Source organism: Bacillus sp. FSL K6-1338, assembly GCF_038006965.1.
In the GTDB taxonomy this organism is placed as follows: domain Bacteria; phylum Bacillota; class Bacilli; order Bacillales; family Bacillaceae_G; genus Bacillus_A; species Bacillus_A thuringiensis_S.
This window is the reverse complement of the sequence record NZ_JBBOWI010000001.1, coordinates 580857-638527: the sequence shown is the minus strand read 5'-3', so window position 1 is coordinate 638527 and position 57671 is coordinate 580857. Positions and strand designations below refer to the sequence as shown.

Genomic DNA, 57671 nt, shown 5'->3' with positions numbered 1-57671 from the left:
AGTATTAGCCTTCACCAATCGGGCTTTTACGGGCAGTTAACTCCCACCTAACTTCCTTGCGTTCGCTGGACTTTGAGGTGGGAGTTTTACTGCCCGTTAATGCGGGATAAATAATCAAAGACATCTATTTTTTATACATGTACAATCGCTTTTATTTAGCGTAAAATATTTTTTATGTGTTTGAATACACTTCTAAATGTATATACTTCGATAGTTTTAAAGGAGAAAAAATGATGAAATCCGACCCGAACAACAATACGCGAGCCAGAAAAGGACGCTCAAAGAAAAAACGCCTACTTTGGTTCCTTCTTATTCCATTACTAATTGTAGCACTTGGAGCAGGAGGCTACTCCTTCCATATATACAGTAAAGCAAAGTCCGTCTTAAATAATGCTTATGCTGAACTAGGTCGAGGAGATAAGTCCAGTAAACGTGAAAAAGCTGTTAAACCTATGACCGACAACATTTCTGTACTAATTATGGGTGTTGATGAAAGTGATATTAGGGAAAAAGGTTATGGAAAAGCAACTCGAACAGATGCGTTATTACTTGCAACAATTAATAAAAACGATAAATCCGTTAAACTTGTAAGCATTCCACGTGACTCACGCGTCTACATTAAATCACGTGATAAATACGATAAAATCACACATGCGCACGTATTCGGTGGTGTAGACAGCACAATTGATACGGTAGAGAACTTTTTAGATGTTCCAGTTGACTACTATGTAAAATTCAACTTTAAATCATTTATTAAAATTGTTGATTCCCTTGGTGGTATTACTGTAGACGTTCCAGTTGAGTTCACAGAGCAAAATAGTAAAGATGAAGCAGATGCAATTCATCTAAAAAAAGGACGTCAACATTTAAATGGAGAAGAGGCACTGGCACTGGCTAGAACTCGTCATATCGATAGTGATTATATGCGTGGTCAACGCCAACAGCTTGTATTAGAGGCCATTGCTGAAAAGGCACTATCTCTTAATTCCATTAATAAAATCGGAGGCCTACTAGACGCTGTCGATAAAGACTTAAAAACCAATTTAACTTTTGATGATATGATGACAATTACAAAAAATTCAATGGATTCAAATTTAAAGATGGAAAAAATGCAAGTAGAAGGTACAGATAAATATATAGGCGGTATTTATTATTACGTTCCAAATGAAAAAAGCGTCAATAATATTTCGACAAAACTACAAGAACATCTCGGTGTTACGAATAAAAATGAGCATAAAAAATTATAATAAAAAGGCTGCTAGATTTCTCTAGACAGCCTTTTTATTATATTTTTCAACATATTTTTCATACACATTGTGACAAGAAGTGACAATTATTACAGCGGTGTAACATTTTTTATGAAAACATTACACACACAGTGAAAATAATAGTATACTAGTACGTACATAATGTTATTTTCATCATTTTTATACAAAAAATGTAATACATATATTTATACATAAATTTCTGGGGGGAAATAAATGAAGCTAAGTAAAATACTGATCGGTTCTGCAATTGCTGGGGGCATATTACTTTGTGTAGGCGGTGTTGGGGGATATCAATATGTCTCCAAATTAAATAATCAATTAGATACTACTGCATTACCGAATACTACATTTGAAGGTATTTCTCTCGATGGAAAAAATAAGAAAGATATTCAAGCAATTATTAATCAAAAGGTAACTGAATTAGATCAAAAATCCCTTACCTACATATTCCAAAACGATAAACAAACTTACACATGGAAAGATTTAGGGATAAATTATAAAGAGAAAGATATTATTGACAAAATCTTTAAAGAACAAGAAGGAAACGTAATGAATCGTTACAAAATGCGTAAGCAAGCTGAAAACGGTGAATTAAAACGTGACTATAAATTAACACCACAATTAAATGCAACAGCTTATGAAACCTTTATAAAAGATAAATATAATGAAACATTAAAAAATCCTATTAATGCAGAATTCAGTATTGAAGGCTCAACAGTAAATGTTAGTCAAAGCCAAAACGGAGAAAAAATTGATAAAGGGAAACTAAACGGTTTAACAAACGAAGCTATTACTACCGGTAAATCAGATGTCACATTGCCAGTCACATTCATAAAACCAGAACGCTCTACAGAAGACATACAGAAAATGGGGATTAAAGAAGTCATCGCTGAATATTCTACTCCAATGGCCGGCCGTAACGGAAATCAATCATTTAACGTAAATAAGTCAGCCAATACTTTAAGTGGGGTTATTGTCGCACCTGATGAAACGTTTAGTTTTAACGGCCGCGTTGGCGTAACTGATGCTGCACATGGTTACAAATCTGCAGCAGTATATTCACAAGGTAAAGTAATACAAAGTGCAGGCGGAGGAGTTTGCCAAGTCAGTAGTACATTATACAGCGCAGCTTTAAGGGCAGATTTAGGCATTGTTTCTCGAAGCAATCATTCTATGCCGGTAAATTATTTACCACTTGGGCAAGATGCAGCAGTAGCAGATTATGGTCCAGATTTAAAATTTAAAAATAATACGGGCAATCATATTTATATTCAAGCATTTTCAAATGGAGGTAGTATTACTACACGCATTTTCGGTACAAATACTGGTAAAAATGTTGAAGTTTCTTCTCAAGTAATTAGTAGGACTAGTGATAAAATCACAGCGGTTACGTATAAAAAAGTAACACAAAACGGGGAAGTAATATCAAATGGACAAATTTCAAAAAGCGTATATAAAAGCGCTCCAAAAGAATAGCTAATATCCACCGAATAGCATAAAGAAAAAGGCGTGATTATATCACGCCTTTTTCTTTTGCAGTAATAGTAAAAAAGTTTCAAGATGGTCTTTCGTTTCTTCTAAAGACCACATACGATTGCCTTGCTTCGCAGCTAATACACACGCCTCTTCCCACGCGTTCTTTTTCTTCATATTTATTAATTCATCACGTAATTTCAAAACAATTTCTTCGTCTTCTTGTTCAATAAACTCTTCCATCACGCTTACTATTTCATCCTCATGAATACTTAACGTACAGTACGATTTAAGAAAGTATTGTAATGTCGTATACATAATGTACTCCCCCTTCTTATTTATCAGATGGATAAGAAGTAATAATCTTAAACCCTAATTCTCCTGACTTATCTCTTGCTAAAACAGTAACAGTTTTTACCAACTTGTCTTTTACACTCATATTTTTCTTTATTACCGTTTTTCCAACCGGGAATGAATGTGTTGTATTTAATACGAGACGAGCCTCTTTAGAATTTTTTAACCAGTCTTGAATTTCCTTATCATGCTGCTTCAAACTATCTTTTACAGCTTTCGTTGCTGTTTCCTTGTCATAGTATGTACTTGCTGCTGATACTTTATCTGTCTTCAAGCGATTCTTCAAATCTTCTTCTGATTTGCCTACATGTCTTTCAATCGTATGACCATTTTTAGGTGGCCCTTCCATTTCATCTAAAATATTATCACTAATTTTTTCTACTGATGTCGATTGATTCCCTGTTTGTTTCTCTGTTTTTTGTTCTTTTCCTGCACATCCACTTAAGATCAGCATTAGTGCCAATAAACCACTCAAGAAAAGACTACTTATTCGTTTCATCATATCACCTCTTTCATGATTATTATCGCAACTTCACTAAAAGTCAATTTCACAACGAAAAAATCTATCAGTTTTCATTTTTTTCATCTATTTTTCCATATTTACCCGCGCAATTTCATCAACCCTCTATTTTTCGACTTTTTATAATATATACCCCCTATATTTTATGATTATTTCCCAGATGAAAACACTGATAACATAACTATAAAACTCTTTTATACAAAGGTTTTTATAGTGTTTTTTATTTTTTTAAAATACCCCCATTTTTATATACCTTATACCCATATAAGGTATAAAGCCCCTTCTTATCAACATTTTTCTACATTATGTAAATTTACCCTTGCCTATACAAACGAAATATGGTGTAATGCAAAAAAAGATAAAGGATTTTAAACAATGGCTGAAACGATTCAAAATTTCTTAACAGAATACTATTCAATCGCAATTCCACTTAGTATCTTAATTAACATCATCATTAGTCTTTTAGGTGTTATTCCTAGCATCTTTTTAACCGCCATTAATATACAGCTCTTCGGTGTAACAAATGGCACAATCATTTCGATCGCAGGTGAGGCCTTAGGGGCTATTATCTCGTTTTATATTTATCGCATAGGCCTTCAAAAGTTCACTCACGATAAAGTAAATAAGTACCCAAAGGTAGAGCGTCTTCTTTATGTAGAAGGTATAGAGGCCTTTCTACTCGTTCTATCGTTTCGATTGATACCTTTCATCCCATCAAGTATCGTGACTTTATTTGCAGCTCTAGGGAAAATGTCATTACTCTCCTTCAGTATTGCCAGTACAATAGGTAAAATACCGGCCTTATTGATTGAAGTATATTCGGCATATCATGTTATGAACGGAACAAATGAAGCGAAGTGGATTGTAACAATCGCAGGCGCTATTGGATTGTTTTATTTGTGGAAAAAATGGAGAAAAAAATAAAGAAGGAGCCTATGCTCCTTCTTTATTTTTGAAGTATTTTATTAATATCTGTCCCTTAAATCCTTAATTTACACCAACAGCACTAAATGATTGCTTCACTGCATTTACTTCTGCAGAGCTAGCACCATATAAATCCGCAGCAGCTTGTACTGCACCAGCACGAGCTTGACTAAATGTAGTAGATTGCGTGAAATACTGTGTATTTGCACGGTAGTAAATCGCACCTAATTTATCTTTACCAATACCAGTTACAGTTACACCAGAATGCGTACCACCATTTGCTAATAAATAAGCTTGTTTGTTAATAATACCACTGTTTGTATGAACGCCACCGTTATCACTTGAACCTGTGTAACGCTTAGAATAGTGGTCTGGGTCACCATATTTCGCTGGATCACTCATAGAGCGAAGCGCGTCTCCTGCTTTACCAGGCGTGTAAATATCTTCACCAATCTCCCAATCTGGGTTACGGTTATCATAGAATTCTACTAAAGTACCAAAGATATCAGAAATCGCTTCATTTAACGCCCCTGATTCATTTTGATAAATTAAGTCCGAGCTATTTTCCGTAACAGCATGCGTTAATTCGTGACCAATTACGTCAATTCCACCAGATAATGAAGTGAATGTTACACCATCACCATCCCCGTATACCATTTGTGAACCGTTCCAGAATGCATTATTATACTTACTTCCGTAATGAACTGTTGATTTTAATGGTGCTCCTGCATCATTAATAGAGTTTCTGTTAAATGTAGCTTTATAATAATCATATGTTCTACCTGCATAGTAATGAGCATCTACTGCCGCTGCATCATACGCTGCATTGAAAACATTATCTGCATCTGCCCATAATGTTCCTGGTAATGTTGAGCGGTTTTTCGCATCGTATGTGAAAATCGTTGCTCCGCGCGTATTATCTTGTAAGTAGTAAGATGAACCAGATAATGTTGTATTAAGTGATTTCGTATCTCCTAATACACCTTTACCAGTTCCTACTTTATTTGTTCCTGTTACAGGTTTTACTACTGCTTTCGCATCCTGTTTAGGAGCCTCTTGCTTAACTGGTGACTTATCTTCATTTGCTACATGATCCAATTTATTATATTTATTTAATACTTTACCGCTGTCTGCTTCAATGAAATAGTAGTAGTTTCCTGGACTAGGATCTAAGAAGTTTAGATTTACAACGTATGCATATGTTGTTTCTTCACCATTTTGATATACATATAAGTCCGCTTTTGGTTCTACCTCATATTTCGGTGTTACCCCTAAGTCTTGCTGCGCGATTTCAATCGCTTTTGCGCCTTCAATCTTATTTTTATTTTTCAACTTTTCCTTCTTGTCTAAATCAGGTGCAACTGTTCCAGACAATACTTTTAAAGAACCGTCTTTACTTACGTGAGCTACTTGAGTAGAACCCCATACAGGTACTCCTTCGTAAACTTGTTGCATACGTACTACTGTTGAATCAGTTACAGCATCTTTCTTCACTTGTTTCACTTTGAAAGAATCTTGCGCACTCTTTTCCCCTAGCTTGTAATCACCTTTTGCTGCGTTTAAGTAATCAAACACAACAGATTCTGCTTTCTTACCAGTCGCTCCAGTTAAATCACCAGAAATAAACTCAGGTGACTGTACTGTCTCATTGTACTTCTTCGTAGAGAGTACATTTTTAGAATCCGCAAATGCAGAGCCTGTCCCTCCAAACGTTGTAACTGCCATTCCTGTCGCTAACACTAACGCTAAACTTTTCTTTTTCATGAACCTTCCCCCTAATAAAATTTTTTTGAAAAAGAGTAGTTTCATATTAGCATTATGTTTTCACTATTAATATACTAAAAATTCAATTAATTTATTTCTCAAGTTTTGTAGAATTTTGAGGAACAAATATTGAAAAACCCCCTTCCGATTGGAAAGGGGTTTCTGTTAAGAATTTATTAATTCTACTACTTTTTCTCCTTGACCATAAATATCCGATGTCCAAGCATATTGCGGTTCCAATACCACTAATACAGCTACCAAAGCCAAAGCACCAATAATTATTTTTTTCATATTATTTTCCTCCCTTTTCTTCTAATAAATTAATTGCTAATTTATAGTAGTTATTACTTTCCTTAAATTCTAGTAATTCCTCGTGATATCCTGCTAGTTCTAAATACACCATTTTTAATTCCTTTTTATTTTCTTCGCCTCTAAAAAATGGGATTGCCTCAACTTCTAAAAATCTTTTATAAACATCTTTCGTTTCAAAGTATTTATTCTTAAGCATTGAAAGTATATATAGCATACTTTTATACTTTTCATCCCTCTTGGCAACATCTATTCCTTTATTAATCCAATCTTTCGCTTCTTCAAATTCTTTTAATTCAATACACTGCAAAGCGATCTCATACACTGCATCAATATAATTTAAATCCTCTTCCTTTTTGTACTTTAGGCATTGTAAATAATAATCTTTTGCTTTTGAATAATCTTTTAAGTTATAGTACAAGAAGCCTAAATTATTTAAAGCAATAGCTGTTATACTTTCTTTATCAGCAAAAGAATTTGCTTCCCTCAAAATATTATTATAAATAGATAGTGCTTCATTATATTGCTTTTTTTGTATATAACTCAACGCAATAAGTAACTGGCAATTTATCACATAACGGAATTTATATTCATTCTTAAATCCTTCCATTGCTACATTAGCAAAATGTAAAGTCATATGTTCAACTTCTAATTCATTATAAACAAGAGCCAAATTGAAATATATTCCATTCTCATGATAACCTTGTTCCTTTGCCATTACTTCTGTTCGAGTCAAATACTCCAATGCCTTCTTATATCTATGTTGTAAAAAATAATATAACCCTTTGCTATACGTATATAATAATTTTTGGAATGGTGAATACTTTTTGTACATCTTCTTTAAGCTCTCTAACTCTTTTTCGACAGCAGGAAAATCCCTTTTCATAATTAAATAACGTGTATACAGCAGTTTATAATAATTTATAATTTCAAAATCCAACACATGCTTCATTTCACCTTGTAACTCTTCATATATACGTTCTACTTGTGGCTTGTCCAAATGAACTAGTGCATTCAGCCATTCATCCAACTTCCCCTTCACATCTTCTTCTACATCCCTCAAATCCGTCACGGCAATTTCTAACCTTGTGCAGAGCAATTGTAGAATTTCTTCTGATGCTTCGATCTTTCCATTTTCGATTTTACTTAAGTATGAGACAGAACAAATGCCCTGACATAATTCTTCTTGTGTCATTTTTTGCTGAAGCCGTTTGTAAAAGACTTGTTTGCCTATTTTTTCTAATGTTTGTTGCATTGTCCTCCTCCATTCTCATTACCCCATTACTCTAATAATACATAAAATCTGGAGAAATATAAATTGATAAATATAAATTTTCTAAAAAATATGCATAATTTCATTTTTTTCTCTCTTGACTTCACTTCAATATCTCTTCTTTGCTACGAATGGTGAAAAATTGGTATACTATAACCAAATTATGGAGGTGTTCTCGCGATGACTCATTATAAAGACGATAGTTATGCCTTACATACAGACCTATATCAAATCAACATGGCTTATACATATTGGAAAGATGGTATTCATAATCGCCGTTCCGTGTTTGATTTATACTTTCGAAAGCTTCCATTCGAGAACGGTTATGCTGTTTTTGCTGGCCTTGAGAAAATTGTAGAGTACATAGAAAATTTCAGCTTTACTGAAAGCGATATCGCTTATTTAGCAGAATTACAATTTGAAGAAGAATTCCTTCATTATTTACAAAATATGAAATTCACTGGGACGATTCGTAGTATGCAAGAAGGTGAAGTTGTATTTAATAACGAGCCTTTATTACGCGTTGATGCACCACTTGGTGAAGCACAAATTATTGAAACCGCCCTCTTAAATATTGTGAATTACCAAACATTAATTGCAACAAAAGCTGCTCGTATGAAACATGCTGCAAGTAATGATGAGCTTTTAGAGTTCGGCACAAGACGTGCCCATGAGTTCGATGCCGCCCTTTGGGGGACACGCGCTGCCTTTATTGGTGGTTTCTCCTCTACAAGCAACGTTCGTGCTGGGAAACGCTTCGGGATCCCTGTAGCTGGCACACACGCTCACTCTTTCGTTCAAGCATATCGCGATGAATACGTCGCGTTTAAGAAATACGCTGAAACTCATAAGAAGTGCGTCTTTCTCGTTGATACATATGACACATTGAAATCTGGTGTTCCAAATGCAATTCGTGTTGCAAAAGAATTTGGGGATCGTATTGATTTCTATGGTATACGTCTTGATAGTGGTGATATGGCTTATTTATCGAAAAAGGCACGAAAACTACTAGATGAATCAGGGTTTACAAATACAAAAATTATCGCTTCTAGCGATTTAGATGAATACACAATTATGCACCTTAAATCTCAAGGGGCAAAAATTGACGTATGGGGTGTTGGGACAAAATTAATTACGTCCTTTGAGCAACCTGCATTAGGGGCTGTTTACAAACTAGTTGCGATTGAAGATACTGCCGGAAAATTAAATGATACGATTAAAATTTCATCTAATCCTGAAAAAATTACCACTCCAGGACTGAAACGAATTTATCGTATTATCAATCGGGTTAACGATCATGCAGAAGGCGATTATATTGCGTTAGATTCTGAAGAACCTGGAAAAGAAGAGCGCTTAAAAATGTTCCATCCAGTTCACACATATATAAGTAAATTCGTAACAAACTTTGAAGCCCGTGAACTCCATAAAGACATTTTCGTTAACGGTGAAAGAACATATGAACTACCAAGTATATTAGATATTCAACAATATAATGAACAGAGTCTCGCTCTATTTTGGGAAGAATACATGCGAACTTTAAATCCCGAAGAGTATCCTGTCGATTTAAGCCAAGAATGTTGGGATCATAAAATGAATTACATTCAAACTGTTCGAGAACAAGTTGAAAAAAACATACAAAAGTAAACAGAGAAGTTTCTCCTTCTCTGTTTTTTCAATACTATATGGATATTTGTAAAAAATATATTAAAATAATACGACGAATGTTTTTTATTTGTAAATTTTAATATCATATTATTCAAAAGTAAAATAACATTTGATATTATTTTATTAAATCAATTTCAACAAAATAACCAATAAAAAAGAGGACGCAGGTTGCGTCCTCTTTTTTATAAATCTTTCACTCGTAATACACGCATTGCATTTAACACTGCAAGTAGTGTCACACCAACATCTGAGAAAACAGCTTCCCACATTGTTGCAATACCAAAGGCACCAAGTAATAGAACGATCCCTTTTACACCTAAAGCAAAGATGATATTTTGCCACACTATACTTCTTGTGCGTTTTGCAATTTTTACAGCTGTCGCAATTTTTGAAGGCTCATCAGTCATAATAACGATGTCTGCCGCTTCAATTGCTGCATCTGATCCTAAACCACCCATCGCAATACCAACGTCTGCACGGGCTAATACTGGTGTATCGTTAATACCGTCACCAACGAAGGCAATTTTTTCTTTTCCATGCTTCGCTGCATCAATTTTTTCAATCTCTTCTACTTTTTGTTGCGGTAGTAATTCCGCATGAACTTCATCTAAGCCTAATTCTTTACCGACAGCTTCACCAACTGTTTTTGCATCACCAGTTAACATTACTGTCTTTTTAATACCTAGTTCTTTTAACTTTTGAATCGCTTGTTTCGAATCCTCTTTTACCTCATCAGAAATAACAATATAACCTGCATATTTTCCATTTATAGCAACGTGAACTAATGTACCTACTGTTTCTGGTTGTTTAAATTCAATATTTTCTTTTCTCATTAATTTTGCATTACCTGCAAAAATTTCTTTTCCTTGTACTTTTACGACTGTACCGTGACCAGAAATTTCGTTATAATCATCGATTATTTTTTCATCAATTGATTTTCCATATGCCTTTCGAATAGATTGGGCAATTGGATGGTTAGAATACACTTCAGCAAATGCCGCATACTCTAATAACTCTTCGCTTGTAGTACCTTCGCTCGGTTCCATTTTTGTAACTTTGAAAACACCTTTTGTTAATGTTCCTGTTTTGTCAAAAACAATATATTTTACATCATTTAAAGCTTCTAAATAGTTACTACCTTTTACTAACACACCACTTTTAGATGCACCACCGATACCTCCAAAGAATCCAAGAGGAATGGATACAACTAACGCACATGGACAAGAGATTACTAAGAACACTAAAGCTCTATAAATCCACTCAGAGAATGTAGCCCCTTCTAAAATAAGCGGTGGAATAAACGCCATGATCGCCGCTGTAATAACTACAACTGGAGTGTAGTAACGCGCAAACTTCGTAATAAAGTTTTCTGTTGGTGCTTTTTTACTGCTTGCATTTTGAACTAAATCTAAAATTTTTGATACAGTTGATTCACCAAACTCTTTTGTAACTTCAATTGTTAATACACCGTTTTGGTTCACAAAGCCACTTAATACATCATTTCCAACTTCAACTTCACGTGGTACAGATTCACCAGTTAATGCTGAAGTATCTACCATTGATGTTCCTTCAATTACTTTTCCGTCTAATGGTACTTTCTCACCTGGCTTAACGATAATATAATCGCCAATTTGTACATCTTCTGGTGATACTTGTTTCGTTTCATTTCCAACCTTTACATTCGCATAATCAGGACGAATATCCATTAATGAAGTAATTGATTTTCGAGAGCGGTTTACCGCAATGCTTTGGAATAGTTCTCCTACTTGATAAAATAGCATTACTGCTACAGCTTCTGAATATTGCTGAATTACAAAAGCTCCTACAGTTGCAATTGCCATTAAGAAGTTTTCATCAAATACTTGGCCACGAGTTATGTTTTTTACCGCTCTCCAAACGATATCTCCACCTATTAATAAATAAGCAAGGACGAATAACGGAATTGTTACCATTTGTGGTAAGCCCGCTAATGCAGCAATTGCCGTCAAAATTCCGCCAACCACTAATCTCCCTACCATCTTTTTCACATTTGCTTCACCATGATCGTGACTATGTCCGTGGTCATGACCGTTCTTCTCTTCACGAACAACTTTCACATCTGGCTCTAACTTTTGAACGACATTTGTTATATTTGCTACAGTCGCTTCTAGTTCTCTTTTATTCGCAACTTCTACTCGTAGTTTCTTCGATACGAAATCAACAGTTGCTTCTGAGACAGCTGGCATTTCCTTAACTTTATTTTCAATTTTCATTGCACAGTTCGCGCAATCTAAACCTTCTAATATAAATACTTCTTTAGCAATTTTATTTTTTTGTTCTTCTTGCACTTTAATATGCGGTTCTAATTTTGTAACGAGTTGTTTTGCTTCCGTAACAACTTCGTTTTCTTTATTTTGTGCTGTTTCTAAGATCATTGTCTTTGTTGCGAAGTTTACAGAGCAAGAATTTACTCCTTCTATATTCCCAACACCTTTTTCAATTTTCATTGCACAGTTCGCACAATCTAAACCTTCTAACATCAATTTCTTTTTCACTAATGCTTCAGCCATCGTTCTCCCTCCTCGCGTTCTTTTTATTCTTCTTCGTTTACGTGCTCAAACGCTTGCTCGAAGATATGAATTACGTGCTGATCAGCTAACGAATAATAAACAACCTTTCCTTCTTTACGATTCTTTACAAGTTTCGCTTGCTTTAACACACGAAGCTGATGCGAAATAGATGATTGTGTCATTCCTAATAAATAAGCTAAATCACAAACGCACATCTCAGCTTCAAATAGCGCATGTAATATTCTCGTACGTGTACGGTCACCTAATACTTTAAATAGTTCTGCTACTTTACTTAAACTTTCATCAGTTGGAATTGTTTGTTTTACTTGCTCAACAACTTCTTCATGAATTATCGTTTGAGAACATGTCTCTTGTGGTGTTTCTACTTTATTTCCAGCCATTATAGCTCACCTCTTTAATTGAACATATGAACAATCATTCATATATTTTATACTCTTATTATATGAGCACCTGCTCATATGTGTCAATGAAATCTGAATTTTTTTATGAACATTTTAATAAGGCATATACATATTTTCCGCATCCTCTATATTCTCATACAAAAAAGGATGCACAAGTCGCACACCCCTTTTTTTCATATTCCGACATAAAAATTCAACAAAGTAATATATGTTCCCTTTATTTCAACAAAAGAAAAAGCCTTGCGCGCTCCCTAGACGCACAAGGCTTACTGTGTTATATCCCTTTAATTAGCTTGATCTAAATTATCCTGCGAACTGCTATCGTCTTTTAAATGACTATGTTTTTTCGAATAAACAAAGTATACAACTACTCCAATTGCTAACCAAATACCAAAGTATATCCATGTTGTTAACGGTAAATTTACCATTAAGAATAGACAACATGCAATTGAAATAATCGGTAAGATCGGTACAAGTGGTACCATAAATCCACGTTGTAATTTCGGATGCGTTTTACGAAGAATGATAACAGTTACACCAACCATGGCGAATGTTAATAACGCTCCAATATTCGCTAAATTCGACAATTCTTTTAAATCGATAAATCCAGCAATTAAAGCACTACCAATTCCTGTTAACCAAACTGAAAATGTTGGCGCTTCAGTCTTCTTGTTAATTTTCGCAAAAGATTTTGGTAATAAACCATCACGGCTCATTGCGAAGAATACACGTGTTGTCGCATAAATGTAAGCGAAAATTACAGCCATAATACCAATTACAGCTCCAATTGCAATTACACCAGCCACTTTATCTTGTCCTACAACTTCTAACACATACGCCATAGCTTCAGGTACATCTAATTCCTTATAAGAAACCATACCTGTCATAACGAGACAAACTACAACATAAATAATTGTACAAATAACTAACGAAGCAATAATACCAATTGGTAGATCACGTTGCGGATTTTTTACTTCTTCAGCAGAAGTTGCTAATGCATCAAATCCTAAGAAAGCAAAGAATACTGCTGCTCCCCCTGCGAACACTCCACTTAAACCGTAAGGTGCAAATGGTATCCAGTTTTCTGGTTTCACGTAGAATACACCAACTGCAATGAATAAAACAACAATACCAATTTTAATTAATACCATTATGTTATTCACACGCTTACTTTCTTTCGTACCTCGTGATAATAACCAAGTTATCACTAACGTAACAATAACTGCTGGTAAGTTTACCATACCACCTTGCGCTGGAATCGTTAGCAACGCTTTCGGAATTTCAAGTCCCAGCCCACTCACTAAATTATTGAAATAACCCGTCCATCCGCCAGCTACTGCGGCAGTCGTTACGACATATACGGATAACAATGTCCATCCCATTAAATGAGCAACAAACTCACCAATTGTTGCATACGAATATGTGTACACACTACCTGAAACAGGAAGTGTAGATGCAACTTCTGCATAACATAATGCTGCAAATCCACAAACAATTGCTGCAATCATAAATGAAAAAATAACTGCTGGACCAGCATCTCTTGCTGCTACTAATCCAGTTAATACTAGAACTCCTGTACCAATTATCGCACCAATCCCTAGCATTGTTAGGTCAAATGCCCCTAGCGTTTTCGTCAAAGTTTTACTTTTACTTTCCCCTAACAATTGCGTAACGGATTTCTTTTTAAATAGGTTGGCCACGATGTATGCCCCCTTTTGCCAAGAAGAGCTAAGAGATCTTCACTCTTAGCTCTTATCATGTTGTTTTATATATTGTTCGATTTTGTTTTGTATAATGCTTCTATTAGCAAGATACTGTCTTTGCTTCTAATAATTCTTTAGCACCTTTGTACTCTACACCGTGAGCTTCTGCAACTGCTTCGAATGTTACATAGCCATCTAATGTGTTAATACCTTTTAGTAATGCAGAGTTACCTAGGCAAGCTTCTTTGTAGCCTTTGTTAGCAATTTGTACTGCATATGGTACTGTTACGTTTGTTAATGCAAGAGTTGATGTACGTGGAACCGCACCTGGCATGTTTGCAACTGCATAATGAACAACGCCGTGTTTTTCGTAAGTTGGGTTATCATGAGTTGTAATACGGTCAGTTGTTTCGAAAATACCACCTTGGTCAATCGCGATATCTACAACAACAGAACCTGGTTCCATTGATTTAATCATTTCTTCTGTTACAAGTTTTGGAGCTTTTGCACCTGGGATTAATACTGCACCGATTACAAGATCAGACTCTTTAACAGCTTCTGCAATATTGTAAGGATTAGACATTAAAGTTTTTACTTGGTTTCCGAAAATGTCATCTAATTGACGAAGACGTTCTGCGCTTAAGTCGATGATTGTTACATCCGCACCTAGTCCAACTGCAATTTTAGCAGCATTTGTACCAGCTTGTCCACCACCGATGATTGTTACTTTACCACGTTTAACCCCTGGAACACCTGCAAGTAAGATACCTTTACCGCCTTTGTTTTTCTCAAGGAATTGTGCACCAATTTGTGCAGCCATACGACCAGCTACTTCACTCATAGGTGCAAGTAATGGTAATGAACGGTTTTCTAATTGTACTGTTTCATATGCGATAGAAACAACTTTTTTCTCGATTAAAGCTTTTGTTAATTCTGGCTCTGGAGCTAAGTGTAAGTATGTGAACAAGATTAAGCCTTCACTGAAGTGTTTGTATTCGCTTTCAATTGGTTCCTTAACTTTCATAACCATTTCCATGTTCCAAGCTTCTTCAGCTGTATCAACAATTTTTGCTCCCGCTTCAACATACTGAGCGTCTGTGAAACCAGATCCTAAACCTGCACCCTTTTGAATGAATACTTCGTGATTGTTACGAATTAAATGTACAACACCTGCTGGTGTCATTGCCACACGGTTTTCGTTGTTTTTAATTTCTGCTGGTACCCCATGCCCATCAAGCTAAAATTTTGAAGTGCCCCCAAGACGAAAATTTTATTGTTTTACCGTTATTTATGAGAATTCAACTCATTTTCTTCGTTTTGGGGAGCTACCAATTTCTTAAGTTAATGGATGTGGGGCGGTATCCCTACTATTTTAATATTTACCTATCCGATTAGAACGAGGTAATTATCGAGCGAACTTATTTTTTTGAAGGGAAATGGAAATTTTATGTTAAAATAAATATACAGATTGTGGAATGTTGTACTTGAACTGATGAAGAAGTTTAGTAGAACAAGATTTTTAATAAATTCAATAGACGGAAAATTTTAAACATATCAAATTCTAGGAGGGACAAATGGAAACAAAATTAGGTGTAAAAAGTGAAAACAAAATTAGTGATATAAAACCAATTACATTGTATCTTTTCGTATTTTACCTCGCTTGGACTTTTAAAGAATTATGGTTAGCAAAATATATTCATTTATTTGGCGATACTACTGCAGCTTTTTTGACTGCGTTAATTAAGATTTCCATTTGGATTGTTCCAACTTGGTTATACATAAAATATTATTTAAAGACTAATCCAATTGGCTACTTAAAAATAAATATCAATGTGAAAAAAGGATTATTTTTTGGGGTAGTTCTTTCATTGCTACTTGGTTTATATTTTGCCTTTGAAACCTATATGCTTAATAATCAAACATTTGACTTCACATTATCTTTCAACAACTATCTTAATGCTATTCTTTTAGTAGGAATTACAGAAGAGATTGTATTTAGAGGATTAATTCTGCAAGAGATTAGTAAAAGATTACCTTTTTGGAACGCCAATCTTATCACAGCTTTCTTATTTTTAGCAATACACTATCCAATCTGGATTTATAACGGGGATTTTTTAAATTTATGGAGTCAAATATATGTTTTTCTTCTTGGATTAATTTTTGGGTTTGTGTTTAAAAAGACAGGTTCGTTATGGTCGGTTGTTATATTGCATTCATTTCATAATTTTTTTGTTAGTATCACTTAAAACAAAAAATACATAATTTACTTTCCACAACTTAAGTGTGCATCTTGTTTAAAAATAAAATTAAACACACCGAAAACGCTTGGAGATTTCTCCAAGCGTTTTGATAGCATAGTTAAACCATTTATGTGGTTCAGCTCATCAAGAAAAAACGAATTTGTATCCATAAAACGAAAAAAACGCTATTCTTTTTGTAGAAATATACAGAAAGGATGGCGTTTTTTGTATGAATCTATCGATTCAAGATGAGTTTCATTTGTTTGCTGAAGAACTAGAGCGATATCTATCTCCACATATTCTTCAACAACTCGCACAAGAGGTAGGTTTTGTAAAACGTAAAAGTAAGTATGGTGCACGAGATTTGGCTGCCTTATGTATCTGGATTAGTCAACAGGTAGCAAGCGATTCTCTTACTCGATTATGTAGTCAGCTTTATGCAAATACAGCTACACTTATAAGTCCAGAAGGACTTAATCAACGTTTTAACCGATGTGCTGTTTTATTTCTACAACGTGTATTTTCCCTTTTAATCAAAAGCAAATTAAACGATTCGTCTCAAATCTCAAATCAATACACCTCTTATTTTCAACGTATACGTATTTTAGATGCTACTATTTTTCAAGTACCCAATCATTTAGCTTCTATTTATCCTGGTTCAGGAGGATGTGCACAGACAGCTGGTATTAAGATTCAACTAGAGTATGATTTACATAGTGGGAAATTCCTCAATTTTCAAATGGAACCAGGTAAAAATAATGATAAAACCTTTGGTACAGAATGTTTGGATACCTTACGACCAGGAGATTTATGTATCCGAGATTTAGGATACTTTTCTCTAAAAGATTTAGATCAGATGGATCAACGAGGGGTATTCTATGTTTCACGGTTGAAATTAAATAATAGAGTATATGTGAAAAATGAATCTCCAGAATTCTTTCGGGATGGGACAGTAAAAAAGCAATCTTTATATGCTTTACTTGACCTTGAACATGTCATGCATCAGATAAAACCAGGAGATACTTATGAAATTCAGAATGCCTATGTTGGACAACAAAAATTACCCTCACGGGTTGTAATATATAGACTCACATCAACTCAAGTTCATAAACGTAGGAAACAGCAAACTTATGTTGAAAAGAAAAAAGGGGTTACATACTCTGAAAAAAGTAAACGTTTAACAGAAATCAATGTTTATATTACCAACATCCCATGGGAAATTGTTCCGATGGAACATGTTCACGAGATTTACTCTCTACGTTGGCAAATAGAGATTGTATTTAAAACATGGAAATCTCTTTTTGGTATCAATCATTGTCACAATATTAAGCGAGAGCGTCTAGAATGTCATCTTTATGGACAGTTAATCGCTATTTTTCTTTGTTCTTCCACTATGTTCAAAATGCGACAGCTGTTACTACAGAAAAAACAAAAAGAATTAAGTGAATATAAAGCAATTTATATGATTCAAGATCATCTGTACTTAGTATATGAAGCTATACAACAAGACACTCAAGAAGTATCAAAAATTTTTCTTCGTCTGTTTGACCTCTTACAGAAAAACGGACGGAAATCCCATCGATATGAGAAAAAGACAGTTTTTGATATTTTAGGCGTTGTTTATCAGTGCACTATATCCAATATAAATAAAAAAATTGCATAACTTTTAAAAATAAACCTTATTAAGGTTTATTTGGAATGCGTATTTTTAAAAACAAATAAACAAAATATCAAGCATGTAGGCAACAAGAACGGAAGTTCATGGAATACCCAACCTTAGCTTGATGGGCATGTGCTGGTACCCCAATACGCATAATGAAATGCCCCCTTATAATTAACAGAAAAAAGAGATTCTTTTTTCTTTTTGTAATAATTAATAACTTATGTCCTTATTCTAGCATAACTTAAAAGTTATGAAAACGCTAACATACCATTTTCCTAAAGTTTTTATATTTAGAATAGTGTAAATATATAAAACATTGATTCTATTAGGGGTTTTGTGTCATTCCATTATCTTTCACTCTATTTTTATTATACTATTTCAAAATAAACAGCAATCATTTATTATTTGACAATAATGTAACAATGTAAGAAACCTAAGCGATAACGTATACATATACAGTTATTACTTTACTCAATACTTTAGAGATATATTCTTTTCACAAAAAAACAGCTGCTAGCATTTAGCTAGCAGCTGGGTAACTTATAAATAACTTAGAAAATAAATCATCTGTCGTTTCAGTAATTTTATCAAACAGATCACTTTCTTCCGCTTCTTGCTCTTTTAACATCTTAATTGTTTCACGTGCATCTTCAGGATAATCGGTTATGATACCATCTACGTTTAACTTATAATATGCCTTTAAATTTTCCATATCATTTACTGTCCATACGTAAATTGGTTTGTTTAACTTCCTTGCTTCTTTTACTAATTTCTTATTTAACATATATTCTTCTGCTACGTAAAAGTCAGCCTTCACATTCTTTAAGTTAGCTCTACTTGCATACAATATATACCCTACTTTTATATCTGGATTTGCACGTTTAAACTCTTTAATAAGTGGATAGTGTAACGTTTGAATTACACATTGCTTCTCAAATTCATTATCTTTAATCGTTTTTAAGACTTTGTTTACAAAATCTTTTTCGCCCCCATGAAGCTTCACTTCTATATTAAGTTTGATTTTGCCATTTGCTAGCTTAATGATTTCATCAAGTGTACTTATTTGTCCTGAAAGTCCATCTTGACTAAGGGTAAGCTGCCTTAACTCAGCCATCGTTAAATCTGACACATGCACATTGGCATTGGCAAGACGCTTCAGCTTCAAATCATGTATAACCGCTAGTTCACCGTCTTTCGTTTGTAATACATCTATTTCAGCGTAGTCTGCTTTTGCATCAATAGCACCTTGCACAGCTTCTTTCGTATTTTCTACGCCTTTTGATATATACCCGCGGTGCGCCATAATAATTGGTTCTTTATACGAATTTGAAATAAACGTTACAATGAAGGCAACAACCATTCCAGCAGTAATAATCCCCACAATATATACGCCAATAAATTTCCAACGATGTTTTTGGAAGAAACATTTATCTGCTTTCGTTTTCGAATAATCTAATCCTTCTTCTAATAAAACATCTTCAACCGGTACCTTTTGTAAGTATAATCGCGTAATCGCCATAATATAAAATGGCGTCACGATAAAACTAAATAAATACAATGTACTCGTTAAAAATACAGAAATCGTTGATTCTGCTAATAATGCAAATGTTCCTTTCGGATTTGTAAATTCATAAACACCCCATAGGCACAATAAATATATTCCCAAAAATACGACATATACAATTCCAATTGAAATAAAAAATCCTACTAAAAAGAGCAGTACTTTAAAAAAGCTTTCCTTTACTAAAGTTGCACTTTTACGTGCTGCCACGCGAAATGATTTTTGCTCTAAAACAACAATAGGTAGAACGAAAATCCATCGAAGATTTATATACGCGACTACAGCAAAGAACGTGTAATAACCAACTTGTCCCATCGTTGTCTTAAACAGTTCTCCTGTAATGAAGTTAGGAATTTGAATTTGCGGGATTAATGCCGTTTCATATCCCATATTTAAAAGAGGCAACAATACGACAGCATATAAAATAAATCCTGGTAAGCAATATGTGAAAAGAGTAGGTAAATACGTTACCGTTTTATATAAAATCGGACGTAATTTCACCTTCTGTCTTTTATGAGCGAAATACGAAATAATAATAAGCACCGCAAATTCTGTAAAGATAAGAAACAGTGCTAACAATGACAAAATTACGATTGCTAAGATGCCATAAGGCGTCTTTAAAAACGCTAATAATTCATCATTTGTCGCATTTGCATAACCACCAAAATACAATAATTTATTAAAAATGATTCCAAATAGTGGAACAAACACAATCGCTGCTAATAATTTATAAGCAAGTTGAAAAGTTAATACATTCCAAAAAGCAAATTTAACTGTTTGAAAGGAATGTCTCATTACTCCTGGTATAGATAGTTTTTTACGGTGTTGCATATACTCCTCCAAATTCTAAAACGGTATTTGAGATGGATTCCATATTTCCAGTTCTAATCCATCTTTTTAATAATAATATATTCCGCTTAACATGAACACTCTTATACATATAATGAAAAAAGTGATGGCTACTTCCCATCACTTTTTCATTTATTCTATTTTTTCTCTAGCCCTTGTCCAAATGCTTTCAAGAAGCTAAAACCGAATGTAATAGCTCTATTGATATCTGGATCTTTTAATACTTTAAAGAAATCAATCACTTTTGTTTTTTTACCACAATTTAATTCATCTGTTGCAAATTGCAATCCTGTAACTAAACTTGACGTAATTTGCTTCGTTATTTCTGGGTCAACTGAAGATAACGCTTCTCCTGCCCCCATCATATTATTTAACGCATTTTTAACGGGTTCACGATTTAATTGCTCCACAGCGATTTTTGAAACATCTTCCTTCGCAGCAAGTAAACTAATTGCCGCATCTAATATACCAGCCTTCTGCAACTGTGCTAAAAGCTGCATCGTTTCTTCTACTGCTTCACGATTATTAGATAGCTCATTTAGAAGTTCATCTGCTACTTGCTGTTTCTGTTCTTCCTCTGTTACAACTTTCTTTTTAATTACAGTAATTTCTTTCGCCACTATCTCCGCCCCCTAGTCCACAAGTGATACGTATTGTTTTCTTTGCCATTTTTGCTCGATTTCAACACCGTTTTGCGGATTACGCTTTTTATCTCTCGGGTTTGAAGATGGTAACGGACGATTCCCTTTTTCACGTAGTACACGCATCTTTACCATCGTTTGTTTGTACGCTGGTGTACATGTATAAAGATCTGTCGCCGTTCCAGTTAAAATATTGATTGCCTCTTCATTTACCGTTGCATGCATCGGTAAATATAGCTCTTTCCCCGTTACACGATCTGTAACAAGTGCCTGTACTTTAATTTTCCCAAATGGTGATGCTAATTCTACAAGACCACCATCTTTCACATTGCGCTCTAGGGCAAGTTCAGGCGAGATTTCAACGAACACTTCAGATACTTTAGATAAAATACCAGCCGATTTATTCGTCATATTCCCTTCATGGAAATGTTCTAACATACGACCATTATTTAAAAGTAAATCATACTCATCTGGTGCTACAACTGGTGGTACCCATTCATCTAATGATAGACGAGCTAGTTTATCCGGGAAGTTAAATCCGTCCACATATAATAGCGGTGTATCACTGCCATCATGGCTACCCCAACATAAACTATTCCATCCTTCTAAACGATCGTATGTTGCCTGAGAATATAAAGGTGCAAGCGATGCGATTTCATCCATGATTTCACTTGGACTTTCATAATTCCAGTCCCCGCCAAGTGCACGAGCTACTTTTTGTAAAATCCACCAGTCTGGCTTTGAATCACCAAGCGGCTTCAATACTTCATATAATCTTTGAATACGGCGCTCTGTATTCGTAAATGTTCCCTCTTTTTCTAAGCTTGGTGCTGCCGGTAAAATAACATCAGCAAAACGAGCTGTTTTCGATAAGAACATATCTTGAACAACAAGGAAATCTAAATTCGCTAAAATATGTTGTACATGGTTGGCATTCGAATCTACTAAAGCCATTTCTTCACCCATAACATACATACCACGCAGTTTCCCTTCATCTGCCGCCAGTAACATTGCAATATTATTTAAGCCTGGTGCTTTCGGAATTGTAGTACCGTATGCTTTTTCAAATTTCGCACGGAGCGCATCATCTGAAACTGCTTGGTAACCTGGAAGCCAGTTTGGTAATGTTGCCATATCACAAGCGCCTTGTACGTTATTATGTCCGCGTAATGGATATGCTCCTGCACCAGGACGACGATAGTTACCCGTAACAAGCAATAGATTTGAAATTGCTGCTGAAGTTGTACTTCCTCCAGTATTTTGAGTTACACCCATTCCCCAAAGTACACAAGTACCATCTGCTTCATATACCATACGAGCCATTTCTTTCAGATTTTCTTTCGAAATCCCCGTAATTTCTTCTGTATAATCAAGCGTATACTTTTCTACCATTTTGCTATATTCATCAAAATTCTTCACATTTTCAGCTATGAACTTTTTATCGTGCCAATCTTGATCAATAATATATTTCGTAATACCAGCGAGCCATACGTAATCAGTTCCTTGGCGCGGATGAATGAATAAATCCGCACGCTCTGCCATTTCATGTTTACGAAGGTCTGCCACAATTAATTTTTGGTCATGTAATTTATGAGCACGTTTTACACGCGTTGCAAGTACAGGATGTCCTTCTGTTGGATTTGCTCCAACGATAATGACAAGGCCTGCTTCCGCAATATCTTTCACTGTTCCAGCGTCCCCGCCCATACCGACAGTTTTAAATAAACCGTCTGTTGCTGGAGATTGACAATAACGGGAACAGTTGTCTACATTATTCGTTCCATATATTTGACGGGCTAGTTTTTGCATAAGATAATTTTCTTCATTCGTTACTTTCGAAGAAGAAATAAACCCAAATGCATCACTTCCATATTCTGATTTAATATGCTGCATATTGGATGCAACAACTTCCAGAGCCTCTTCCCATGAAGCTTCAACAAACATATCTCCTTGGCGAATTAATGGCTTTGTAATACGATCTTCACTGTTTACAAAATCCCATCCAAACTTGCCTTTTACACATGTGGAAATACCGTTAACCGGCGCATCTGAAACAGGCTGCACTTTCAAAATGTGGCGGTCTTTCGTCCATACTTCAAATGAACAACCTACACCACAAAATGTACAAACTGTTTTTGTTTTATTCACTTTCGTCTTACGCATCGCAGCCTCTACTTCTGAAACTGCTAAAATACTACTATATCCCGGCTCTACATCCTTTACAAAATCAATCATCGGATCTAACACATCCGGTTTCAATCCTGTCATGAATCCAGCTTCACCCAGCATTGTTTTTTCCATTAACGCATTACATGGGCATACTGTTACACACTGCCCACAACTTACACAAGATGAGTCATTTATACTTACACCATTGTCCCATATAACACGTGGACGGTCTAAGCTCCAATCAATCGATATAGTTTCATTCACTTGTAAGTTTTGACATACTTCTACACACTGCCCACAAGCAATACATTGATTTGGATCATATCGATAAAATGGATGTGACATATCCACTTCACACGCACTTACTTTTGGCTCATACGGATATTTCTGTTCCTCAATTCCCATCATATGTACTGTATTATGGACTTTACAGTTACCATTATTGTTATCACAAACGGTACAATACAATAGATGATTCTCTAATATTCGATCCATTGCCTCAGTCTGTGCCTCTTTTGCACGCTGGGACTGTCTTTCGATATGCATACCGTTCTCTAATTTCGTTGAACAAGCACGCAATAACTTTCCATTTACTTCTACAATACACGTATCACAAGTTTGAATTGGATCTACTTCTGGTACATGACAAATTTGAGGATGTTCCAAATTACTCTCGTTAAATAATTGTAGTATCGTCTTTTCACCTGATGCAGAAAATTCTTTACCATCGACGGTTACACGGACTGTCTGTTCTGCCATAGTTTCCCCTCTCCTTACAACCAACTGTACAACACAATTATGAATCCGTTTTCAAAATCGCATTACTGTACATATTTTTGAAACGCTCTACCCAAATACTTTCTTATGAAGTCGATTCTAGATGTTATAAGGTATAACTACGAAAGCTTGAAAATATCACTATTCTACAGTTCTATTATATCGTACATATACAATAATAACCAAAATAATCTGTGATCTTCTTGTTAATAGGTGTTTTTATTTTTTCCATTGTTTTATGATAAATGTGGGAGAGAAATACATATAAAAGGGGAATTAAATATGGGGCCTACGCAAGAGACTTATACAATTGTACGTTATCAATCTGGTACATTTTCAAAACAACTTGATGAGATTGTCACAGAATCTCCTATTACTATTAAATTGAATGGTGAAGAATATGTAACAGTCGTATGCACACCAAATTATATTGAAGATATGGTAATTGGTTTTTTAATTTCTGAGGGGATTATTTCTTCCTATAAAGATGTTGAAGAACTATGGGTTCAAAAAGATAACGGAATTGTCCATGTAAAATCATCAAAAGTGAATCCGCTCTATCAAACTTTATATAATAAACGATACATCACTTCTTGCTGCGGAAAAGGTAGACAAGGTTTTATTTTCGTAAACGACGCAGCAAAAGCAAAAGACTTACATGATATACATGTAAAAATTACTCCTGAAGAATGCTTTCATTTAATGAATACCTTGCAACAATCTTCTACTACATTTCGCCAAACTGGCGGTGTTCACAATACCGCGCTATGTGATCGAAACAATATCCTCCTATCAAGAATGGATATTGGAAGACATAATGCATTAGATAAAATATATGGTCATTGTTTGCGTAACGATATATCCATTAAAGGAAAAATCATCGCATTTAGCGGACGTATTTCATCCGAAATTTTACTCAAAGTTTCAAAAATCGGATGTGAAATTGTTCTATCTAAATCCGCTCCAACAAAACTGGCATTGCAACTTGCCCATGATTTAGGCATTACAGTCGTAGGGTTTATTAGAAATGAATCTTGTAATATTTACACACATCCAAAACGAATTGATGGCTATCAATCCAATGTTTAAAAAATAAATCCTCAATCGAGGATTTATTTTAGTTATAAAAATGTAACATATTAAACACTTGAATAGTTAACAAAGTTAATATATAATTTCATTACATAATTAAAACAAAACATTGTAGCATATATCTTTTCATTCTTTTACAAATTAAAAGAGAATACTAACAAAACATATACTCAATCTTATAAAAGTAATGGATTTATTTGAAATCCACCAGGGAGGTTACAACTATGGAAATTCGCTTATTAACAACAGAGGACGCAGAAATATATTTAAAAGTTTGTATGGAAGGTTTAACGAAGAATCCGGAAGCTTTTAGCTCTTCTTATGAAGATGTTTTGAAACATGAGGATCCTGTAGCTGCTATGGCTAAACGATTAAGCAATCCGGATAAGTATACTCTAGGTGTCTTCAAAGATAATGATTTAATTGGTATCGCTACTTTAGAAACAAAACCATTTATTAAACAAGAACATAAAGCAAAAATTGGCTCCGTTTTTGTTTCTCCAAAAGCACGTGGTCTCGGAGCAGGACGAGCTCTAATTAAAGCAATTATCGAAAATGCCGATAAATTACATGTAGAACAACTTATGCTCGATGTTGTAGTTGGTAACGCTGGTGCCAAAAAATTATATGAATCATTAGGTTTCCAAACTTACGGCGTACAAGAACGTTCATTAAAACATAACGGTCAATATTGGGACGAGGAACATATGGTTCTGTTCTTAAATGATTAATACTTCAATATAAAGTGAAACTTTACTAAGTGGGAGATTTTTCCATAACCCACTGAGTATTAGCTGAACCAATCGGGCTTTTACGGGGTAGTTTTCCAAAAACATCTTTCTTAATAAGAAAGATGTTTTTTTGCATTACAACAATGTAATCTTCATGTCACCTTTATCGATCGTACCAATCCTTACCATTCATTATACTAAAAATATAAAGTGAAACTTTAATTAGTAAAGCACCAATCACAAAATGAACGTATAGCATTCAATTGATATGTAGAGGAGAATGTGACATGAAACAAAACAAACGAGCTGTGCTTTTAATATGTACTACAGCAATTGTAACTTCTGGTTTAGCAATTTTACCTTGGTTTATCATATAGGAATACTCCCCTAATAATGAAAAAAGCTGATTGCTTCTTAAGAAGCAATCAGCTTTTTTATTTTATAAAATCCCTAAAATTTTATTTACGCAACTTATAATAATAACCATAGATACGGCAACACACATGACAACCGTATTACGATCTTGCTTTTCTTTTTTTGAAATTTCTTCTTTTGGATTCATGTGTATGATCTCCTTTTAAAAAAAGTGTGAGATAGGAAATTTTTCTTATCCGATGCGAGGTGAATACGAAAACCCTCTCTATCTCACATACACAATAGAATGGAATTGTCATTTTATAAATAAAATGACATGACGTTATGTCGCAACATAGGGTATTTTGTGTCGCTACGTTTTCTATTATAAAAAATAGTTGTGCAAAACTAGTGCATTTTTTATGTCAATTACTCTGAGCGAAAAAATCAGCCCTCCATTCAATCACATAAAAAGAGTTTTTATCCTTTTCGGCAAGAAGACTCCATCTGATTTGTGTTACGGGTGAAACCCAACAATTCAGGTGGAGATGAATTGCCGTCAGTCAATAAGGCTGAACTTTTTTGTTTCTTTTTGTCTTACGATACAATCTACTCTTAGATAAGGAGGGTATAGATCGTAAAACAACGAAATTGAATAATGATAATCATTCGGTTACTTGAGCCAAAAGGAATTACGATGAAGACTATATTCACATTTTGTTCCGTTTCATTTCAAATATTATCTTAGGGAAGAAATAATTTTAATGAACTCTCTGAGAAAGGTGGTGAAAACAATGGTTAAAAAGAAAGCAGTGAAAGTATTACGCAAACAAAAGAAAAGAGAAAACATGCAACGATTCACGCAGAAACAAAATATCGGACGAGCTAGTCTGACTGCAAAAGAATTCCGCTTACTGCAACGCATGTCACATAGTTCAAAAGCATTGCGAAATGTTGGATTGTACACGATGAAACAAAGTTATTTGAACCATAATAAAATGGCTACTGTAAAAGAAGTAGATACCGCCATGCAAGCCGATATGAACTACTGGGGCGTGCAATCAAACTCTGTGCAGGCTATTCGTAGAGCCTTATATGCAGAAGTGAAGAGCTTTTTTAAGGCATTGGAAACGTGGAAGAAAAATCCTGAAGCATTCACAGGGCGTCCTAATTTTCCGAATTATTCTCATTCAACTGACAAACGAATCATTGAAATCTATCAAGTGCCAAAAGTGGATGATAACGGGTATTGGCTGATTCCGATGAGTGTTGCATTCAGAAAAAAATTCGGTTCCATTAAAATACGTATGCCGAAAAACTTAAGACATAAAAAAATCTCCTACATTGAGCTTGTACCGAAGCAAAAAGGTCGGTTCTTTGAGGTGCATTACACATATGAGATGCACGTTTCTCAAATGAAGAAAACATCCACGACTACGAATAACGCTTTGAGTTGCGATTTAGGTGTAGACAGATTAGTAAGTTGCGTAACCAATACAGGTGATACATTTTTAATTGATGGTAAAAAACTAAAAGCCATTAACCAATACTTCAATAAAATGATACGTAGTCTGCAACAGAAAAATGTTGAAAACGGAATTTCAAAACGAGTTGTAACGAACAAAATGGCTGCACTTTGGCATAAACGGGAAAGGCAAATAAATGGTTACATTTCACAAACTGTAGGCTTGTTGTTTAAAAAAGTGAAAGAATGTAGTGTAGATACGGTTGTAGTAGGTTATAACGCTGGTTGGAAACAAAAATCAGATCTGGGAAAAAAGAATAATCAACAATTTGTTCAAATCCCGTTTCATAAACTGATTGCGGCAATTGAGAATAAATGTATAAAAGAAGGCATCCGGTTTTTCAAACAAGAAGAAAGCTATACTTCAAAAGCTAGTTTTCTTGATAAAGATCCGGTTCCAGTTTGGACTAAGGATGATAGGACACACTATCACTTTAGTGGCAAACGAATGACTCGTGGTCTGTACCAAAGTAAAGCAGGAACATGTATCCACGCTGATATTAATGGTGCGCTGAATACATTGCATAAATCAAAAGTGGTAGTATTGAAAGAGAATCTTAAAGTGAAAACGCCGATTCTATTAGAAGTGCAAAAACGTAAGGCTGTTGCTTCGCGCATAGCTTAGTGGGTGCGTCAACCATCCATATGTACTCGACTTGTCGGGGCTTGTAGCACACGCCAGATTCATCTGAGTGGTGGCTTCTTCTACAAGGGAGAATTGCTCTTTTTCGAAAGGGTGGTGCAAGTGGGAAAACAATCATTCGTTGCCAGTACCAACCAAAAACATACTTGGGGTGTTACCATAAGGTGGCATGAATGCTAGAGCGTCAAACTGTCTAGCGATGGACGAAAAGACCTAGCGTTCAAACTCAAGCCCCCACTGAAACGATTCATTTCAGTGGGGGTAGTTGACTATTTTCATGTAAACTATACAAGTAGAATGAACAGTTTGGGGTGCACAAGATTATGGTAAAAATTTTATTAGTAGACGATGAAGAACGTATGTTACGATTATTAGATCTGTTCTTAAGCCCTCGCGGCTATTTTTGTATGAAAGCTACCTCTGGCCTTGAAGCACTAAAATTAATCGAACAAAAAGAATTCGATATTATTTTATTAGATGTTATGATGCCAAGTATGGATGGATGGGATACTTGCTATCAAATTCGTCAAATTTCCAACGTTCCTATCATTATGTTAACAGCTCGCAACCAAAACTACGATATGGTGAAAGGCCTCACGATGGGCGCAGATGATTATATTACAAAACCATTTGATGAGCATGTATTAGTCGCACGAATCGAGGCTATATTACGCCGTACAAAGAAAGATGGCTTTGTTAGTTTCAATGGTATTGAGTGGGATAAAACGAAACATACTGTCACAGTTTATGATGAAAAAATCTCATTAACTCCTATCGAATTTTCGTTACTCGGATTATTTTTGCAAAATACAAACCGTGCTTATAGCCGAGATGATTTAATCGAAAAAATTTGGGGCTATGAAACAGATATCGAATATAGAACAATTGATTCACACATTCGTAATATCCGTGATAAACTACGCAAACAAGGATTTCCAATTGAAGATTACCTAGAAACGGTCTATAAAGTCGGATATAAATGGAAAAGTGAATAATTACTTCGGTCAGTGGGAAATCGTATACCACTGACTCTTTATTATGAATAAGGTATGGTGAAAAAATGAGTAAACTTTCCCTTAAAATTGGGACATACTTTTTAATATTAGCTTTATGTATTGAAACAATTGCTTTCGTATCTTTTTATAAAAGCCTTTCAAAAATGCGTATTGTAGAGGAAACAGATGCTCTTTTAGAGAAAGGTAATCGCTATAGTAAAAAAATTAAAAGCCGCGAGAGACGGGATGAATATTATAAAGAAATGAAACACGCTGAACATAATAAAAATCCTAAACGTCCTGTGTATCCTGAGTTCGATATTACGAATGAGGCTGCACACTTAGTTGAATCGGAATCAATTTCTAACTCCGATATAGCTATCATTATTACTGACCATAACGGCAAAATTATTTCCACCTCAGAACCCGTAACAAAAGATATGCAAAAACAACTTACTTGTAAAACAGAAACTGTCCCAGACGGCGGATTGGTCGTTGAAAGAAACTGGAAAAAATCAAAGTTCATCACAACAGTAAGCCCACTTAACACAACAAAGTTTCAAGGAAAGCTATATATGCTATTAAAAACATCTTTCCTAGAAAATATGTTACTTAAACTCATGAACCAATTTCTTATCATTAGCGTTTTAACAATTATTTTAACAACAATTTCTGTCTTTGTTTTTTCACGCGTTATTACAGAACCACTTGTAAAAATGAAGAGAGCGACAGAAAAAATGTCAAAATTAAATAAACCAATTCAATTAGGTATTAAACGGAATGATGAACTCGGAAGTTTAGCAAAAACAATTGAAGATTTATCGAGTGAACTTACGTATATGAAAAAAGAGCGCAATGAATTTCTCGCTAGTGTCGCTCATGAACTATTAACTCCATTGACCTATATGAAGGGTTATGCAAAGGTAGCAAAGAGAGACTCTTTAACAAAAGAGGAGCGAGAAGAATACTTACAAATCATTGAGGATGAAACGGATAGTGTAACCGATCTCGTCCAAGATTTATTTATGCTTGTACAATTAGAACAACACCAATTTGTTATAAAAAAACAAAAAGTGCTTCTTCAGCCATTTTTAGAACGAATGGTTGAAAAAACAAAAACAACATTAACGAATAAGCAAATGCAACTTCATGTATATTGCAAAGATGATTTAGAAGTTTGTATAGACGAAAGACGTATGGAACAAGTTATGTTAAATTTATTACACAACGCTTATCAACATTCGCCAGAAAACACATCTATTACGATACGTGTACTCATGGAAACAGATTCTTTTACAATAAGTGTACAAGATGAAGGTGAAGGTATTCCTGAAGAAGATATCCCGCATATTTTTGACCGCTTTTATCGTGTCGATAAATCTAGAACACGAGCTACAGGCGGAAAAGGTATCGGGCTAGCTGTTGCAAAGGAAATTGTAGAATTGCATAACGGTTCTATTCTAGTAACAAGCCAATTAGGAGCGGGAACAAACTTTATAATCGAGCTACCTTTTGAATAATATGCGTGTGAAAACACCAGTAGTAGTAAACACTACTGGTGTTATTTTGTTCATAAAAACAGCTCATATAAGCTAAGCTTTTGAAATTATTCTTATTTCAATATAAAATAAAGGTACATTTGCAAAGATTTGGAGGGTGATATAATTGGATATCCATGTATTAACAAAAGACGAAGCAGAAATTTACTTAGAACTTCGCGTAGAAGGATTAAAACAAAACCCTGAAGCATTCAGCTCTTCTTATGAAGATATTATTAATAAAGAGTGTGCGATTGAATATAAAGCACAAAAATTAGCACAAGATGAAAACTATACGCTAGGTGCATTTAAAGATGGAAAATTAATCGGGGTTGCAACACTGGAAACGAAACCATATGTAAAACAAGAACATAAAGCTAAAATCGGTTCTGTATATGTATCTCCAAAAGCACGTGGACTTGGAGCAGGAAAAGCACTTATTAAAGAATGTCTTGAGCTTGCTAAATCTTTAGAAGTAGAACAAGTTATGCTTGATGTTGTTGTTGGCAACGATGGAGCGAAAAAACTTTATGAATCATTAGGTTTTAAAACATTCGGTGTACAAGAACGTTCATTAAAATATAACGGACAATATTGGGACGAAGAGCATATGGTCTTATTCTTAGATGAAAATAAATAATAAAAAACATCCTCATGTTTGGAGGATGTTTTTTACTTTCTGGTAAACCATGCCGTGTGTAATAATTGAATCGCTTTCGCAATTTCTTCCTCTGATAATATCGCAAACCCAAGTAAAACTACACTCTCAGGCGCCGTACCGTCTTTATAGTACGTAGACACAGGATATATTTTGATACTATGTTTCGCAGCTTCTTGAATTAATTCTTCTTCCCGCATTCCGTTATGCACTTTTAATAAAATGTGTAATCCCGAATCTTCTCCTATCACTTCAACACGATTAGAGAAATACTTCTCTATTTCAAAAACAAGTCGATCTCTCTTCTTTCGGTAGACGACACGCATTTTATGAATATGTTTTTCCCAATAGCCTTCATTTAAAAATCTTCTAATCACTTCTTGGTCCATTCTTGAAACACTTTGTGTATAAAATAAATATTGCTGTTGATACTTTTTAATTAATTTCTTCGGCAACACCATATAGCTCATCCGTAGCGATGGCAATAATGCTTTAGATAGCGTCCCCATATAAATAACTTTCCCCTCTGTATCTAACCCTTGTAGCGCCGGTATAGGCTTTCCAGAATAGCGAAATTCACTATCATAATCATCTTCAATCATATACCTGCCCTCTTCTTTCTTTGCCCATTGTAAGAGCTGCATCCTTCTCGTAATAGGCATAATCATTCCATATGGAAACTGATGGGAAGGTGTAACAAATACAACATTCGCATTGCTATTTTCTAAATCTGCAATACAAATTCCATCTCTATCTAAAGATAACATTTGGACTCTTGCTTCTCCCTGTTCAAAAACAACCATCTTCCTATGATACCCTGGGTTTTCAACTGCATAATTGCTTCCCTTTAACAATTGAAACAATAGTTTCACTAATATTTGTGTTCCCGCTCCTAATACAATTTGACTAGCTGAACAACGCACACCTCTAGATTCATACAAATAATTCGTAATCTCTTCTCTTAAGCTCGCTTCCCCTTGAGGGTGTCCTAGAAAGAGAAGTTCGTTATTATGCGGCTGCCATACTTCATTTACAATTTTCCGATACATATTGAATGGAAAAGCATTTGTATCAATTCCTGTTTGTGTAAAGTCAAATTTATAACTCTTCTCCTGAAACGGTACTTCTTCTATTCTCTCTCCGCAATCCTCTACATGAACCATTTGCTCAATCTTGCATACAAAATAACCTTTTCTCGATATCGACTCAATATAACCTTCTGCAAGTAATTGTTCGTACGCTGCCTCTACTGTATTTTTACTTACTTGTAAATGTATCGCTAACTTTCGCTTAGCTGGTAATTTCGTAAAAGGTACAATCGATCCATCTTTAATTTCTTTTTTTATATACTCATACAATTGCACATATAATGCCTTTTTACTATTCACATTTAAATTAGGCGTTAATTCTAACATAATATCTGACCCCTTAATAAAACTAAAATCTGATACTTTTTACAGTACCAGAAGTTATATATAATTCCTTTTATCATGTCACACATAAAAAATCAAATACCGGAGAGGAGAAACATGATAATGAACAATGGTAGACGTATCGGACTTATTATGATTATTACAGGGGCTACATTATGGGGATTATCTGGTCCAATGATTCAGTGGCTATTTCAGCATACTAATGTATCCTCAATTGATTTTTTAACAATTCGCTTGTTGCTTGCAGGAATATTTATTTTGTCTTTCTTACTTACAAAGAAACAAAACATATTTCAAATTTGGAAACACCCTAGATATTCTATACAACTTATTATTTTCTCTATTCTCGGCATGCTCGGTGCACAATACGCCTTTATCGAAACGGTTCATATTAGTAACGCGGTCACAGCAACGCTATTTCAATTTCTAGGTCCTGTTCTTATTACCATGTATGTTGCATTTGAACAAAGAAAATTCCCTGCTTCTATGCAACTATTCGCAATTATAACTGCGCTAACAGGGACATACTTCATTATTACAAATGGCTCAATTGAAAATGTTGTTTTATCTAAAGAAGCTATTATTTTTGGACTATTAACAGCAATCGGATTTGCATTTTATACCCTCCATCCAGCTTCGCTTATTAAAGCATGCGGAACAACCATAGTAATTGGCTGGGGGATGTTAATCGGCGGCATCGCCCTGCTTATTTGTAATAGTTCGTTTGGATGGACTCAGCTTTCACAAACCTTTACACCAAAAACTTTTTCTATGCTTATTCTTATCATTATAAGCGGTACTCTTTCTTTCCTTCTTTATATCGGTAGTCTGAAATATTTAGCCGCAACAGAAACAAGCATTTTATCTAGCATTGAACCCCTTGTAGCTGCCATCGTTTCAATCACTTGGCTAAATGAATCTTTTGGAACATATCAATTATTAGGCGGCGTATGTATCGTTCTGTCCGTTATTTTTTTGACGATGCCTCAAAAAGAAACCGAACCAACCTATACAACGGAACAAATATAAGGTGAAACTTTAATCAGTGTGGGTTTGTTCATCCCCCCCACAGATTATTAACCTACACCAATCGGGCTTTTACGGGATAAAAAATGTCAAAAGAGGTCGTACAAAACTTACGACCTCTTTTTATAATTTAAAGGAATTGTCCCGCCTTCTAGCAAATACAATTACACTAACAATAAAAACTAGGAGTGTGGCACCATGAAAAAAATCGGAATTATGCTACTTCTCTCCTTCCTCATCACTGGATGCACACAAGCACAACTTGATTCAAAAGTACCTAAAACAGAAGCTGTCACAACATCATCCACTCAAGTGAACGCACCTTCCTTCTTTCACCTTAGTGTTTTAAAAGATGTAAATTGGGAAGAGGCACCCTCATTCATAGACGGAAAAATACCTTTAAAAGGCATCGAAAAAAAAATCGCAATGGCTGATAGTCCTATTATCGCAAATGAACAAAATGAAATAATGTGGTACTTTCTAGATTCTGAAATACCAACTGGAAAATTGTCTATTATTGCGCTAAAACAAGGATCTGTAACTCCAACACCAGTACTCTTTCAAAAAGAAACTTCCAAACAAACTTGGACTACTTCAAATACAATCGATTCTACTACAAGCGAACTCCCTCTCGCTATGTCACTACCTTCATCTGGATTATGGTTATTAAATATATATGTGAATGAAAAATATTATGATCAGTTTGTAATCACCGCTGAGTAAAGTGACAAAAATAAACCACTTTCTTACAACAATGTAATTTCTACGTCATGTACTTCGATAGTTGAATTATCTCTCTTCTCTTATACTTAAAGTAAGAAATGAAACGAGGAGAGATGAGAGATGAAAAAAATGATAGAAGTGATCGTAGCAGTAACTGAGGTTTTAGTAAATGGTAAACAAGTTGCAATGGAATTAAATAAATAGTGAAGAAACATAAATAATTCTACACTTCTTCATTATTTTGATTTCTTATCTCAAAAAAGCAGTGCCTTTTTAGGCACTGCTTTTAGCTATTAATAACTTGTTATTTTCGTAATTTGCGCCACGCCTGAATCAATAGCTGCTTTCGCTACTGCTTCTGCAACACTTGGAACAACTCTTTTATCTAATGGATTCGGGATTACATAATTCGCATTACGTTCTTCGTCCGTAATGATGTTAGCGATCCCATATGCTGCCGCTAATTTCATCTCTTCTGTAATATCAGTCGCGCGCACATCTAACGCACCGCGGAATATTCCGGGAAACGCCAATACATTATTTACTTGATTCGCATAATCCGAGCGCCCAGTTCCTACTACAGCTGCCCCAGCCTCTAATGCATCCTCAGGGAAGATTTCTGGAATTGGATTCGCCATTGCAAACACAATTGCTTTCTCATTCATCGTCTGTACAAGTTCTTTCGTTAATACGTTAGGAGCAGATACGCCAATAAAAATATCAGCTTGGTGAATCGCTTCTTTTAACGTTCCACGCACATGTTCACGATTTGTCTTTTTTGAAACTTCAATTTGCGCTTCGTTCATCCATGTTTCACCTTCACAAACAATACCTTCTAAGCTAACTAATGTAATGTACTTTGCACCAGCCTTTAATAATAATTTTCCAATTGCAATTCCTGCCGAACCCGCACCGTTAATAACGATTTTTACATTATCCATTTGTTTGCTAACAACTTTTAATGCATTAATAACAGCTGCTAAAACGACAATAGCTGTTCCATGTTGATCATCATGGAATATAGGAATATTCGTTTCTTCTTTTAATCGTTTTTCAATTTCAAAACAACGTGGTGCTGCAATATCTTCTAAATTAATCCCTGCAAATGTAGGCTCTAAATTTTTTACAAGGGTAACGATTTCATCTACATCCGTTGTGCCTAAACATAATGGGAAAGCATCTACATTCGCAAACTTCTTAAACAAAATACTTTTTCCTTCCATAACAGGCATAGCCGCTTTTGGTCCAATGTTTCCTAAACCAAGTACCGCTGTTCCATCTGAGACAACCGCCACCATATTACCACGTGCTGTATAGTCATACACCGTTTCTTCATCTGCCGCAATTGCTTTACAAGACTCAGCTACACCTGGTGTATACGTCAGGCTTAAATCATCCGCTGAATTTACCTCCACTTTACTTGTAATTTCAATTTTCCCTACTAACTCTTTATGCAATAACAATGATCTTTCATTAATTTGATTTGCTAACATACTTATAATCTCCCCTTAATTTGACAAGCTAGCTATATGAATATAGCTAGCTTGTTTAATCATGAAAACATCTTTAATAATATTGTCGCTGTTACAACCATTGCTGCCCCGCCTAAACGAGTAGAAATTTGCGCGAACGGCATTAATTCCATACGATTTGAAGCCGATAAAATAGCGACATCTCCAGTTCCACCTAAACCGCTATGACATCCAGTTACAATCGCTGATTCAACTGGATACATTTTCATCACTTTCCCTACAAGAAAACCTGATGCTACCATTGTAAGAACAACCGATGCACACACAACAACATATCCTACTGAAAGAACTGCTGCTACGTCTTTTAACGGAATATATAGCAATCCTAATCCAACCATTAAAGGCCAAGTTAAATTTTTTGAAATAAATTTATATAAATGGAATGCTCCTTGCTCCATTTTCGCTGGCATTAATTTAAAGTATTTCACAAGTGCTGCTGAGAAAATCATAATGATTGCCCCAGGAATACCGATGAACTTAGAAGCAAATCCTCCGAAGATGAAGAACGTGCACGCAATTAATAAACCTGCTCCCATTAATGAGAAGTCAATTGGCTTCTCTGTATTTTGTTCTTTTAATAATTCTGCTTGATTGTCTGTTTTCACTAATACACCGTTACCACTAAGCTCTGGTTTCTTCTCACCTAAACGCTTCATATACCCTGCACTCACGATTGCGAACATATTTCCAATAATAGCTGCTGGAATAAGCTGCGATACAAATGTTGCTGATGATTCATTTAAAATGTCACTATAAGCTAGCGACAATGGTAAAATTCCTTCCCCGATACCACCACTCACAATTGGTACGATGATAAAGAAGAATGTCTGCTTCATTTCAAATCCAAATAGTGAACCGACCAATAATCCTACTGCTACAGAAGCTAACGTCCCTACTACTAAAGGAATAAACATACGAACGAAACCTTGTACTAACACTTTACGGTTCATTCCTAAAATACTTCCGACTACTAAACAAGAAATATATAGATATAAAAAGTTCGATTTTTTCATTAACATTGTCGCAGCTTCCATTGAAGCTGGATTCATCCAGTTAAAAAATACAAGTAATGATGGAATAAATAACGAAAGTATTGCTGGACCGCCGATATTTTTTAAAATTGGAATTCTCATCCCAATATCGCCTAAGAAAATCCCCATGATCATAATAACTGCAAATCCACCAATCATATCTGCTGGCAATTTATTATATACAGATGCCCCATAAATAATAGCAGCCAATACTACATATAACGGTAAAGGTATAACACCGATTTTTACATTCATAATTTTAGAAGCGAAAGATTCTCTTTGTACTTCATTTCCTTCAGAAAATGATACCGCTTCCACATTCTTTTGAATTCCCATATGGCACCCCCTCGTTTTCTTAATAACAATATTAAAACGCTTTCAATAGTAAAAATAGTTTTTGTAAGTTTTGTAATTGATTTTGTAATTAAAAAAAGTATAAGCGACTTATACTAAGTCGCTTATACGTAAAACTCTATTTTCTTTTGATCAACACATCTTAATTTACTTACAGGTCTTCCCACATGTTGGTACATCATTTCGTTTTCTAACACCCCAATGTCAGTCAAAAACATTACATATTTTCGAATAGAAACTCTTGAAATTCCAACTAATTGTGCCATTTCATCTGTTGTAAACACTCTTCCATTCAGCGACTCGATCTTCTGCCAAATTAATTGCAACGTTTGCTTCGTTAACCCTTTCGGAAGCTCTTTAGTGACAGTAGGCTCTCTTTTTTCTTTTTGTAAAATTAACGAATCTAATTCCGATTGACTAATTTTTTGTTGTTCTTTCATGAAAGTAAATTTTTCTCGATATATAGTTAATGCCTCTTTAAATCGTTCAAATGTAAATGGTTTAATTAAATAATCTACAACTCCATATTGTAATGCTTTTTTAATACTCCCCATATCATGTACAGCTGAAATCATCATTATATCGATTTCTTTTTCTTGGTTCCGGATATACATTAAAAGCTCAAACCCAGTCTCTTCAGGCATAAAAATATCAAGTAATACTAAATCCACTCGTGATGTCTCTAATACTTCTATCGCCGACTTTACTGAGTTAACTGCTTGAACAAGTTCAAACCCTCCTACTTGTTCTAAATAGTGCGTATTTAACATTGCTACCATCGGGTCATCTTCTACAATTAAAACTTTAATCATATTTGCCTCTCATCCCTACCTTTAGGTATTTCAATTGTTATCGTTGTTCCCTTTCCTACTAATGAATGCATATGAATTTCCCCATTTATTCGCTGTATACTTTCTTTTACAAGATACAAACCATAACCCCGGTTATCTCCCTTTGTGGAATAACCTTTCGTAAATAATTCCTCTATTTCTTTTTCTTGTATACCTTTTCCCGTATCTTGTACTGTAATAGTTAATATATCCCCATGTTGTATCTCAATTTCAACTTGCTTCTTTTCACAATTCGTCACTGCTTCTAATGCATTATCAATTAAATTTCCGACAATCGTAATAAGTTCATGAGTAATACTTTCATCATCTATTTCCGGCATATAAGAATCTTCACTTATAATTAATTTTATATTTTTCTCTCTAGCATAGCTGAGCTTACCTAGTAAAAAACCAGCAAATACTGGACTTTTTATTCTTTTCATAACTCCACCAATTTCATATTGATGCTCTGATACCATACCGCTTATATACTTCTGTAATTCTTCATACTGTTTCATATGTGTAAGCCCTAATACGACATGCATCTTATTCATAAACTCATGAGATTGTGCCCGTAATGCTTCTGCATATAGTCTAATACCAGTTAGTTCCTCTGCTAGTTTTCTAATCTCTGTTTTATCACGAAATGTTGCAATTGCACCCACTATTTCTCCTTTTACATATAAAGGAACTCGATTCGTCACAATCGTAATTCCATAAATATTTTGTTCTTCGTTTAATTGTACTTCTCCCGTTTGCAATACTTCTTTTATACGTGAATTTGGCATATACAACTCAACATCTTTACCGATAAAATTTTCTTCAAGTCCACTTTTTTTAAATAGACGTTTTGCTTCATTATTAATTAACGTTACTCTAGCCTCTTTATCTACAGCAATGATCCCCTCCTTTACAGATTGTAGCATCGTATTTCTTTCTTCAAGAATTTTTGCTATCCTGTGCGGCTCAAGACCGAATAAACTTTTCTTGATATGTCTAGCTAGCAATATTGCTCCTATAATTCCGACTAATACTCCAACTCCGACACCAATATAAATGATATGTCTACTTTCCTTAACTCTCTCTTTTACATTATCTGCTGAAATACCAACGGCCACTGCTCCAAGTTGTTCACCTGTTTCAGAAAATATTGGTACAAACACTCGCATGGAAATACCTAAAGTTCCTTCTGCTAACGATACATGTTCTTTTCCTTTCAATGCAGGCCCTTCGTCCCCACCAATGAAATGACGACCTATTTTTTGAGGATCTGGATGAGATTTTCTTATTCCATCCATGTCCATAACTACAATAAATTGAACACCTGTGTTTTTTAATATCCTATTTGTATACGTTTGGATTGCAGGAGTATCCGCTTTCCCAACCAAGCCATTGATTACAATTGAATCATTCGCCACAATGTGTGCAATTGTTTTTGCTTTCTCTGCTTGGCTATCCTCCGTCGCCCGTTCTACATTATGACTAATTAATATATCTGTCACAAGTAAAGAAAAAATTACAACTGTACAAACTAACAATGTAATCGTTTTCCACAAATTCCATAGTCTTTTTCTTTTTTTCATCCCGTTAATGACTCCCCTAATTGCTGAATAGAAAAATAAGTAAGGTGATATTATTTTCACCTTACTTATCTGCTGTTATTATACTTTAAATTTACTAGTCATCGCTTGTAGTTCTTCGGCCATCCCAGCTAAGTTTTGCGAAGCTGAACTAATTTCCTCCATTGAATTAACCTGTTCTTCTGTTGAAGCTGCAACACTTTGCATACTAGCTGTATTTTCTTCTGCAGCCGCTGCAATTTCATCAATAGCATTTGTCACTTCATTTGCATCTCCAGCAATTCTCTTCGTTGTTTCTACCATTTGATTAACTTGAGAAACAATATGTGTAGTAGAACTTAAAATTTCCGTAAAACTTACTTTCGTTTTTGTTACAACATCAAGGCCTTGTTGAACTTCTCCATTCACATTATCCATTGCCTTAACAGTATGTTCAATATCCGCCTTAATTTCTGCAATTAAATTTGCAATCTCTCCAGATGACTCTCCTGATTGCTCTGCTAATTTTCTAACCTCATCTGCTACAATAGCAAATCCTCGACCCTGTTCACCTGCTCTTGCTGCTTCAATAGCCGCATTTAAAGCTAATAAGTTCGTTTGAGTAGCTATGTTTTGAATTGCTTCAGAAATAGCTCCTACTTGCTTTGATTTCTCATCAAGAAGTTTAATAATAGCATCTGACTCGGATACCGACCTAGAAATAGACTGCATTTGTTTTGCAGTTTGTTCAACTAAATCTTCTCCCTCTTCAGCTCTTTCTCTCGCATGTAATGAGGAAATAGAAATTGACTCTGCGCTTCCGGTTACATCTTGAATTGCTGTATTTACTTGTTGTAATGTAGCCGCACCTTCTTCAACACCTTGACTTTGTGATTCAGCCCCACCTGATACTTGTTCCATTGCAATTGTAATTTGATCTGTCGCATCATTTGCTTGCTGTACGCTCGCTGTTAACTCCTCAGCCGATGCCGCGACATGTTCTGCTGAAAAGCTAATTTGGGTAATAACATCTTGTAAAGACGTAGACATTTCATTAAATAAAGTCCCTAATTTCCCTATGTCATCCTTAGAATGGATTGTAATTTTCTCTGTTAAATCTCCCTTACTAATTTTATATGCTGATTCAGCTATTTTTCGTAATGGCCCTGTAATAGACCTTGTAATGAAATAAATTAATACACTACCAAATGCAATAGCGATAGCAATAACAATTAAAGTCTTATAAAACACTGGACTGGCAGCTTGGGTAATTTCTTCATCGAACATAACTCCAACTACTTTCCAGCCGGTTTTTTCATTTGTTGCAAAGATTAAATTCTTTTTATCATCTTGTTCTGTATAAGACACATTTCCTTGTTTATCTTCATAAATTGGTTTAACCCAAGGATCAGTAACTTTCGCACCTGGTTTTCTAGATGGATGACTAACAATTTGCTTATTTTGATCTAAAATAACTGCATAACCTTTTTCACCAATGTTAATCATTTTGGAAATTTTTAAGATGTTATCTAAATTTAAGTTAATTCCTATAACACCTTTACCATCTTTTACTTCTTTCGCAATGGTCACTACCATATTTTTTGTAGATGCTGATTGATATGGTGCAGTAACAATTACTTTCCCTTTATTTTCATGTGCTTCTTTATACCAAGATCTATCTGTTGGATTATACCCATCAGCCATTTGGATAAATGGTTCTCTTATAAACTTTCCCGTCTGCGTTCCAATATAAATACCTTCTACTTCTGGATGAAGCTTTATATATTGTGCTAACTTCGTTCTCACTATCTCTTCTTGTCCATTTGGATATGTATCCTCTGTTAAGATGTCTGCAAAATACGTCGCATCAACAAATTTCTCTTCTATATTTTGAGAAATAACAGTATTTAAAACTGAAATATTCTCCTTTGCTTTATCTGTCATTTGATGTTCAAAATTTGTTTTGGCAGTTTGATATGAAACACCACCGATAATAATTCCTGGTATAGTTAAAATAATAAAAAATGAAATGATTAATTTTTTCTTGATACTCATACATTTAACCCAGTTAAATATTTTTTGCATAATAAGCCTCCTTTATGTAATGTGGATACTTGTGTCATTTTATACAATTAACATACATAAAACAATATATAATGATAACATGTAAATTTTTCGTCAATTATGCATTTTTCCATATTCACTCCTTAATAAGGATTTTAATCATAAAATAAGAGAACTTTAGCATTATATATACTAAAGTTCTCTTATTTCTCAACAGCTTCTACTCTAAAAAATTTCTCTTATAATCTTCAATCTCTATCCTTCGCCTTATAGTCATCTTACTAAAACTCTTCATCCTAATTTATTTGGAGCTCTTTACATAACTAATTGCCTGACTCCCCATTTGCACCCATGCCTGTTCAAAGCTTTCTCTCGGTACTTTTACATCTAAGCTATCCTCAAGTGGATCTCGAATATATACAGATTCCTGATCATACCCAATAAGTACAATACAATGTTCATTATACGTAATAGAAACATCTCCACTATTTGTTTCCCATGTAGTAAATTCATCTTCATCTAATGGTGCAAATGTTGCATTCGTAATCATGACTACCGGTTTCCCTGCTTTTACACTCTTATAAATCTCTTCTATATTCTTCCCAGTTAAGTCTACAGCTTTATTAGGTAAATATTTTTCTGCTAACTGAAAAAGTGGCCCATGATATACACCATATCCTGATTCAGAGAATGTATAAATATTACCTACAAATCCTTCATTCGGATTCCCGCGCACACCATCGTCTATAAAATCAACTTTTTTTATTTCATTTGCTAATGTCATCTTATCCACTGAAACACCAGCGTATTGTAACATCATTGCTAAACTTGTCACTTCACAGCCTCTATCCAATTCTGGTAACTGCTGAATTAATGGAACATTTGATAAGATGACTTTTTCATCGTTATTACTAAACTCCGTTTCTTTTCCTCTTTGTATATTTGAGAATGTAAACTTCTCTACATACTTTGGAATTCCATTTGTATATACACTCCATATTGCTGCACCTAGTAAAGCTGTACATATATACCACTTCAATTTTCTTATCACTTTCACGCCCTTATTAATTCGTTAAATAAGAATAAAATGCGTCAGCATCCGTTCTAATCATCGGTACAAAATTTAGTTCTTTTCCTTTTTCAGGCTGATCTTTTTTTATCTTTTCCGCTAACTCTTGAATATTCATATTCATTTTATCCATATTAAGCTCATCTGCCATTTGTAGCACCTTTTGTTCATTAATTTCTTTTAATATTTGATATATATCTTTACCGTACAAATCAATATGATATTTTTTTGCTTCTTCCTGTACTTTTTGTTCGTACACTTCTTGTGCTAACTCTTCAATTTCTTTTCCTTTTTGAGAAATGTCTAACTTTCCTGCTTCTTCTCTTACTTTCGTTCCGTAGATTTCTTCCGCGATGTCTTCAATTTCTTTTCCATCTGTAGAAATGCCTAATTTATCTGCTTCATCTTTAATTTTAATCGTATTAATTTGAGTAATTAAATCTACAATTGATGTATTCTCTATAGATATACCTAGCTTTAACGCTTCTTGCTTTACTTTTGTTTCATAGATTTCTTCTGACAGCATCCCAACATCTTTTCCTTCAATCGAAATACCTAACTGCTCTGCTTCCCTTCCTACTTCTGTTTCATGAATTTCTTTTTCTAATGTAATTTGTTCTTTTCCTTCCGTTTCAATACCTAGTTCCTCTGCTTTTTCTTCTGTATGCACTGCATGTATCTTACCATTGTTCAATTGTTCTTTACTGCGCTGCATGTAATCTGTCTTTCCTTTTTGTGTTTCAGAAGGAGAGGCACCCCCTAATATGCTTAAACTCATTACTCCAATAGTGAATACCGTCATCATTTTCTTTTTCAAAATTAATTCCTCCCTCTTACACTTTCTTTTTCAGCATTCCCATAATTTTTTTAATACTATACATACATCTCATCGCTGCTTGAGATAACATTATGATTGATAAAATCCACTCACATACACCTAGTCTCTTCTTCATGTAACGAACGTTCTTTATGCCATACATAATATAAATAGTTTCTTAACTTTCCCTTAAAAAAAAGACGACCTTGTAAAAACAAGATCGTCTTCTTACTTATATTTTTTGATTTTTAGGAAAAATCACTTCAAAACAAGTGCCATTTCCCCATCTGCTCTCTACTGATATTTTTCCATAATGCTTTTCTACAATCCAATTTGCGATTGAAAGACCTAATCCAGCTCCTTCTGACGTACTTCTTGCTTTATCCCCTTGATAAAAACGATCAAATAATTTCGGAATATCTTCTTCTTTCACTCCTATCCCGTCATCCTTCACCTGTATACGAATTGAACTACTCGTTTGCGTACAATCTATTTGAATATGCCCACCTTCGTTTGTATACTTCATCGCATTATCTAACAGTATGACCATCATTTGATGAATCCGCTCTCTATCCCCCATAAAAGATACACCACGTTCTACTTTTAGTATCATTTCTTTTTCCTGATAAGAAGCAATCTCTTTATATGGAGCTACTATTTCTTCTAACAATTTATCAAGTTCAAATGTTTTCTTATCCATCTCAATTTGATTAGAATCAGAACGTGCTAGCAATAATAAATTACTAACGAGTTTCGATAACCGCCTACATTCTTTTGAAATTGTAGAAATATCCATCGCTTTTTCTTCTATCGTAGCGGATGGTGATTGGAATAACACATCCGTTTTTGATTGAATAACTGCAAGCGGTGTCCTTAGTTCATGTGATGCATCAGAAACGAATTGCTGCTGTTTCTCCCATGAATTTTGAATAGGTACAAGTGCTCTGCCAGCTAGGAAAAAGCCGATACCTATCGCACAGAGGCTTCCTATGCTACAACCTATAACGAGGATTAAAAATAAAGTATTTAACATTCTTTCTTCCGCTGTTATATCTCGCACGATTTGAACTATTTCTCCATCTTTTTGAAGCGAAAATGCTCTAAAATATCGTCCTTGTACTTCAATATCTTGTAACTCCCCTAATTTTTTTGGAGAAAACTTTTCCAAATTCTCTTCAAAAATAGAACGGAATTTACGGTTATCGCCCTCTATTTTCACTATTTTCCCATTCCAAGTTATTCTAGTTACTCGCGGATCTCCAATCTGGATATTCTCTATGCGTTTTCTTGGTGGTATTTTAACATCTAATTTTTCTCTATACTGAGCCATCATTTTTATAGATTGATCCACTTCATTATAAATACGCTTATATGTGTATGAATAAATAATACTGCCTAATATACCTATTAATAGGATAAATACTAATGAATTCACTATAGTCAAACGAATGCGTGTCTTTTGAAACATACTTCCTTTTTTCATTGTTCTTTTAATATATATCCAATACCTCGAACGGTTTGAATATCTTTCTGATAACCGAATGGCTCTAATTTTTTACGTAAATGATGCACATACACTTCTACAATTGCTACTGTCGTATCTGAATCAAATCCCCAAACACGATCAAAAATTTGTTCACGCATTAAAATCTTCCCGCTATTTTGAATGAGATACTCTAGTAGCTCATATTGTTTCAATGTCAACTTAATACCTTGTCCATCTACTTGAACGTCTTTATCTTTTCCGAACAATTCAATCCCTTTATAGCGAATCGTTTGCTGCGTTGTTAAACTACCACTTCTGCGTAGTAAAGCGCGAATTCTCGCTTTTAATTCAGGGGCCTGAAATGGCTTAACGATATAGTCATCTCCACCAAAGTCCAATCCCTTCACCCGATCTTCTAAAGAATCTCTCGCTGTCAAAAACAGGACTGGTGTTTCAATCTTTTCATCACGTATTTTTTGAATCACTTCAAATCCGTCCATCCCTGGCATCATCACATCCAACAAAATTGCATCATATATATTTTGAAGCGCTAAAAACAATCCATCTTCTCCATTTATTGCCGTATCTACTTCAAATTCATCACGCAAAATTTGTACGATAGACTCTAATAACGAAGTATTATCTTCTACTACAAGTAAGCGCATGCTCTCACCTTCCATCAAATAGTTCAATTCTATTTATTATTACATTTCTTCTCTTCATAACAAAAGAATGTAGTTATATTACGTAATTTCATTTTCAACTATTTCCTTCTAAAATTTTGAAATTTTATTATAAAAACTTTGTCTTAAATTTACCTTAATAAAAAATTGAAAGAAATAAGATTCCTCTTATCTCTTTCAATTTTTTATTACATATACCTTTTTACTTGGCAACTCCAAACAATTTAGCTGACCACCATACACAGCCCCGCCATCAATTCCAATAATACGATTACTACCAAAATACACTCCGCAATCCTCACTACTATGAAGCGTTTTTGTTTCCGTATGCCCAAATACAACAACCTTTTCACCGCTATATCCATTATGAAATTCATTACGGATCCACATTAACGTATATGGTTCAGATTCAGAAACTCGTTTCATCGGCTCAACCCCAGCATGTACAAATATATACTCTTCTGTTTCAATGTAATGATCTAATTCTTGAATAAACTTTATATGTTCCTCTAATACAGAAGATTGTAAAATCGGTTTTTGGAAGTCTTTCTCATTAACCACAATATCTTCTTCTAGAAATCCATAACTATATAATGTCTTATCTCCACCATTTCTTTTTACCCAATGGTTCCATGAACGTTCCTCATTTGTCGTTAACGCCTTAATCATCATATCTTCATGATTTCCTTTTAAAATGAGAGCTCCCTCTTCTTTCAATTCTTTTACCTTTTCAATTACAGCACGCGCATTTGGACCACGATCTACATAATCTCCCAGTAAGATTAATTGATCCTGTTTCGCATCATATTGAGCTTCTTTCAACAACTGTTCGAACTTTTCTATTTCTCCATGAATATCACTAATAACAAGAATTCTTTTCATATTATCCCCCCTCTTTCTAATTATAGTTCAAAACAACGGAAAATTCCGAATCTTAACCTTGAATTAAATTTATCTCGCATTAACGGGCAGTAAGACCCCCACCTCAAAATTCAGCAGAAGCAAAGAAGTTAGGTGGGGGTAGGGCTGCCCGTAAAAGCCCGATTGGTGAGGGCTAATAATCATTGGGGGATGAAGAAAAGCCCCATTGATTAAAGTTTCACTTTATTACAAACTAAACTATTATCCTTACAACAATGTAAGTCTCTTGTCATCCAATTCGATAGTTGTAATTACTGTATCTCCTTATACTGAGAGTAAGAAATGAAACAAAAAACAAGGAGAGATGAGAGATGAAAAAAGTAATGGAAGTTGTAGTAGCGATAGTAGAGGTTTTCGTAAATGGTAAACAAGTCGCAATGGAGTTGAATAAATAATGAAAAGGACAACATTCACTCTAGACCCTTTACTCATATAAAAGAGATAAGACTTCATCATTTCTTTGATCCCTTATCTCCCTATAAAGAAAGCCGTATCCCTTTTAAGGATACGGCTTTCTCTTATTTTTGACTCGTACGAGCTGAAATGCTAATTGCTCTATCTGTTGCTTTGGCAGCTTCATCTAACGCCTCTTTACTATTCTTTCCGTCATACATTGCTTCCAATGCTTTTACAACTGCATCTCGTGATTCTGGGAATACACTAATTAAAGCACCTTGTGTTGCTGGAGATTGCTTCGTCGCTTGCAGTTGATCTACTGTTACTTTCAACTGTGGATATTTTTCATATTGCTCTTTTACTAACGGCTCATTATATGCATCTGGATTAATTGAGAAATAGCCTGTTGCCGTATGCCATTTCGCTTGTACGTCTGGCTTCGTTAAATATTTCATAAAGTCCCAAGCACCTTGTTGCGTTTCTTCTGAAACCATATTCGTCATCCATAATGATGCGCCTCCAATGACAACACCATTTTGTTTCGAATCCTCTGGATATGGAATATATGAAACACCTACATTAAACTTAGATGCATCAATTAAATCACGAACACCTGCTGAAGAATCTAAATACATAGCAACTTGTCCAGACTGGAACGCAGCACGAATATCATCCCAACTTGCTCCATACTTTCCAAGTGCGCCAGCTTTATTTAAATCATCTAACATTCCAAATACTTTCTGTCCTTCTTTACCGTTAAATACCGCCTTCTTTGCAGCATCTTTACGGCCGTTTTCGTTATTTACATATAAAGCACCTTGTGTCGCTAACAACTCTTCAAAGAACCAACCATAGTTAAGCATGGAGAATCCATATTGTTTTACATTTCCGCCTTCTTTAATCGTTAACTTTTTCGCTGCTTCTTGTAATTCCGCATATGTTTTTGGAGCTTTCTCTGGATCTAAGCCCGCCTTTGCGAAAGCATCTTTATTATAAATTAATACTGGTGTAGATGAATTAAATGGCATAGAATACATTTTTCCATCAACTGAATAATAATTTGTAATTGCTTTTTCTAATTTTGACGTATCGTACTTATCTTTTTTTATCCAGCTATCAATTGGTGTGATTTTTTTGCTATCAATCATATATTTCGTTGTAATTTCACTCGATTGAACAAGAGCTGGCGCTTCTTTCGTTGCAGACATCGTTCTAAATTTCGTTAAAGACTCTTCATATGTCCCTTGGAACTCTGCCTTTATCTCGTATTTATTTTGCGACTTATTATAGTCTGCAACAAGACCCTCTAGTACTCCTTGTGTTTTTCCACCCATCGCATGCCAGAAGCGAATTACTGTTTTATCACCATTTTTTTCAACTGGTGCTACTTTTGCCTGTGCTTCAGGTTTTCCCTCTGTTTTACTATTTGAACAAGCGACACTAGATAATGCCATTGTTGCTACCATTAATAGAGCAGCACCTTTTTTTACTAGATTCATTTAAATCTCACCTTCTCTTAATTATTTAATTGCACCTTTTGTTAATCCTTGTTGTAATTGCTTTTGCCCTAAAAATAGTAAAATCAATGTTGGAATAACGATAACCGTAACACCGGCCATTACGCTTCCCCAATCAGTTGCAACTTCTTGAGACTGAAGCTGCTTCACACCGATTTGCACTGTTCTTACTTTTTCATCAGTGGTCACTAAAAGTGGCCATAAATACATATTCCATGTTGTTAAAAAGCTATATACTCCAAGCGTAATAAAACTCGTTTTACAATACGGAATTACAACGCTGAATAAAAACCTTACATTTCCAATCCCTTCAATAAACGCAGCTTCTTTTAGTTCATTCGGAAGTGTCATAAAATGTTGACGTAACAAGAAAATACCGAAAGCTGTTGCAAAAAACGGCACTGTCATCCCGGCGAAACTATTGATCCAGCCAAAGTTTTGAATCGTTAAAAAGTTAGGCACCATCGTTGCTTCCCACGGAATCAGCATCGTTGAAATAAACAGGAAGAAAATTAAGTTTCTCCCTTTAAACTGAAGAAAAACAAAAGCATAAGCTGCTAAACTTGATACGATAAGTTGTCCAATCATAACGACTGTCGATACAATTAAACTGTTATATAAGTATGTAAAAAGTGGTACTTTTTGAAAAATATTAATGAAATTATCAAAAGTAAACTGGGTCGGAAATAACCTTCTCATTTGAATATCGTCTGGTGTCATAAAACTTATTAAAAATGCATACAGTACAGGAAAAAATACCATTACTGCACTAATAATGAGCAGCATGTATAATAGGAAATTTTGTTTCCACTGTTTAACAATCATTTATAATGCACCTTTCTCTCAGCAAACTTAAATTGAAGTAATGTAGCAACGAAAATGAAAACAAATAATACCATCGCTTGTGCACTTGCTGTTCCAAATTGATGATTCACAAACGCCTCTTTGTAAATCGAGTACACAATCAAATTCGTTGCATCATTCGGTCCACCGTGCGTTAAAATATCAATTTGTCCAAAACTTTGGAACGCACTAATTAACGTTACGGTTACAATAAAGAATAAAGTTGGCGATAGCATCGGTAATGTAACACGGCGAAGCTTATATAAATAACTAGCACCATCTATAGATGCACTCTCATATAAAGACGTATCGATATTTTGTAAACCACCTAATATAACTAAAAATGCAAACCCTGTATTCACCCAAACTGTTGTAACTGATACAGAGAATAGTGCCCAGTCCGGACTCGTTAACCATGCGATTGCAGGAAGATTCATAGCGGCTAATATATTATTAAATAATCCTACACTTGGATGAAATAAAAATAGCCAAATCACTGCACTAGCAGCTACTGATATTCCCATCGTCGAAGAAAACAGAACTCGGAATAACCCAATACCTCTTACCTTTCCATTTGCAATCAATGCAAGAAACAAAGCAAATATAATACTCGTAGGCACTGTATATAAAACAAATAGTAAAGTTGATTTTATACTTTTGTAGAAGGCTGGATCAGAGAATAAATATTGATAATTTTCTAAGCCAACGAAAAGATTAGCTTCTCCATGTATATCGGTTAAATAAAAACTATAGTAAATCGTCCTAAACAATGGATAGAACAGAAAAATCGAAAATAGCAAAATAGATGGCGCCAAAAACAATAATCCTATTCTTAAATCTTTCGTTCTCCCCCATAATTTTTTCTTTTTTGACACCTTTGTTTGAACTGGTAACTTACTTACTTCGATCATTATTTCGCCACCACTTTCAACTCTTCTTCAGCTACCACTTTTAAGCGTTCATTCGTGTTTTCGTTAAAGAAGCATAACTTTTCTTGCGAGAATAATAATTTTACTTTGTCACCTTTGTTCAAGAGTAACTGTCCGATGACTTTCGCACTCCAAATTGTTCCATTTACCGCAAAGTTTAATATAGATTCATTCCCTAATACTTCTACAGATTGCAGCGTCACTTCTTGTCCTTCCTCAGACAGTGCAATATGCTCAGGACGCATGCCTATACGAATTATTCCTTCTGGTAATTGCTTTAACTGTCCAATAGATAATGGAATTTGCAATTTCCCTATATGTAATACACCTTTTTCTTTATCCACTTCTCCATCATTTATATTCATAGAAGGAGAACCTATAAAGCTTGCAACAAATTCGTTTGCTGGTTCGTTATATATGTCAAGTGGTGTTCCAACTTGCTGTATACTTCCTTTATTTAAAACCATAATACGATCTCCCATAGTCATCGCTTCTATTTGATCGTGGGTAACGTAAATCATCGTAATTCCTAATCGCTGCTGAATTTCTCTAATTTCAATTCTCATTTGCGCACGTAATTTCGCATCTAAATTCGAAAGTGGTTCATCCATTAAACAGATTGGTGCTTGACTCACGATCGCCCTAGCAAGCGCAACACGCTGTCTTTGTCCGCCTGATAATTGGCCTGGTTTCATTTTCACATACTCTTTCAGTCCTACCATTTCAATAGCTTCCATTAATCGCTTTTGTCGCTCTTCTTTTTGTACTTTTCTTACCTTAAGTCCAAATAAAATATTTTCTTCTACAGATAAGTGTGGATATAATGCATAATTTTGAAATACCATTGATAGATTACGGTCTTTCGGCTCTAGATCATTTGCAACACGTTCATTAATAATTAAATCTCCCGAAGAAATCTCTTCTAAGCCAGCGATCATTCGTAATAATGTGCTTTTCCCGCATCCCGAAGGTCCAACTAAAACAAAAAATTCGCCCTTCTTAATATGAACCGATACGCCTTTAACCGCTGTCTCTTCTGCATTTTTATATACCTTTGAAACATTTTTCAATTCAATCACAAAGTTGCACTCCTTTTTTCTTCATGTATCCATACTTCATAATGACTTGTTGAAATCGCACTTGCTCCTGCACGAATTGCAATTTCCGCATCTTCTCGCGTTTGAATCAGCCCGCCTGCAATAATAGGAAACTCTATTTCCTCTGCTAGCTGTTTAATTATAGAAGGCATAATCCCCGGCATAATCTCTACTGCATTTGGTTTAGTCGTTTTACAATTTTCAATTGATTTAGTAAGGGATAAAGTATCTACAATAAAAATACGTTGAATTGTTTTCAATCCAATTTTATTAGCATTTCGAATTGTCGAACCCTTTGTTGAAATAATACCTTGTGCCCCGATAACATCTTCAATATACAAAAGTGCTTCCTCTGTATTCGTATTTAAGCCTTGTATAAAATCACAATGAAGAAATACATCATGTCCATGTTTCTGCAATTCATATACACGCTCTGGTAATTCCAGCATTGAACCAGTCATAAGAAAAACTGTTTTCGGCAATTTTTTGTATGCTTTGTATCCTTTCCAATCCTTTATCATCGCAATATAAGATTCTTTAAACATTCATTCCACCTAACTGTTCTATTTTTATCCAAACTAAAAACACCTACTTACATAGAACGCCTTTCTCCTTATTTGAACTCTAGAGAATAGAGCACACCTAAGAAAGTGGCACATTATATGTAAGTGGGTGTTCTCAAATGTTCTCTACCCTAGTTATTTTGTTACCTTTACTATATTACGCATTTATTAAGTCAGTTTTGATAGATTGTTAATTAGGTGTTAACCGAATGTTAATATTCACCATATCACTATTTACATTAATCTAGATATTAAAATATAAACAAATAGAACGAAACAATACTTAAAATTCAATCAATATGTAAATTCATTCCATAGTTAATTAGTTTTAGTTTTCTCGCAACTGCTTGTGAAGCATAATTATCCCAAGAAGTACTATAAAGTGGAATGCGTTTTTCTTCTTGTAATGATATCGCCCAGGCTGTAACAACATCAGTACCATATCCGTTCCCTTGAAACTCCGCTAAAGTTTCCACACTTGCCTCAGCAGCTACGGGCGTACTTCTGGCACTGCAACAAACAGAAACTACCTTTTCATTTTTTACAATTGCAAAATAAGGTTTCCTCCATTCCATCTGTTCTATTAGATTAGGAAAATTTTCTCGCAAAAGCTCTCTATTCTTCTCAGTTATTTGTATTGTTCTAGTCGGCTTATGTAAATTACTATGAAACATGAAAGCAGGACCCATCCAAATATTTTTCACTGTTCTTTCTTCATTTAATACATTAATAATCTTTGCTATCTCTATATGCTTTGAAGGTTCTTGAATTAACTTCTCAATCTTACTTACCGTTTCATCATCCACATTACAATGATATCTCGTTATACTCCCTTCACGAGTTCTGCCAAGAAAAAAACGTGGTGCTTTCGGATTTCCTTGTTCATTTACATATTTCATTTTTCCGACTTGATTATGAACAAACAAAACCTCTACCTGAATTACTATTAAATCAAGTTCTGAGAGCCTCATTTTTATCCTCCTTATTTACTCCATATACCATCCATTCATAATCTATTTTTCATGTTCAAAACAAAAATCCCATTCAAATACACATTACTGAATCCATCATACTAACTGATTTCTTCATTCTGTCTATCTAAATGGGATTATTTTTCGTTTTTTACTCTACTGGTTGTTGTGGCTGTACTACTTCATTTGCTCCAGCTACCCTCAACATATTTACAATATCTTTAAAACCTCTTTTTTCAGCGTATTGCAGTGGCGTCAGATGTTCCTTGTTAGCCATATTTACATCTGCACCGTGATCAATAAGCAATTGAATTACTTTCTTATGGTTTTCACTACCATTTCCTAATACAATTGCTTCTAATAGCGCTGTTCCACCACGTTCATTTTTATAATTCACATCAATATCTGTATGCTCTAATAATTCTTTAACAACCTCTACATGGCCACGCTCAGATGCAGAAATAAGTGCTGTTCCACCTGACTTAGTCGTTTCTTTCGTATTAACTCCTGCATTAATTAATACTTTTACAATATCCGTATATCCTTCTCTACTTGCATAAAGAAGTGGATTACTTTTTTTCTCATCTTTAATTTCAATATTAGCACCTGCACCAATTAATGCTTTAACTGTCTCTACATGATTTTGGTACGTCGCTGCAAGGACAGGCGTTTCTCCGTTGTCACCTTCTACGTTTATATTCGCTCCATCCTGAATCAACTTCATAGCTGTCTCTGTGTCTCCAAGAGTAGCTGAAAGTAACAACTGTTTGTCCATTAAATTTATACTTTTCTCTTCTTTAGATTCTTCCTGTTCTTTATGCTTCTCTTTTTTCTTTTCATTTTTCACATGAACCGGTTTCGATTCTGGTTCTTCTTGCTTATCGCAAGCCACTACCGTCATTAAAAGTCCTAATAAAATACATAATAAAATTTTTTGTTTTCTCACAACTACAGCTCCTATGAAAGATAATGTTTTCTTAACCATTCCTCCATCACATACAATAACTCTTCTTGAGTACATTTATCCATAAGCCCTTTAGATTCCTTCTTTAATCAGATTATCTTAAGCTTATACTATGTTTCTCAACCTATTGAAATGATACGCCTGATGGCCCCATCATTAACATTATGAAGCAATTAGTTTAGCACGTTTTTACCGCATTTGTATACATTTCTAAAAAGTACATAAAGTGAAACTTTAATTAGTGGGGGTTTTGTTCATCCACCACTAATTATTAGCCCACACCAATCGGGCTTTTACGGACAGTTGATCTCCACCTAAATTCTTTGCTTTCACTAAATTTTGAGGTGGGGATCTTACTGCCCGTTAATGCGGGATAAATGATTGCTTTAGGTTACTATATTCCATTGTAACCGTTCTTCTAAAAATTTTACACCTTTTCTATATTTGCACCTGAGTAATAATAGAAAAAGACAACTATATAGTTGTCTTTTTCTATTATTAATGATGTCCACCATGATTTCCTGCTTTCGGTTTCCCCATCATCTCTTTATTCATTTCCCATTTATGCTCTGCTAGCTCTTTATACGAAAGAACTTTCCCCTTATAGTTAGATACAAAGCTCTCTGCATCTTTTTTATTTTTAAATGAAATGACATTATAAGCCATCGGTGTCGTTATTGTTTTATCATATACGTAAGTAGCGTCTTCTAACGAAATCCAATCTTTCGAATCATAATCTCGAACAAATTTCTCTTTCGTCTTTTCATCTGAGTTGATCTCCATCCATTTATACATACAACCGATATCATCAAACTTTAACGCTTTTCCATTTTCTAAAATAATTTCTGTTGCAAATTGATTATCTGTTACCCCAATTTGACAAATATCACATTTATCATGTTTCTCATCAATGGCAACAGCTGCTGTTTCCTTTTTCCCACACCCGACTACTGTAAATATGAAACATAAACATATAGCAAGTACAACATATTTTACTTTCATCAATATTCCTCCCTAGAAACCGTATACTTCACGAAAAGAATACCAAAAGGTTGTGTGAGATTTGTGAAAAAACAATGTGCTTTTTGTAATATAGGAAACAAAAAAAGATGTGTAGTTATTTCTACACATCTCTCATCACTCGCAGCCTGTAATTAACAAATCATCTTCTAACTTAACTAATAATGTATCCGCACTAATTTCCTGTCCAACTTCTACATTTACCAATCTTATATTTCCACTAATCCCGACTGCAATTTTTTTTAGCTCACCGTCATTTTTTCGGATCATCAGTAATTTTTCCCATTCATATACGTAAGAAGATTCATTAATAAAAATCTCCTCTACTTTTCCTTCATAAGAGCTATAAATCTCTTCAATTCTCGTTTTCATATAACATCTACTCCCTATTTCACACTTCACTATTTTCATCTTATTCTACCATTCTTACGAGGAGCAGCTTACTTTTTAAAAATTCAAATTAACTACCGTGAACAAAATGAACAAAATAAAAATTATGCTTCTAATGATGTTATTTTTCAAATTATTTACCATTTGAATAGATGCTTTTATTATAAATAAAAAACCTTTTTCTGAATTTTTATTCTATTTTGAAAGCGCAATCATTCTTTTGAGGGGGAAATTACATGTTAGCACTACTTGGATTTGCGATGGTATTTGTCTTTATGTTTTTAATTATGACGAAACGTATGTCAGCGCTAGTAGCATTAATATTAATTCCGAGTGTTTTTGCATTAATTGGCGGATTCTATGCCAATATGGGGCCTATGATGTTAGAGGGAATTCAAAAATTAGCACCTACTGGTATTATGCTTATGTTCGCTATTTTATATTTTGGGATTATGATTGATAGCGGTTTATTTGATCCTGTCATTAGTAAGATTTTAAAATTTGTAAAAGGAGATCCTTTAAAAATCGTTGTCGGAACGGCTATATTGACTATTATCGTTTCTTTAGATGGTGATGGTACAACAACATACATGATTACAGTTTCTGCAATGTATCCACTATATAAGCGCCTTGGAATGAATCCACTCATATTAGCTGGAGTTGTTATGTTAGGAGCGGGAGTAACAAATCTTACACCTTGGGGTGGACCCACAGCTCGTGTTATGAGCGCACTTGGACTTGAGGCTTCCGAATTATTTACACCTCTTATTCCAGGAATGATTGCTGGTGCAATTTGGGTTGTTTTCGTTGCCTACTATCTTGGAAAAAAAGAAAGAAAACGTTTAGGAATTATGGATGTACAGTATTTAAAACAAATGCAAACAATGGATGAGCAAGCTGCAACTGTCGAAGCAGCAGTGCATAAACGCCCTAAACTTCTATGGATTAACTTTTTATTAACCGCCACATTACTTGTCTGTCTCATACTAGAAGTTATGCCGTTACCTGTTTTATTTACAGTCGCTTTTGCTATTGCTGTTATGATTAACTATCCAAACTTAGAGCAACAGAAAGAACGTATTGCTTCTCATGCAGGGAATGTATTAGCAGTTGTTTCTCTCGTATTTGCTGCCGGTATTTTCACTGGTATTTTATCTGGAACAAAAATGGTAGATGCAATGGCTAACAGTGTAGTAACTCTTATACCAGATGCACTTGGACCACAACTACCAATTATTACAGCACTTCTCAGTATGCCATTCACATTTTTCATGTCTAATGATGCATTTTACTTCGGGGTATTACCTATTTTGACGAAAGCTGCTGCTACTTACGGAATTAGTGCAGCTGAAATGGGACGCGCTTCCTTACTTGGGCAACCCGTTCACTTATTAAGTCCTCTTGTCGCTTCCACTTATTTATTGGTCGGAATGGCCAAAGTTGATTTCGGTGAACATCAACGCTTCACTTTATTGTGGGCCGTTGGAACGACAATGGTTATGTTAATTACCGGAATTGTAATTGGGATTATTCCAATATAAGATGCAAAAAAACAGTAGAAGAAATAAAATCCTCTACTGTTTTTTATTATGAAGAAGCAAGAAAATAACGTCTCTCCGGTCTCCCAACACTTCCATATATTAGCTCTGCGTGGACTTTCTTCCCAGATATCAAATACTCTAAATAGCGCCTTGCCGTTGATCGGCTTACTCCAATCATTGAGCTTAACATTTCTGCTGTAATCCCTTCTTCATTAACTGTTAACATATGCTTTTTTACTTTCGCTAAAGTAT

The 57671-nt window shown here is 34.7% G+C and carries 48 protein-coding genes and 2 pseudogenes (1 of these 50 only partly in view); 15 read left to right on the top strand and 35 right to left on the bottom strand.

The genetic code is table 11. The annotated features are described in order from the left end of the window. Positions 1-230 precede the first annotated feature (230 nt). Together NZ044_RS03335 and NZ044_RS03330 are read left to right on the top strand one after the other, a co-directional pair. Positions 231-1247 carry an LCP family protein gene (locus NZ044_RS03335; protein WP_002083775.1) on the top strand — a complete coding sequence of 339 codons (1017 nt, stop codon included), beginning with the start codon at positions 231-233 and terminating at the stop codon, positions 1245-1247. A gap of 234 nt (positions 1248-1481) precedes the next feature. Next, complete coding sequence (locus tag NZ044_RS03330; protein WP_000777351.1) at positions 1482-2744, top strand: VanW family protein; 1263 nt, start codon at positions 1482-1484, stop codon at positions 2742-2744. A gap of 42 nt (positions 2745-2786) precedes the next feature. Here the strand turns inward: NZ044_RS03330 and NZ044_RS03325 are convergent, their stop codons facing one another. Both NZ044_RS03325 and NZ044_RS03320 read right to left on the bottom strand, forming a co-directional pair. Next, on the bottom strand, positions 2787-3059 hold the full coding sequence (locus NZ044_RS03325) for a hypothetical protein (RefSeq protein ID WP_000288803.1): 273 nt from the start codon (positions 3057-3059) through the stop codon (positions 2787-2789). 16 nt (positions 3060-3075) lie between these two features. Next, positions 3076-3594 (bottom strand): RNase A-like domain-containing lipoprotein, encoded by a 519-nt coding sequence (locus NZ044_RS03320; protein WP_000822706.1) that lies wholly within the window; start codon positions 3592-3594, stop codon positions 3076-3078. Positions 3595-3990: 396 nt separating this feature from the next. Here NZ044_RS03320 and NZ044_RS03315 point away from each other — a divergent pair, with 396 nt between their 5' ends. Continuing rightward, positions 3991-4539 carry a TVP38/TMEM64 family protein gene (locus NZ044_RS03315; RefSeq protein WP_000852229.1) on the top strand — a complete coding sequence of 183 codons (549 nt, stop codon included), beginning with the start codon at positions 3991-3993 and terminating at the stop codon, positions 4537-4539. A gap of 63 nt (positions 4540-4602) precedes the next feature. On the opposite strand, the gene NZ044_RS03310 is transcribed toward NZ044_RS03315, so the two are convergent. The 3 genes from NZ044_RS03310 to NZ044_RS03300 form a co-directional block, all read right to left on the bottom strand. Then, entirely contained in the window at positions 4603-6303 is a 1701-nt protein-coding gene (locus tag NZ044_RS03310) for a M4 family metallopeptidase (RefSeq protein ID WP_000730377.1), read from the bottom strand. A 165-nt stretch (positions 6304-6468) separates the two neighbouring features. Then, a complete protein-coding gene (locus tag NZ044_RS03305; RefSeq protein WP_000720172.1) occupies positions 6469-6594 on the bottom strand; it encodes an NprX family peptide pheromone in 126 nt (41 codons plus the stop codon). A 1-nt stretch (position 6595) separates the two neighbouring features. After that, positions 6596-7867, bottom strand: coding sequence for a helix-turn-helix domain-containing protein (locus NZ044_RS03300; protein WP_001187951.1), 1272 nt, complete (start codon positions 7865-7867; stop codon positions 6596-6598). 198 nt (positions 7868-8065) lie between these two features. On the opposite strand from NZ044_RS03300, the gene NZ044_RS03295 reads away from it, so the two are divergent. Continuing rightward, on the top strand, positions 8066-9529 hold the full coding sequence (locus tag NZ044_RS03295) for a nicotinate phosphoribosyltransferase (RefSeq protein ID WP_000150190.1): 1464 nt from the start codon (positions 8066-8068) through the stop codon (positions 9527-9529). 203 nt (positions 9530-9732) lie between these two features. Here the strand turns inward: NZ044_RS03295 and NZ044_RS03290 are convergent, their stop codons facing one another. The 4 genes and pseudogenes from NZ044_RS03290 to ald form a co-directional block, all read right to left on the bottom strand. Next, on the bottom strand, positions 9733-12099 hold the full coding sequence (locus tag NZ044_RS03290; protein ID WP_340949559.1) for a heavy metal translocating P-type ATPase: 2367 nt from the start codon (positions 12097-12099) through the stop codon (positions 9733-9735). Positions 12100-12122: 23 nt separating this feature from the next. Next, positions 12123-12500, bottom strand: a complete 378-nt coding sequence (locus NZ044_RS03285) for an ArsR/SmtB family transcription factor (RefSeq protein ID WP_000918378.1) — start codon at positions 12498-12500, stop codon at positions 12123-12125. Between the two features lie 305 nt (positions 12501-12805). Beyond that, the gene (locus NZ044_RS03280) at positions 12806-14221 is read right to left on the bottom strand and encodes an amino acid permease (RefSeq protein ID WP_001284899.1); all 1416 of its coding nucleotides are present in this window, start codon (positions 14219-14221) and stop codon (positions 12806-12808) included. Between the two features lie 103 nt (positions 14222-14324). Continuing rightward, positions 14325-15449: pseudogene (ald, locus tag NZ044_RS03275) on the bottom strand (alanine dehydrogenase); the annotation flags it as partial. A 349-nt stretch (positions 15450-15798) separates the two neighbouring features. Between ald and NZ044_RS03270 the strand changes: the two are divergent. Both NZ044_RS03270 and NZ044_RS03265 read left to right on the top strand, forming a co-directional pair. After that, entirely contained in the window at positions 15799-16470 is a 672-nt protein-coding gene (locus NZ044_RS03270; protein ID WP_000448501.1) for a CPBP family intramembrane glutamic endopeptidase, read from the top strand. A gap of 223 nt (positions 16471-16693) precedes the next feature. Next, positions 16694-18127 (top strand): IS4 family transposase, encoded by a 1434-nt coding sequence (locus NZ044_RS03265; protein ID WP_097946452.1) that lies wholly within the window; start codon positions 16694-16696, stop codon positions 18125-18127. Between the two features lie 520 nt (positions 18128-18647). On the opposite strand, the gene NZ044_RS03260 is transcribed toward NZ044_RS03265, so the two are convergent. The 3 genes from NZ044_RS03260 to fdhF all read right to left on the bottom strand — a co-directional run bounded on the left by NZ044_RS03260 (position 18648) and on the right by fdhF (position 24106). Further along, the gene (locus NZ044_RS03260; RefSeq protein WP_001164710.1) at positions 18648-20519 is read right to left on the bottom strand and encodes a glycerophosphodiester phosphodiesterase; all 1872 of its coding nucleotides are present in this window, start codon (positions 20517-20519) and stop codon (positions 18648-18650) included. 155 nt (positions 20520-20674) lie between these two features. After that, positions 20675-21157 carry a DUF1641 domain-containing protein gene (locus tag NZ044_RS03255; protein ID WP_001040537.1) on the bottom strand — a complete coding sequence of 161 codons (483 nt, stop codon included), beginning with the start codon at positions 21155-21157 and terminating at the stop codon, positions 20675-20677. 12 nt (positions 21158-21169) lie between these two features. Then, a complete protein-coding gene (gene fdhF, locus NZ044_RS03250) occupies positions 21170-24106 on the bottom strand; it encodes a formate dehydrogenase subunit alpha (RefSeq protein ID WP_000840671.1) in 2937 nt (978 codons plus the stop codon). Positions 24107-24406: 300 nt separating this feature from the next. Between fdhF and fdhD the strand changes: the two genes are divergently transcribed. Both fdhD and NZ044_RS03240 read left to right on the top strand, forming a co-directional pair. Continuing rightward, positions 24407-25213, top strand: a complete 807-nt coding sequence (gene fdhD, locus NZ044_RS03245) for a formate dehydrogenase accessory sulfurtransferase FdhD (RefSeq protein ID WP_000529230.1) — start codon at positions 24407-24409, stop codon at positions 25211-25213. Positions 25214-25440: 227 nt separating this feature from the next. Next, entirely contained in the window at positions 25441-25947 is a 507-nt protein-coding gene (locus NZ044_RS03240) for a GNAT family N-acetyltransferase (protein ID WP_000405874.1), read from the top strand. 439 nt (positions 25948-26386) lie between these two features. Here NZ044_RS03240 and NZ044_RS03235 read toward each other — a convergent pair whose 3' ends face one another. Beyond that, complete coding sequence (locus NZ044_RS03235; protein WP_001068392.1) at positions 26387-26509, bottom strand: hypothetical protein; 123 nt, start codon at positions 26507-26509, stop codon at positions 26387-26389. A 586-nt stretch (positions 26510-27095) separates the two neighbouring features. Here NZ044_RS03235 and NZ044_RS03230 point away from each other — a divergent pair. From NZ044_RS03230 to NZ044_RS03215, 4 genes are all read left to right on the top strand, one after another. Then, positions 27096-28451, top strand: coding sequence for an RNA-guided endonuclease TnpB family protein (locus NZ044_RS03230; protein ID WP_063674885.1), 1356 nt, complete (start codon positions 27096-27098; stop codon positions 28449-28451). Positions 28452-28792: 341 nt separating this feature from the next. Beyond that, positions 28793-29464 (top strand): response regulator transcription factor, encoded by a 672-nt coding sequence (locus tag NZ044_RS03225; protein WP_118961713.1) that lies wholly within the window; start codon positions 28793-28795, stop codon positions 29462-29464. Positions 29465-29529: 65 nt separating this feature from the next. Then, positions 29530-30984: a HAMP domain-containing sensor histidine kinase gene (locus NZ044_RS03220; RefSeq protein WP_000041024.1), complete on the top strand. Its 1455-nt coding sequence runs from the start codon at positions 29530-29532 to the stop codon at positions 30982-30984. A 145-nt stretch (positions 30985-31129) separates the two neighbouring features. Beyond that, a complete protein-coding gene (locus tag NZ044_RS03215; protein ID WP_000351212.1) occupies positions 31130-31642 on the top strand; it encodes a GNAT family N-acetyltransferase in 513 nt (170 codons plus the stop codon). A 32-nt stretch (positions 31643-31674) separates the two neighbouring features. Here NZ044_RS03215 and pdxR read toward each other — a convergent pair whose 3' ends face one another. Continuing rightward, positions 31675-33075, bottom strand: coding sequence for a MocR-like pyridoxine biosynthesis transcription factor PdxR (pdxR, locus tag NZ044_RS03210; RefSeq protein ID WP_000891922.1), 1401 nt, complete (start codon positions 33073-33075; stop codon positions 31675-31677). A gap of 120 nt (positions 33076-33195) precedes the next feature. Here pdxR and NZ044_RS03205 point away from each other — a divergent pair, with 120 nt between their 5' ends. Continuing rightward, on the top strand, positions 33196-34122 hold the full coding sequence (locus tag NZ044_RS03205) for a DMT family transporter (RefSeq protein WP_044783796.1): 927 nt from the start codon (positions 33196-33198) through the stop codon (positions 34120-34122). Positions 34123-34317: 195 nt separating this feature from the next. Further along, on the top strand, positions 34318-34842 hold the full coding sequence (locus NZ044_RS03200; RefSeq protein ID WP_098425346.1) for a DUF4871 domain-containing protein: 525 nt from the start codon (positions 34318-34320) through the stop codon (positions 34840-34842). 293 nt (positions 34843-35135) lie between these two features. Here NZ044_RS03200 and NZ044_RS03195 read toward each other — a convergent pair whose 3' ends face one another. The 20 genes and pseudogenes from NZ044_RS03195 to NZ044_RS03105 all read right to left on the bottom strand — a co-directional run bounded on the left by NZ044_RS03195 (position 35136) and on the right by NZ044_RS03105 (position 55860). Then, a complete protein-coding gene (locus NZ044_RS03195; RefSeq protein ID WP_000880775.1) occupies positions 35136-36335 on the bottom strand; it encodes an NAD(P)-dependent malic enzyme in 1200 nt (399 codons plus the stop codon). Between the two features lie 59 nt (positions 36336-36394). Beyond that, the gene (locus NZ044_RS03190; protein WP_000512725.1) at positions 36395-37741 is read right to left on the bottom strand and encodes a 2-hydroxycarboxylate transporter family protein; all 1347 of its coding nucleotides are present in this window, start codon (positions 37739-37741) and stop codon (positions 36395-36397) included. A 122-nt stretch (positions 37742-37863) separates the two neighbouring features. Next, entirely contained in the window at positions 37864-38571 is a 708-nt protein-coding gene (locus NZ044_RS03185) for a response regulator (protein WP_000598691.1), read from the bottom strand. After that, positions 38568-40172 (bottom strand): sensor histidine kinase, encoded by a 1605-nt coding sequence (locus NZ044_RS03180; RefSeq protein ID WP_000746398.1) that lies wholly within the window; start codon positions 40170-40172, stop codon positions 38568-38570. The genes NZ044_RS03185 and NZ044_RS03180 overlap by 4 nt, the downstream gene beginning before the upstream one ends. Positions 40173-40250: 78 nt before the next feature. After that, positions 40251-41069, bottom strand: coding sequence for a methyl-accepting chemotaxis protein (locus NZ044_RS30790; protein WP_434166820.1), 819 nt, complete (start codon positions 41067-41069; stop codon positions 40251-40253). A gap of 120 nt (positions 41070-41189) precedes the next feature. After that, a pseudogene (locus NZ044_RS30785) lies at positions 41190-42092 on the bottom strand (HAMP domain-containing protein); the annotation flags it as partial. 421 nt (positions 42093-42513) lie between these two features. Beyond that, positions 42514-43269 (bottom strand): C39 family peptidase, encoded by a 756-nt coding sequence (locus NZ044_RS03170; RefSeq protein WP_003255893.1) that lies wholly within the window; start codon positions 43267-43269, stop codon positions 42514-42516. Positions 43270-43276: 7 nt separating this feature from the next. Next, entirely contained in the window at positions 43277-44098 is an 822-nt protein-coding gene (locus NZ044_RS03165) for a transporter (RefSeq protein ID WP_098505647.1), read from the bottom strand. Positions 44099-44330: 232 nt separating this feature from the next. Then, complete coding sequence (locus tag NZ044_RS03160; protein ID WP_000715828.1) at positions 44331-45581, bottom strand: sensor histidine kinase; 1251 nt, start codon at positions 45579-45581, stop codon at positions 44331-44333. Next, positions 45578-46249 carry a response regulator transcription factor gene (locus NZ044_RS03155; protein ID WP_002162940.1) on the bottom strand — a complete coding sequence of 224 codons (672 nt, stop codon included), beginning with the start codon at positions 46247-46249 and terminating at the stop codon, positions 45578-45580. Before NZ044_RS03155 ends, NZ044_RS03160 begins: the two co-directional genes overlap by 4 nt. Before the next feature lie 195 nt (positions 46250-46444). Then, positions 46445-47149 (bottom strand): metallophosphoesterase family protein, encoded by a 705-nt coding sequence (locus NZ044_RS03150; protein ID WP_000821983.1) that lies wholly within the window; start codon positions 47147-47149, stop codon positions 46445-46447. Between the two features lie 557 nt (positions 47150-47706). After that, positions 47707-49083: an ABC transporter substrate-binding protein gene (locus NZ044_RS03145; RefSeq protein ID WP_001055010.1), complete on the bottom strand. Its 1377-nt coding sequence runs from the start codon at positions 49081-49083 to the stop codon at positions 47707-47709. Positions 49084-49104: 21 nt separating this feature from the next. Beyond that, a complete protein-coding gene (locus NZ044_RS03140; protein WP_000635948.1) occupies positions 49105-49926 on the bottom strand; it encodes a carbohydrate ABC transporter permease in 822 nt (273 codons plus the stop codon). Further along, a complete protein-coding gene (locus NZ044_RS03135; protein WP_000573802.1) occupies positions 49923-50855 on the bottom strand; it encodes a carbohydrate ABC transporter permease in 933 nt (310 codons plus the stop codon). The genes NZ044_RS03140 and NZ044_RS03135 overlap by 4 nt, the downstream gene beginning before the upstream one ends. Further along, positions 50855-51952 (bottom strand): ABC transporter ATP-binding protein, encoded by a 1098-nt coding sequence (locus NZ044_RS03130; RefSeq protein ID WP_000571381.1) that lies wholly within the window; start codon positions 51950-51952, stop codon positions 50855-50857. The genes NZ044_RS03135 and NZ044_RS03130 overlap by 1 nt, the downstream gene beginning before the upstream one ends. After that, on the bottom strand, positions 51949-52515 hold the full coding sequence (locus NZ044_RS03125; RefSeq protein WP_000472047.1) for a glycerol-3-phosphate responsive antiterminator: 567 nt from the start codon (positions 52513-52515) through the stop codon (positions 51949-51951). The genes NZ044_RS03130 and NZ044_RS03125 overlap by 4 nt, the downstream gene beginning before the upstream one ends. Before the next feature lie 308 nt (positions 52516-52823). Continuing rightward, entirely contained in the window at positions 52824-53504 is a 681-nt protein-coding gene (locus tag NZ044_RS03120) for a GNAT family N-acetyltransferase (protein ID WP_001239734.1), read from the bottom strand. Positions 53505-53655: 151 nt separating this feature from the next. Further along, complete coding sequence (locus NZ044_RS03115; RefSeq protein WP_000287334.1) at positions 53656-54525, bottom strand: ankyrin repeat domain-containing protein; 870 nt, start codon at positions 54523-54525, stop codon at positions 53656-53658. A gap of 441 nt (positions 54526-54966) precedes the next feature. Then, complete coding sequence (locus tag NZ044_RS03110; RefSeq protein ID WP_000865661.1) at positions 54967-55470, bottom strand: nitrous oxide reductase accessory protein NosL; 504 nt, start codon at positions 55468-55470, stop codon at positions 54967-54969. A gap of 135 nt (positions 55471-55605) precedes the next feature. Then, entirely contained in the window at positions 55606-55860 is a 255-nt protein-coding gene (locus NZ044_RS03105) for a hypothetical protein (protein ID WP_000857376.1), read from the bottom strand. Between the two features lie 254 nt (positions 55861-56114). On the opposite strand from NZ044_RS03105, the gene NZ044_RS03100 reads away from it, so the two are divergent. After that, complete coding sequence (locus NZ044_RS03100) at positions 56115-57419, top strand: CitMHS family transporter (protein WP_000880474.1); 1305 nt, start codon at positions 56115-56117, stop codon at positions 57417-57419. Between the two features lie 46 nt (positions 57420-57465). Here the strand turns inward: NZ044_RS03100 and NZ044_RS03095 are convergent, their stop codons facing one another. After that, a protein-coding gene (locus tag NZ044_RS03095) for a response regulator (RefSeq protein WP_000503468.1) crosses the window boundary here: on the bottom strand, positions 57466-57671 show its 3' end. Its footprint extends 487 nt past the window's final position; the window shows 206 of its 693 coding nt (coding positions 488-693); its start codon lies off the right edge, out of view — the gene reads right to left on this strand; the stop codon is at positions 57466-57468.

What these genes read in the sequence shown, in the direction of transcription:
- NZ044_RS03335 (WP_002083775.1), top strand. Translation starts at nt 231, where the DNA reads ATGATGAAATCCGACCCGAACAACAATACGCGAGCCAGAAAAGGACGC.
- NZ044_RS03330 (WP_000777351.1), top strand. Translation starts at nt 1,482, where the DNA reads ATGAAGCTAAGTAAAATACTGATCGGTTCTGCAATTGCTGGGGGCATA.
- NZ044_RS03325 (WP_000288803.1), bottom strand. Translation starts at nt 3,059, where the DNA reads ATGTATACGACATTACAATACTTTCTTAAATCGTACTGTACGTTAAGT.
- NZ044_RS03320 (WP_000822706.1), bottom strand. Translation starts at nt 3,594, where the DNA reads ATGAAACGAATAAGTAGTCTTTTCTTGAGTGGTTTATTGGCACTAATG.
- NZ044_RS03315 (WP_000852229.1), top strand. Translation starts at nt 3,991, where the DNA reads ATGGCTGAAACGATTCAAAATTTCTTAACAGAATACTATTCAATCGCA.
- NZ044_RS03310 (WP_000730377.1), bottom strand. Translation starts at nt 6,303, where the DNA reads ATGAAAAAGAAAAGTTTAGCGTTAGTGTTAGCGACAGGAATGGCAGTT.
- NZ044_RS03305 (WP_000720172.1), bottom strand. Translation starts at nt 6,594, where the DNA reads ATGAAAAAAATAATTATTGGTGCTTTGGCTTTGGTAGCTGTATTAGTG.
- NZ044_RS03300 (WP_001187951.1), bottom strand. Translation starts at nt 7,867, where the DNA reads ATGCAACAAACATTAGAAAAAATAGGCAAACAAGTCTTTTACAAACGG.
- NZ044_RS03295 (WP_000150190.1), top strand. Translation starts at nt 8,066, where the DNA reads ATGACTCATTATAAAGACGATAGTTATGCCTTACATACAGACCTATAT.
- NZ044_RS03290 (WP_340949559.1), bottom strand. Translation starts at nt 12,099, where the DNA reads ATGGCTGAAGCATTAGTGAAAAAGAAATTGATGTTAGAAGGTTTAGAT.
- NZ044_RS03285 (WP_000918378.1), bottom strand. Translation starts at nt 12,500, where the DNA reads ATGGCTGGAAATAAAGTAGAAACACCACAAGAGACATGTTCTCAAACG.
- NZ044_RS03270 (WP_000448501.1), top strand. Translation starts at nt 15,799, where the DNA reads ATGGAAACAAAATTAGGTGTAAAAAGTGAAAACAAAATTAGTGATATA.
- NZ044_RS03265 (WP_097946452.1), top strand. Translation starts at nt 16,694, where the DNA reads ATGAATCTATCGATTCAAGATGAGTTTCATTTGTTTGCTGAAGAACTA.
- NZ044_RS03260 (WP_001164710.1), bottom strand. Translation starts at nt 20,519, where the DNA reads ATGCAACACCGTAAAAAACTATCTATACCAGGAGTAATGAGACATTCC.
- fdhF (WP_000840671.1), bottom strand. Translation starts at nt 24,106, where the DNA reads ATGGCAGAACAGACAGTCCGTGTAACCGTCGATGGTAAAGAATTTTCT.
- fdhD (WP_000529230.1), top strand. Translation starts at nt 24,407, where the DNA reads ATGGGGCCTACGCAAGAGACTTATACAATTGTACGTTATCAATCTGGT.
- NZ044_RS03240 (WP_000405874.1), top strand. Translation starts at nt 25,441, where the DNA reads ATGGAAATTCGCTTATTAACAACAGAGGACGCAGAAATATATTTAAAA.
- NZ044_RS03235 (WP_001068392.1), bottom strand. Translation starts at nt 26,509, where the DNA reads ATGAATCCAAAAGAAGAAATTTCAAAAAAAGAAAAGCAAGATCGTAAT.
- NZ044_RS03230 (WP_063674885.1), top strand. Translation starts at nt 27,096, where the DNA reads ATGGTTAAAAAGAAAGCAGTGAAAGTATTACGCAAACAAAAGAAAAGA.
- NZ044_RS03225 (WP_118961713.1), top strand. Translation starts at nt 28,793, where the DNA reads ATGGTAAAAATTTTATTAGTAGACGATGAAGAACGTATGTTACGATTA.
- NZ044_RS03220 (WP_000041024.1), top strand. Translation starts at nt 29,530, where the DNA reads ATGAGTAAACTTTCCCTTAAAATTGGGACATACTTTTTAATATTAGCT.
- pdxR (WP_000891922.1), bottom strand. Translation starts at nt 33,075, where the DNA reads ATGTTAGAATTAACGCCTAATTTAAATGTGAATAGTAAAAAGGCATTA.
- NZ044_RS03205 (WP_044783796.1), top strand. Translation starts at nt 33,196, where the DNA reads ATGAACAATGGTAGACGTATCGGACTTATTATGATTATTACAGGGGCT.
- NZ044_RS03200 (WP_098425346.1), top strand. Translation starts at nt 34,318, where the DNA reads ATGAAAAAAATCGGAATTATGCTACTTCTCTCCTTCCTCATCACTGGA.
- NZ044_RS03195 (WP_000880775.1), bottom strand. Translation starts at nt 36,335, where the DNA reads ATGTTAGCAAATCAAATTAATGAAAGATCATTGTTATTGCATAAAGAG.
- NZ044_RS03190 (WP_000512725.1), bottom strand. Translation starts at nt 37,741, where the DNA reads ATGGGAATTCAAAAGAATGTGGAAGCGGTATCATTTTCTGAAGGAAAT.
- NZ044_RS03185 (WP_000598691.1), bottom strand. Translation starts at nt 38,571, where the DNA reads ATGATTAAAGTTTTAATTGTAGAAGATGACCCGATGGTAGCAATGTTA.
- NZ044_RS03180 (WP_000746398.1), bottom strand. Translation starts at nt 40,172, where the DNA reads ATGAAAAAAAGAAAAAGACTATGGAATTTGTGGAAAACGATTACATTG.
- NZ044_RS30790 (WP_434166820.1), bottom strand. Translation starts at nt 41,069, where the DNA reads ATGGAACAAGTATCAGGTGGGGCTGAATCACAAAGTCAAGGTGTTGAA.
- NZ044_RS03160 (WP_000715828.1), bottom strand. Translation starts at nt 45,581, where the DNA reads ATGAAAAAAGGAAGTATGTTTCAAAAGACACGCATTCGTTTGACTATA.
- NZ044_RS03155 (WP_002162940.1), bottom strand. Translation starts at nt 46,249, where the DNA reads ATGCGCTTACTTGTAGTAGAAGATAATACTTCGTTATTAGAGTCTATC.
- NZ044_RS03150 (WP_000821983.1), bottom strand. Translation starts at nt 47,149, where the DNA reads ATGAAAAGAATTCTTGTTATTAGTGATATTCATGGAGAAATAGAAAAG.
- NZ044_RS03145 (WP_001055010.1), bottom strand. Translation starts at nt 49,083, where the DNA reads ATGAATCTAGTAAAAAAAGGTGCTGCTCTATTAATGGTAGCAACAATG.
- NZ044_RS03140 (WP_000635948.1), bottom strand. Translation starts at nt 49,926, where the DNA reads ATGATTGTTAAACAGTGGAAACAAAATTTCCTATTATACATGCTGCTC.
- NZ044_RS03135 (WP_000573802.1), bottom strand. Translation starts at nt 50,855, where the DNA reads ATGATCGAAGTAAGTAAGTTACCAGTTCAAACAAAGGTGTCAAAAAAG.
- NZ044_RS03125 (WP_000472047.1), bottom strand. Translation starts at nt 52,515, where the DNA reads ATGTTTAAAGAATCTTATATTGCGATGATAAAGGATTGGAAAGGATAC.
- NZ044_RS03120 (WP_001239734.1), bottom strand. Translation starts at nt 53,504, where the DNA reads ATGAGGCTCTCAGAACTTGATTTAATAGTAATTCAGGTAGAGGTTTTG.
- NZ044_RS03115 (WP_000287334.1), bottom strand. Translation starts at nt 54,525, where the DNA reads ATGTACTCAAGAAGAGTTATTGTATGTGATGGAGGAATGGTTAAGAAA.
- NZ044_RS03110 (WP_000865661.1), bottom strand. Translation starts at nt 55,470, where the DNA reads ATGAAAGTAAAATATGTTGTACTTGCTATATGTTTATGTTTCATATTT.
- NZ044_RS03105 (WP_000857376.1), bottom strand. Translation starts at nt 55,860, where the DNA reads ATGAAAACGAGAATTGAAGAGATTTATAGCTCTTATGAAGGAAAAGTA.
- NZ044_RS03100 (WP_000880474.1), top strand. Translation starts at nt 56,115, where the DNA reads ATGTTAGCACTACTTGGATTTGCGATGGTATTTGTCTTTATGTTTTTA.